Origin of the sequence: Pantoea sp. XY16, from assembly GCF_025153065.1 — a bacterium.
Taxonomy (GTDB): Bacteria; Pseudomonadota; Gammaproteobacteria; order Enterobacterales; family Enterobacteriaceae; genus Pantoea; species Pantoea alfalfae.
This window is the reverse complement of the sequence record NZ_JANZNP010000006.1, coordinates 57,672-115,342: the sequence shown is the minus strand read 5'-3', so window position 1 is coordinate 115,342 and position 57,671 is coordinate 57,672. Positions and strand designations below refer to the sequence as shown.

General features: G+C 54.5%; 48 protein-coding genes and 2 tRNA genes (1 of these 50 only partly in view). 24 read left to right on the top strand and 26 right to left on the bottom strand.

All coding sequences use genetic code 11. From position 1 onward, the window contains the following. A protein-coding gene (locus N1689_RS10565) for a phosphate/phosphite/phosphonate ABC transporter substrate-binding protein (protein WP_260058834.1) crosses the window boundary here: on the bottom strand, positions 1 to 110 show its start. The gene continues 664 nt to the left of window position 1, outside the view; only the first 110 of its 774 coding nucleotides appear in the window; it begins with the start codon at positions 108 to 110; its stop codon lies beyond the left edge, outside the window. Then, positions 103 to 1,065, bottom strand: a complete 963-nt coding sequence (locus N1689_RS10560) for a fatty acid desaturase (RefSeq protein WP_260058973.1) — start codon at positions 1,063 to 1,065, stop codon at positions 103 to 105. Before N1689_RS10560 ends, N1689_RS10565 begins: the two co-directional genes overlap by 8 nt. A gap of 208 nt (positions 1,066 to 1,273) precedes the next feature. Here N1689_RS10560 and N1689_RS10555 point away from each other — a divergent pair, with 208 nt between their 5' ends. From N1689_RS10555 to N1689_RS10545, 3 genes are all read left to right on the top strand, one after another. After that, positions 1,274 to 2,296 carry an LLM class flavin-dependent oxidoreductase gene (locus N1689_RS10555; RefSeq protein ID WP_253419241.1) on the top strand — a complete coding sequence of 341 codons (1,023 nt, stop codon included), beginning with the start codon at positions 1,274 to 1,276 and terminating at the stop codon, positions 2,294 to 2,296. A 443-nt stretch (positions 2,297 to 2,739) separates the two neighbouring features. Continuing rightward, positions 2,740 to 4,959 carry a catalase/peroxidase HPI gene (katG, locus tag N1689_RS10550; RefSeq protein WP_260058832.1) on the top strand — a complete coding sequence of 740 codons (2,220 nt, stop codon included), beginning with the start codon at positions 2,740 to 2,742 and terminating at the stop codon, positions 4,957 to 4,959. Positions 4,960 to 5,196: 237 nt separating this feature from the next. After that, complete coding sequence (locus N1689_RS10545; RefSeq protein ID WP_260058830.1) at positions 5,197 to 6,408, top strand: MFS transporter; 1,212 nt, start codon at positions 5,197 to 5,199, stop codon at positions 6,406 to 6,408. Positions 6,409 to 6,540: 132 nt separating this feature from the next. Here N1689_RS10545 and N1689_RS10540 read toward each other — a convergent pair whose 3' ends face one another. The 10 genes from N1689_RS10540 to N1689_RS10495 all read right to left on the bottom strand — a co-directional run bounded on the left by N1689_RS10540 (position 6,541) and on the right by N1689_RS10495 (position 17,131). Beyond that, positions 6,541 to 7,611: an ABC transporter ATP-binding protein gene (locus tag N1689_RS10540; RefSeq protein ID WP_260058828.1), complete on the bottom strand. Its 1,071-nt coding sequence runs from the start codon at positions 7,609 to 7,611 to the stop codon at positions 6,541 to 6,543. After that, positions 7,608 to 8,588 carry an ABC transporter ATP-binding protein gene (locus N1689_RS10535; protein ID WP_260058827.1) on the bottom strand — a complete coding sequence of 327 codons (981 nt, stop codon included), beginning with the start codon at positions 8,586 to 8,588 and terminating at the stop codon, positions 7,608 to 7,610. The genes N1689_RS10540 and N1689_RS10535 overlap by 4 nt, the downstream gene beginning before the upstream one ends. Continuing rightward, positions 8,585 to 9,532, bottom strand: coding sequence for an oligopeptide ABC transporter permease (opp4C, locus tag N1689_RS10530; protein WP_161734459.1), 948 nt, complete (start codon positions 9,530 to 9,532; stop codon positions 8,585 to 8,587). Before opp4C ends, N1689_RS10535 begins: the two co-directional genes overlap by 4 nt. Next, entirely contained in the window at positions 9,532 to 10,491 is a 960-nt protein-coding gene (locus N1689_RS10525) for an ABC transporter permease (RefSeq protein WP_260058826.1), read from the bottom strand. Before N1689_RS10525 ends, opp4C begins: the two co-directional genes overlap by 1 nt. Positions 10,492 to 10,544: 53 nt before the next feature. Further along, positions 10,545 to 12,206 carry an ABC transporter substrate-binding protein gene (locus N1689_RS10520; RefSeq protein ID WP_260058825.1) on the bottom strand — a complete coding sequence of 554 codons (1,662 nt, stop codon included), beginning with the start codon at positions 12,204 to 12,206 and terminating at the stop codon, positions 10,545 to 10,547. 315 nt (positions 12,207 to 12,521) lie between these two features. Further along, on the bottom strand, positions 12,522 to 13,571 hold the full coding sequence (locus N1689_RS10515; RefSeq protein ID WP_260058824.1) for an LLM class flavin-dependent oxidoreductase: 1,050 nt from the start codon (positions 13,569 to 13,571) through the stop codon (positions 12,522 to 12,524). A gap of 22 nt (positions 13,572 to 13,593) precedes the next feature. Further along, the gene (locus N1689_RS10510; RefSeq protein WP_253419224.1) at positions 13,594 to 14,544 is read right to left on the bottom strand and encodes an aliphatic sulfonate ABC transporter substrate-binding protein; all 951 of its coding nucleotides are present in this window, start codon (positions 14,542 to 14,544) and stop codon (positions 13,594 to 13,596) included. Then, a complete protein-coding gene (locus N1689_RS10505; protein WP_222925275.1) occupies positions 14,541 to 15,395 on the bottom strand; it encodes an ABC transporter substrate-binding protein in 855 nt (284 codons plus the stop codon). Before N1689_RS10505 ends, N1689_RS10510 begins: the two co-directional genes overlap by 4 nt. Continuing rightward, on the bottom strand, positions 15,392 to 16,525 hold the full coding sequence (locus tag N1689_RS10500) for an LLM class flavin-dependent oxidoreductase (RefSeq protein WP_260058821.1): 1,134 nt from the start codon (positions 16,523 to 16,525) through the stop codon (positions 15,392 to 15,394). Before N1689_RS10500 ends, N1689_RS10505 begins: the two co-directional genes overlap by 4 nt. 530 nt (positions 16,526 to 17,055) lie before the next feature. After that, positions 17,056 to 17,131, bottom strand: a tRNA-Asn gene (locus tag N1689_RS10495). Between the two features lie 333 nt (positions 17,132 to 17,464). Between N1689_RS10495 and N1689_RS10490 the strand changes: the two genes are divergently transcribed. Continuing rightward, positions 17,465 to 18,586: a Gfo/Idh/MocA family protein gene (locus N1689_RS10490; protein ID WP_161736846.1), complete on the top strand. Its 1,122-nt coding sequence runs from the start codon at positions 17,465 to 17,467 to the stop codon at positions 18,584 to 18,586. 93 nt (positions 18,587 to 18,679) lie between these two features. Here N1689_RS10490 and N1689_RS10485 read toward each other — a convergent pair whose 3' ends face one another. The 3 genes from N1689_RS10485 to N1689_RS10475 all read right to left on the bottom strand — a co-directional run bounded on the left by N1689_RS10485 (position 18,680) and on the right by N1689_RS10475 (position 21,621). After that, positions 18,680 to 19,510: a glycosyltransferase family 8 protein gene (locus N1689_RS10485; protein WP_260058820.1), complete on the bottom strand. Its 831-nt coding sequence runs from the start codon at positions 19,508 to 19,510 to the stop codon at positions 18,680 to 18,682. A gap of 12 nt (positions 19,511 to 19,522) precedes the next feature. Continuing rightward, positions 19,523 to 20,905, bottom strand: coding sequence for a D-arabinono-1,4-lactone oxidase (locus N1689_RS10480; protein WP_161736848.1), 1,383 nt, complete (start codon positions 20,903 to 20,905; stop codon positions 19,523 to 19,525). A gap of 83 nt (positions 20,906 to 20,988) precedes the next feature. Beyond that, positions 20,989 to 21,621: a TetR family transcriptional regulator gene (locus N1689_RS10475; protein WP_222925279.1), complete on the bottom strand. Its 633-nt coding sequence runs from the start codon at positions 21,619 to 21,621 to the stop codon at positions 20,989 to 20,991. Positions 21,622 to 21,772: 151 nt separating this feature from the next. On the opposite strand from N1689_RS10475, the gene N1689_RS10470 reads away from it, so the two are divergent. After that, entirely contained in the window at positions 21,773 to 22,312 is a 540-nt protein-coding gene (locus N1689_RS10470; RefSeq protein ID WP_161736850.1) for a DUF2058 domain-containing protein, read from the top strand. Between the two features lie 16 nt (positions 22,313 to 22,328). On the opposite strand, the gene N1689_RS10465 is transcribed toward N1689_RS10470, so the two are convergent. After that, positions 22,329 to 23,027, bottom strand: a complete 699-nt coding sequence (locus N1689_RS10465; RefSeq protein WP_161736851.1) for an RluA family pseudouridine synthase — start codon at positions 23,025 to 23,027, stop codon at positions 22,329 to 22,331. A gap of 406 nt (positions 23,028 to 23,433) precedes the next feature. On the opposite strand from N1689_RS10465, the gene N1689_RS10460 reads away from it, so the two are divergent. Then, positions 23,434 to 23,700 carry a hypothetical protein gene (locus tag N1689_RS10460; protein WP_161736853.1) on the top strand — a complete coding sequence of 89 codons (267 nt, stop codon included), beginning with the start codon at positions 23,434 to 23,436 and terminating at the stop codon, positions 23,698 to 23,700. Positions 23,701 to 24,037: 337 nt separating this feature from the next. Here N1689_RS10460 and N1689_RS10455 read toward each other — a convergent pair whose 3' ends face one another. Then, positions 24,038 to 25,960 carry a methyl-accepting chemotaxis protein gene (locus tag N1689_RS10455; RefSeq protein ID WP_253419184.1) on the bottom strand — a complete coding sequence of 641 codons (1,923 nt, stop codon included), beginning with the start codon at positions 25,958 to 25,960 and terminating at the stop codon, positions 24,038 to 24,040. 679 nt (positions 25,961 to 26,639) lie between these two features. Between N1689_RS10455 and N1689_RS10450 the strand changes: the two genes are divergently transcribed. From N1689_RS10450 to N1689_RS10435, 4 genes are read left to right on the top strand one after another with little or no spacing between them, the layout of a single operon-like run. Then, on the top strand, positions 26,640 to 27,536 hold the full coding sequence (locus N1689_RS10450) for an ABC transporter substrate-binding protein (protein WP_260058817.1): 897 nt from the start codon (positions 26,640 to 26,642) through the stop codon (positions 27,534 to 27,536). Continuing rightward, positions 27,533 to 28,456: an amino acid ABC transporter permease gene (locus tag N1689_RS10445; protein WP_260058814.1), complete on the top strand. Its 924-nt coding sequence runs from the start codon at positions 27,533 to 27,535 to the stop codon at positions 28,454 to 28,456. The genes N1689_RS10450 and N1689_RS10445 overlap by 4 nt, the downstream gene beginning before the upstream one ends. Beyond that, a complete protein-coding gene (locus tag N1689_RS10440; protein WP_260058813.1) occupies positions 28,449 to 29,210 on the top strand; it encodes an amino acid ABC transporter ATP-binding protein in 762 nt (253 codons plus the stop codon). The genes N1689_RS10445 and N1689_RS10440 overlap by 8 nt, the downstream gene beginning before the upstream one ends. Positions 29,211 to 29,243: 33 nt before the next feature. Continuing rightward, positions 29,244 to 31,529, top strand: coding sequence for a molybdopterin-dependent oxidoreductase (locus tag N1689_RS10435; RefSeq protein ID WP_260058811.1), 2,286 nt, complete (start codon positions 29,244 to 29,246; stop codon positions 31,527 to 31,529). On the opposite strand, the gene N1689_RS10430 is transcribed toward N1689_RS10435, so the two are convergent. Genes N1689_RS10430 through N1689_RS10420 form a run of 3 tightly spaced genes read right to left on the bottom strand, consistent with a single transcriptional unit; the run spans position 31,526 to position 34,526 of the window. Further along, positions 31,526 to 32,833, bottom strand: coding sequence for an MmgE/PrpD family protein (locus N1689_RS10430; RefSeq protein ID WP_260058809.1), 1,308 nt, complete (start codon positions 32,831 to 32,833; stop codon positions 31,526 to 31,528). The genes N1689_RS10435 and N1689_RS10430 overlap by 4 nt on opposite strands. Continuing rightward, on the bottom strand, positions 32,830 to 33,984 hold the full coding sequence (locus tag N1689_RS10425) for an amidohydrolase (RefSeq protein WP_260058807.1): 1,155 nt from the start codon (positions 33,982 to 33,984) through the stop codon (positions 32,830 to 32,832). The genes N1689_RS10430 and N1689_RS10425 overlap by 4 nt, the downstream gene beginning before the upstream one ends. Continuing rightward, positions 33,981 to 34,526, bottom strand: coding sequence for a GNAT family N-acetyltransferase (locus tag N1689_RS10420; RefSeq protein WP_161736729.1), 546 nt, complete (start codon positions 34,524 to 34,526; stop codon positions 33,981 to 33,983). Before N1689_RS10420 ends, N1689_RS10425 begins: the two co-directional genes overlap by 4 nt. A gap of 255 nt (positions 34,527 to 34,781) precedes the next feature. Here N1689_RS10420 and N1689_RS10415 point away from each other — a divergent pair, with 255 nt between their 5' ends. The 3 genes from N1689_RS10415 (at position 34,782) to N1689_RS22105 (ending at position 37,670) form a co-directional block, all read left to right on the top strand. Next, positions 34,782 to 35,852, top strand: a complete 1,071-nt coding sequence (locus N1689_RS10415; RefSeq protein ID WP_260058805.1) for an iron-containing alcohol dehydrogenase family protein — start codon at positions 34,782 to 34,784, stop codon at positions 35,850 to 35,852. A 45-nt stretch (positions 35,853 to 35,897) separates the two neighbouring features. Continuing rightward, positions 35,898 to 37,199, top strand: coding sequence for an LLM class flavin-dependent oxidoreductase (locus N1689_RS10410; protein ID WP_260058804.1), 1,302 nt, complete (start codon positions 35,898 to 35,900; stop codon positions 37,197 to 37,199). 303 nt (positions 37,200 to 37,502) lie between these two features. Further along, positions 37,503 to 37,670, top strand: coding sequence for a hypothetical protein (locus tag N1689_RS22105; protein WP_371876272.1), 168 nt, complete (start codon positions 37,503 to 37,505; stop codon positions 37,668 to 37,670). 153 nt (positions 37,671 to 37,823) lie between these two features. Here N1689_RS22105 and fhuE read toward each other — a convergent pair whose 3' ends face one another. Continuing rightward, on the bottom strand, positions 37,824 to 39,986 hold the full coding sequence (gene fhuE, locus N1689_RS10400; protein ID WP_260058801.1) for a ferric-rhodotorulic acid/ferric-coprogen receptor FhuE: 2,163 nt from the start codon (positions 39,984 to 39,986) through the stop codon (positions 37,824 to 37,826). Between the two features lie 425 nt (positions 39,987 to 40,411). Between fhuE and N1689_RS10395 the strand changes: the two genes are divergently transcribed. The 3 genes from N1689_RS10395 (at position 40,412) to N1689_RS10385 (ending at position 42,446) form a co-directional block, all read left to right on the top strand. Continuing rightward, entirely contained in the window at positions 40,412 to 41,500 is a 1,089-nt protein-coding gene (locus tag N1689_RS10395; RefSeq protein ID WP_260058800.1) for a YncE family protein, read from the top strand. A gap of 285 nt (positions 41,501 to 41,785) precedes the next feature. After that, positions 41,786 to 42,139 (top strand): type II toxin-antitoxin system RelE/ParE family toxin, encoded by a 354-nt coding sequence (locus N1689_RS10390; protein ID WP_253419151.1) that lies wholly within the window; start codon positions 41,786 to 41,788, stop codon positions 42,137 to 42,139. 4 nt (positions 42,140 to 42,143) lie between these two features. Then, positions 42,144 to 42,446 carry a helix-turn-helix domain-containing protein gene (locus N1689_RS10385; RefSeq protein ID WP_260058972.1) on the top strand — a complete coding sequence of 101 codons (303 nt, stop codon included), beginning with the start codon at positions 42,144 to 42,146 and terminating at the stop codon, positions 42,444 to 42,446. 88 nt (positions 42,447 to 42,534) lie between these two features. On the opposite strand, the gene N1689_RS10380 is transcribed toward N1689_RS10385, so the two are convergent. Then, positions 42,535 to 42,610: transfer RNA gene (locus N1689_RS10380), tRNA-Asn, on the bottom strand. A gap of 505 nt (positions 42,611 to 43,115) precedes the next feature. Between N1689_RS10380 and N1689_RS10375 the strand changes: the two genes are divergently transcribed. The 4 genes from N1689_RS10375 to nac all read left to right on the top strand — a co-directional run bounded on the left by N1689_RS10375 (position 43,116) and on the right by nac (position 47,976). Next, positions 43,116 to 44,039: a sugar ABC transporter substrate-binding protein gene (locus N1689_RS10375; RefSeq protein WP_033733168.1), complete on the top strand. Its 924-nt coding sequence runs from the start codon at positions 43,116 to 43,118 to the stop codon at positions 44,037 to 44,039. Positions 44,040 to 44,071: 32 nt separating this feature from the next. Beyond that, the gene (locus tag N1689_RS10370) at positions 44,072 to 45,556 is read left to right on the top strand and encodes a sugar ABC transporter ATP-binding protein (protein WP_098052921.1); all 1,485 of its coding nucleotides are present in this window, start codon (positions 44,072 to 44,074) and stop codon (positions 45,554 to 45,556) included. Between the two features lie 23 nt (positions 45,557 to 45,579). Continuing rightward, positions 45,580 to 46,605 (top strand): ABC transporter permease, encoded by a 1,026-nt coding sequence (locus N1689_RS10365; RefSeq protein ID WP_181162214.1) that lies wholly within the window; start codon positions 45,580 to 45,582, stop codon positions 46,603 to 46,605. Positions 46,606 to 47,058: 453 nt separating this feature from the next. Next, the gene (nac, locus tag N1689_RS10360; RefSeq protein WP_161736886.1) at positions 47,059 to 47,976 is read left to right on the top strand and encodes a nitrogen assimilation transcriptional regulator NAC; all 918 of its coding nucleotides are present in this window, start codon (positions 47,059 to 47,061) and stop codon (positions 47,974 to 47,976) included. Positions 47,977 to 48,984: 1,008 nt separating this feature from the next. Here nac and N1689_RS10355 read toward each other — a convergent pair. From N1689_RS10355 to N1689_RS10345, 3 genes are all read right to left on the bottom strand, one after another. After that, positions 48,985 to 50,328, bottom strand: a complete 1,344-nt coding sequence (locus N1689_RS10355; RefSeq protein ID WP_222925290.1) for an MFS transporter — start codon at positions 50,326 to 50,328, stop codon at positions 48,985 to 48,987. A gap of 86 nt (positions 50,329 to 50,414) precedes the next feature. Beyond that, entirely contained in the window at positions 50,415 to 51,260 is an 846-nt protein-coding gene (locus N1689_RS10350) for a fumarylacetoacetate hydrolase family protein (RefSeq protein WP_222925291.1), read from the bottom strand. Positions 51,261 to 51,338: 78 nt separating this feature from the next. Continuing rightward, the gene (locus tag N1689_RS10345; protein WP_222925292.1) at positions 51,339 to 52,502 is read right to left on the bottom strand and encodes a mandelate racemase/muconate lactonizing enzyme family protein; all 1,164 of its coding nucleotides are present in this window, start codon (positions 52,500 to 52,502) and stop codon (positions 51,339 to 51,341) included. Positions 52,503 to 52,681: 179 nt separating this feature from the next. On the opposite strand from N1689_RS10345, the gene N1689_RS10340 reads away from it, so the two are divergent. From N1689_RS10340 to N1689_RS10325, 4 genes are all read left to right on the top strand, one after another. After that, positions 52,682 to 53,608 carry a LysR family transcriptional regulator gene (locus N1689_RS10340; protein ID WP_260058797.1) on the top strand — a complete coding sequence of 309 codons (927 nt, stop codon included), beginning with the start codon at positions 52,682 to 52,684 and terminating at the stop codon, positions 53,606 to 53,608. 246 nt (positions 53,609 to 53,854) lie between these two features. Beyond that, on the top strand, positions 53,855 to 54,289 hold the full coding sequence (locus N1689_RS10335) for a MarR family winged helix-turn-helix transcriptional regulator (protein ID WP_260058796.1): 435 nt from the start codon (positions 53,855 to 53,857) through the stop codon (positions 54,287 to 54,289). Between the two features lie 30 nt (positions 54,290 to 54,319). Continuing rightward, on the top strand, positions 54,320 to 55,054 hold the full coding sequence (locus tag N1689_RS10330; RefSeq protein ID WP_222925294.1) for an NADPH-dependent F420 reductase: 735 nt from the start codon (positions 54,320 to 54,322) through the stop codon (positions 55,052 to 55,054). A 17-nt stretch (positions 55,055 to 55,071) separates the two neighbouring features. Continuing rightward, the gene (locus N1689_RS10325; RefSeq protein ID WP_260058795.1) at positions 55,072 to 55,836 is read left to right on the top strand and encodes an NADPH-dependent F420 reductase; all 765 of its coding nucleotides are present in this window, start codon (positions 55,072 to 55,074) and stop codon (positions 55,834 to 55,836) included. Positions 55,837 to 56,122: 286 nt separating this feature from the next. Here N1689_RS10325 and N1689_RS10320 read toward each other — a convergent pair whose 3' ends face one another. Beyond that, entirely contained in the window at positions 56,123 to 57,103 is a 981-nt protein-coding gene (locus tag N1689_RS10320; RefSeq protein ID WP_222925296.1) for a transposase, read from the bottom strand. Positions 57,104 to 57,671 lie beyond the last annotated feature (568 nt).

The following is a 57,671-nucleotide window of genomic DNA, read 5'->3' as shown; positions in this document are numbered from 1 at the left end:
GGCTGCGCCTCAGTGTCATGCTGCGCCAGCAGCGTAACCACAGCCTGCATCAATGCCCGCGTGGCAGGCGGATGGAGCGCATACATGGGCAAAGCGAGCAGATTATTCATGGGTTTTCTCCCCTGAGCGGCCCGGATGGGCATTGACGCTAACCGGTCTGGCCCAGAACTGACGCAGCCAGACCCGGTAGCCCGCCACCCGAAAACCGTGGTTGCGCTGATAGTAATGCTCGCGGTCGCGAAGATAGAGCGGGCGCAGGCCATACCAGGGAACGCCAGGCAGATCGTGATGCACTGAATGGTAGTTCAGATTCAGGAACAGTAAGCGCCAGGGCCAGGCCGCTTCATTATTCACCGAACGTGCCAGCGGGTCTTCCGCTGCACGATGTTCATAAAAGGATCGTATTTTGGTCAGCGCCAGCGCCGGATAACTTACCGCCAGCAGATACCACTGCGGCGAAAACCCGAGCTCCGCCATCCAGTAAAACAGCAGAGCCAGCAGCGCGCCATGCAGCAGCCACATGCCCGTCGCAGAGCGATCGCCACGTCGCAACGCCTGCCACATCCCGCCAACGGTCGACGCGATATCCAGTAGCGGGCCAAGCAGCAACCGTCCCGGAAATGTGTTGCGCAGATGAATCAGCCGCTGCTGCCAGCGCGGCAACTGCGCCCAGCGTGCAGCGGAAAAATAGTAGGTTTCCGGGTCTTCGTCCGGCTCAGTCAGGGTGTGATTGCGATGATGGGCCAGATGAGAGTCGCGATACAGACCATAGGGATACCAGACCGCCAGCGGCAGGGTGCCGAACAGCTGATTCACCCGCGGCCAGCGTGTGGGATGACCGTGGATCAGCTCATGCTGCAGTGACATATACCAGGTGGTAAAGACGATCAGCAGCAGGGTAGCGGGCAGTCGTCCCAGCGTCTGCCAGTTAAGCATCACCGGGAACCAGCCGCCGTAAATCACGCCCATCAGCAGCCAGGTCGGCAGTTCGCTGCGCCAGAGCCAGCTGCGCGCGCGTTGTTTCAGCCAGGCGCGCTGCTGTAAAGAGAGATAGCCGTTGTGCATCATTCACCTGACAGCGGAAGCAAGAGTCTGGAGAGTGAAAGAAAGGACGAACAAAGACAAAGTGGATAATCTGCTTAGCTATGTCGAAATTCCTGAATATGGCGCTTAAAGATATTCACTATCAGTCGCCGCGTGGAGGGCGTAACCTTTCCTTATCAAAAATCGCCTATAGCCCACAGGCGCTTACCGCCTGTCAGGAGAAATACAGATGAAAAATATTGGCTTCTTATCCTTTGGTCACTGGACGCCTTCGTCGCAGTCCGCCACCCGCACCGCGCAGGATGTGTTACTGCAATCGATCGACTTAGCGGTCGCTGCTGAGGAGCTGGGCGCAGATGGCGCTTATTTCCGTGTCCACCATTTTGCCCGCCAGCTCAGCTCGCCGTTTCCGCTGCTGGCTGCCGTGGCAGCGCGGACCAGCAAAATTGAGATCGGTACCGGTGTTATTGACATGCGTTACGAAAACCCGCTTTACATGGTGGAAGATGCCAGCGCGGCAGACCTCATCTCCAACGGGCGTCTGCAGCTGGGCCTGAGCCGCGGTTCCCCTGAGCAGGTGATCGATGGCTGGCGCTACTTTGGTTTTGAACCGAAAGCGGGTGAAAGCGATGCGGATATGGGCCGTCGTCACACCGAAGAGTTCCTGGACGTGCTGCGCGGCGAAGGGTTTGCAAAGCCGAATCCACAGCCAATGTTCCCGAACCCGCCGGGCCTGCTGCGACCAGAGCCGCTTTCGGAAGGGCTGCGTGATCGCATCTGGTGGGGCTCCGGTTCCAATGCCACCGCAGAATGGGCAGCAAAAATGGGCATGAACCTGCAAAGTTCAACCCTGAAAGATGATGAAACCGGCGAGCCGTTCCACATTCAGCAGGCGAAACAGATCCGCGCCTACCGCGAGGCCTGGAAAGCGGCGGGGCATCAGCATGCGCCACGCGTTTCCGTCAGTCGCAGCATCTTTGCGCTGGTGAATGATATGGACCGCGCCTACTTTGGCCGCAGCGGTAACGATCAGGATTCCGTTGGTTTCCTTGATGAGAAAACCCGTGCCATCTTTGGCCGCAGCTACGCCGCAGAGCCTGAAGTACTGATTAAGCAGCTGGCGCAGGATGAGGCGATTGCTGAAGCGGATACGCTGCTGTTGACCGTGCCTAACCAGCTTGGTGTCGCCTACAACGCCCATGTGATTGAGGCAATTCTGAAGTATGTTGCCCCGGAACTCGGCTGGCGTTAAGTCACTACCCGAGCGCCCGCGCAAGCGGGCGCTCAGTTGTTTCTCCATAAACCTGTATTACCTGTCATTCACCTCTGCGATCGTTAACGTTTTTTAATCATTTTCTCTTTTCGTCTTTCTGCCGCTCTTGTCTGGCGTGTGTTCCGTCCATTCCATCAACTACACCGGTTTAGCCAGCGACCGCGGCTAAATCTGGTCAGGCCGTTGTTCTGCCAGCATTGAATAAGACGGTTGTGCAACCGGTTGTGTCGGAATAGTCTGATGCAGGTCGGTGCCGCTTCGTTGATGATTCCGGGTAGTAACATCCGTTGCGCCATTGCTGGAAGCTGTTGAAACAAACCTTATTCAAAGGGATAAGCTATCAATCTTATAGGATGAGACAGGTGTGAGTTCCTGAAGATCCTCTATAGAGTAGCGATGAAAATACAAAAAGAGGTGTGACCATGAGCAATTCCATTGATGAAGATGCAAAAGATGCAAAGCCTATTGTTGAAGCCGATCGCGAAGCGCCTGAAAGCAAATGCCCTTTTCATGCAGGCAAGCCAGCGCAGCCAAATCAGGCGCCGGGTGGCGGAACAACTAACCGTGACTGGTGGCCTAACCAGCTCCGCGTTGACCTGCTGAACCAGCACTCATCCCGTTCGAATCCGCTTGATGCATCCTTCGACTACCGTAAAGAATTTGCCAAATTAGATTACTCTGCGCTGAAAGCTGACATTAAAGGGCTGCTCACCGAGTCACAGGCCTGGTGGCCCGCTGACTGGGGCAGCTATATCGGCCTGTTTATTCGCATGGCCTGGCACAGCGCCGGAACCTATCGCTCCGTAGACGGACGCGGTGGTTCAGGCCGTGGTCAGCAACGTTTCGCCCCCTTAAACTCCTGGCCGGACAACGTCAGTCTGGATAAAGCGCGCCGCCTGCTGTGGCCGATTAAACAGAAATATGGCCAGAAAATCTCCTGGGCTGACCTCTACATCCTGGCGGGTAACGTTGCGCTGGAAAACTCCGGCTTCCGTACCTTCGGCTTTGGTGCCGGACGCGAAGATGTCTGGGAACCGGATATGGATGTGAACTGGGGCGAAGAAGCCGCCTGGCTGGAACACCGTCACCCGGAATCCCTGGCACAGTCGCCTCTGGGTGCCACCGAAATGGGTCTGATCTACGTCAACCCGGAAGGTCCGGAACACAGCGGCGATCCTGCCTCTGCGGCCCCGGCGATTCGCGCCACCTTTGGCAACATGGGCATGAACGACGAAGAGATCGTGGCACTGATTGCCGGTGGCCATACCCTGGGTAAAACCCACGGTGCCGCACCGGCCAGCCACGTGGGCGTCGATCCGGAAACCGCACCGATTGAAGCGCAGGGTCTGGGCTGGGTCAACAGCCACGGTACGGGCGTCGGCGCAGATGCGATTACCTCTGGCCTGGAAGTGATCTGGTCGCAGACACCGACCCAGTGGAGCAACTACTTCTTCGAGAACCTGTTCAAATATGAGTGGGTTCAGACGCGCAGCCCCGCGGGAGCCATCCAGTTTGTAGCGGCTGATGCACCGGATATCATCCCGGATGCGTTTGATTCCACTAAGAAACACAAGCCGACCATGCTGGTCACCGACCTGACGCTGCGTTTTGACCCGGAGTTTGAAAAAATTTCGCGTCGTTTCCACAACGATCCGCAGGCGTTCAACGAAGCCTTTGCCCGTGCGTGGTTTAAGCTGACCCACCGTGATATGGGGCCAAAAGCGCGCTACATCGGACCTGAAGTGCCGCAGGAAGATCTGATCTGGCAGGATCCGCTGCCTGCACCGGTTTATCATCCAACCGTGGCCGATATCGCCCAGCTGAAAGAGAAGATTGCCGCATCCGGCCTCAGCGTCAGCGAGCTGGTTTCCGTTGCCTGGGCTTCGGCATCGACGTTCCGTGGTGGCGACAAGCGCGGTGGTGCCAACGGTGCCCGACTGGCGTTGCTGCCGCAGCGTGAGTGGGACGTCAATGCCGTCGCAGCACGTGTTCTGCCTGCGCTGGAAGCGATTCAGCGCGAAGCCCACAAGGCTTCACTGGCGGATGTCATCGTTCTGGCGGGTGTGGTTGGTGTTGAGCAGGCGGCGAAAGCGGCTGGCGTCTCGATCGACGTGCCCTTTACCCCAGGCCGTGTCGATGCGCGTCAGGATCAGACCGACATCGAGTCATTCGATCTGCTTAAACCGCGTGCGGATGGTTTCCGTAACTTCGGCACCGGCTTCGGCAAAACCACCACCGAAAGCCTGCTGATCGACAAGGCACAGCAGCTGACCCTGACCGTGCCAGAGTTGACGGTGCTGGTGGGCGGGATGCGTGCGCTTGGCACTAACTTCGATGGCAGCCAGCACGGTATCTTCACGCACAATGTGGGATCGCTGAACACGGACTTCTTCGTGAATCTGCTGGATATGCGTACCGAGTGGAAAGCGACTGATGGCAGCAATGAGAAATTCATCGGACGCGATCGCGTCAGTGGTGAAACCCGTTTCACCGCTACCCGCGCCGATCTGGTGTTTGGTTCCAACGCGGTGTTACGCGCCTCGGCAGAAGTCTATGCCAGCAGCGATGCCCGTGAAAAATTCGTCAAAGACTTTGTCGCCGCCTGGACAAAAGTGATGAATCTGGATCGGTTTGATATCTGATTGCTGTTGACGTTGTAAAAACCAGAAACCCGCTGATGTCAGCGGGTTTTTTTTGCGTGTCTGAAAGCCTCAGGGGTGTAAAGGCATGTTCAGAAAATCTGTTCCTGTCGGGTATTAAAGCTCAATTACCTCTTCAGCGATGACGCTTAAAACATAAATGTTATTGCTTAATTGGCATTTCGGATGCGCTCTGTCACCAGATAAAGTCATTTTATTATTCTGACTGACGGACTGGCTATGATGATCAGATTCTCTTTTTTATGGCCCCTTTTTACGCTCGATTTCATATTACATTTCAGCAGAGCACTCACTTTCACGTTCTTTCCCATCTACCTTTCACAGACACTGCAGTTTAATCCGCTGATGACAGGCTATGCGCTGGGAGGCAGTCTGGTGATAGCGACGGTGGCGGGTGTCTGGTGTGGCGTGTTAATTGATCGCTTCACCCCTCTGCGGTCCCTTTTTCTGGCGATTCTCCTCTCGGTTGTTGTCTATGGCTTATTAACACACGTCCAACACTTCATTCAGGTTTTTATTTTATTGATCATGATTGAGGTCGCTTTTACCACCATGCACCTCGCAGTAAAATCGCTTCTGTCAGGCTTGTTGCCTGCTGACCAACGAGGTGCTGCCTTTTCGGTTACCTATACCCTGATTAATATCGCTTTTTGTAGTGCGCCGATTCTCGGTATTCTCGCCAGTCACTATGCCGTACATGCGCCGATGTGGTTGTCCGCAGGATTAAGTTTTATTTCACTCTGCATACTCAGCCTGTACTACCGACGTTACGATGCTCATCTGCAGGTAAACTCTCCCGTTAACGGGCCGAAAACCAGCCTGAAGCAGACGTTCAGCGTATTAATCAGCGATTATCGGTTGCAGCTTTTTACCCTTGGGGGGTTGTTCAGCGCGCTGGTCTATGGCCGTTTTGCGACGTATTTATCGCAGTATCTGGGATATGTGGTCAGCGAGTCAGAAGCACTGAGGTTGATTACGTTGATTGTCAGTATCAACGCAGCAACGGTCATTCTGTTGCAGTACGTTATTGGCAAAAGGATCACCCAGAAAAATAGGGTGCTCAGTGTGATGGCCGGAACCGGATTACTGGTGATGGGATTATATTTCTACCATGTCTCTGAACTGACCCTGTTCTGGATTATCGCCACCATACTCTTCTCGTTAGGCGAGGTCATTCTTGTTCCGTCGGAGTTTCTTTTTATCGATTCTATTGCCCGTGATGATATGAAAGGGGCCTACTTCGGTGTGCAGAATATTGCGATGTCAGGCGGCGGAGCCAACGCTATTTTTTTCGGCTACCTGCTCAACAGCCATCTTATCCCGCCATCCGCCATCTTCTATTTACTGATTCTGTTTGCCCTGCTGGGATGTGCTTTATACCTTATTGGCATTCGCCAGAAAAACAGGGTGGTGCCAGCCAGAGAGTCCTGAGCGCTGCCCGGACGGGATAAGAGAAGTGAAATAATACCCAACAAAAAACCCGCTCAGGTTTCCCTGAGCGGGTTTACGAATCTGGCTCATCTGACCGGGCACGTCTTTGCCAGTAACTGACTACTCATCACGCTAAACCTGAATGATATCTCTGTCAGGACCGCCCTGATGACCACTAATAGTTGCGGGTTTCACAAATCTGGTTGCTCTGTCTGGTGAAACTCCCACTCTGTTTTGCTGGACCAAATGACACGCTACATGATGCCCTGGCGACGCTTCACGTAATTCCGGTACTGCCTCGCGGCACTGCGTTTCCGCCAGCGGGCAGCGTGACGAGAAGCGGCAGCCGGATGGCGGGTGTGACGGATCCGGAATCTCCCCCTTAATCACCGCGATGGGTTCATGCTGTGGGTCGAGCGTCGGTACGGCGGCCAGTAGCGCCTGCGTGTAAGGATGCAGCGGCTGACTGAACAGGGCGTCGCGGCTGGCAGTTTCCACCAGTTGCCCGAGATACATCACCGCCACGTCATCGCAAAGATGTTCCACCACGCCGAGGTCATGCGAAATAAACAGGAAGGTGACGCCGAGGTCATCGCGCAGATCGGAAAACAGGTTGATGATCTGTGCCTGAATGGAGACATCCAGCGCTGAAATGGGCTCATCGGCGATAATAAAGTCCGGATTGAGAATCAGTGCCCGGGCAATGCCAATGCGCTGGCGTTGTCCCCCCGAGAATTCATGCGGGAAACGCGGATAATGCTGCGGAGCCAGCCCGCAAATCTTCATTACCGCGATTACCCTGTCGTACAACTCCGCTCGGGTGCAGAGTTTGTGTGCCAGTAACGCCTCACCAATCGCATCGCCGATACGCATACGCGGATTGAGAGAGCTGTAGGGATCCTGAAACACCAGCTGGATTCTGGGGCGCAGCGCCTGCATTTCCCGCGCCGTCAGCGTCGACAGGTCCTGTCCCCGATACTTAATCGTGCCAGCGGTTTTATCATATAAGCCCAGCAGTGTGCGGCCTACGGTGGTTTTGCCGCTACCGGATTCGCCCACCAGACCGAAGATGGTGCCCGGACGGATGCGAAAGCTGACACCGTCAACGGCACGAAGCTGCCCGGTTTCCTGACCAAACAGGCCGTCGCGTATCGGGAAGTGCTTCTTCAGCGCGTCCACTTCAATGATGTATTCAGAACTCATGCGAAAGATTCCACTTTTTCACGGTGAAAACAGGCGGCCTGCCGCGTCGTACCCACCAGCGGCGGTATGCCTGTCCGGCAAATTTCGCTGGCGCGTTCGCAGCGGTCAAAAAAAGCGCAGAATGCGGGCAGCGCGGCAAGGTCCGGCACCTGGCCGGGGATGGAGTAGAGCCGACGTCGCCGCTCGCCGGGAACCGGTCGGGAGGCGATCAAGCCCTGGGTATAGGGATGCAGCGGATTACGCAGTACCTCTGCGGTGGGGCCGTATTCAACAACCCGCCCGGCATACATCACGACTACCTGCTCCGCCATCCGGGCAATGACGCCCAAATCGTGGGTGATCAGCATCAGCGCCATCTGGCTGGCACGGGCCTGACCGCGCAGCAGACGCAGAATCTGGGCCTGAACGGTGACGTCCAGCGCCGTGGTTGGCTCGTCGGCAATCAGCAGTTTCGGCTGGCAGCTGAGTGCCATCGCAATCATGATGCGTTGTAGCATGCCGCCGGAAAGCTGGTGCGGGTAGCGGGTCATCAGACTCTCCGCGCGCGCCAGTCCGACGCGGCTAATCAGCGCGATCGCCTGCTGCCAGGCGGCTTTAGGTGATTCCCCCCGATGGCGAATCAATGGCTCACACAGCTGCTCGCCAATGGTCAGCACCGGATTCAGGGCGCTCATCGGTTCCTGAAAAATCATCGCCAGCTGGTTGCCTCGCAGGTCGGCCATCCTGGCGGGATTGAGTGTAAGCAGATCCTGCCCCTGGAAGCGGATGGCTCCGCCGTCAATACGCGCGGCCTGAGGCGGCAACAGTCCCATCAACGACATGGCGGTAACGCTTTTGCCACAGCCGGATTCGCCGACAATACCCAGGGTCTGTCCGGCATGAATAGTAAAGGAGACCTCCTGCACGGCCTGCACACGCCCCTGTTCGGCGGCAAAGGAGACGGATAACTGTTCGAAGGTGATCAGTGGCTGGCTCATTTCTGGCTCCGTTTCATGCGGGGATCGAGCGCATCACGCAAGCCGTCGCCCAGTACGTTAATGGCAACCACGGTGATAAAGATGGCGATGCCTGGTGGCATCCACAGCCACGGGCGACGCTGGAAGTCGATCAGGCTATTGGCGGCATCCATCATATTGCCCCAGGAGGGGGTCGGCGGGACGACGCCAAGACCGAGATAGCTCAGCGCCGACTCGCTCAGAATGGCGTTCGCCACAGCCATCGTCGCCATGACCACCAGAATCGGGATGGTATTGGGCAGCAGATGACCAAACAGGCGGCGACGTGATGACAGGCCCAGTACCTGCGTTGCCAGCATAAAATCACGCTCGCGCAGCGAAAGGATTTGCCCACGCACCAGCCGCGCCAGTTTAGGCCACTCCAGCAGGCTCAGCATAATGACGACCATATAGATGCGCGCATCTGCAGAGAAATCGAGCTCCGACAGCATGGCGCCGGCGACAATCAGCAGCGGCAGGCTGGGAATGGTCATGACCAGATCGGCCAGACGCATAATCAGCTTGTCGGTCAGGCCACCCGCATAGCCCGACACGGCACCGAGCAGATAACCCAGCGCCACCGACAGCAACATCGTCAGCAGGCCAATGGTCAGCGAAATGCGCCCGGCAAGGAGCAAACGGGTGTAGACGTCCCGCCCCAGAAAATCGGTTCCCAGCCAGTGCTGTGCCCCTGGCGGTTTATTGATCATCAGGGCATCCGTGGCGTCATCCTGCCACGGCGACCAGATTGGCCCCAGCACGCACCAGATCGCCATGACAATCAGTAAAACCAGGCACACCATCGCCAGCGGATTGTGCCGTAATGCCTGCCACGCCTGACGCCACGGTGAGGGCGTGGCCTGGGCCAGTGCCGGGATCACCGCTTTGCGCAGGCGGCGTTGCGTAGAAAAAAGTGAACTGATCATCATGAACTCACCCGAATACGCGGGTCAGCCCACGCGTAAAGCACGTCGGCCAGCAGATTGCCGAGGATAGTTAATACCGCCAGAAACAGCGTGAAACCCATCAGCACCGGATAGTCACGGGCAGCGAGCGAATCGATGTGGATATGTCCTGCACCCGGCCAGTTGAAGACTTTTTCGGTGATGAGGGCACCCGAGAACAGGCCCGGCAGCTCAAAGCCGAGCAGGGTAATGATCGGCAGCAGCGCATTGCGCAACGCATGTTTCATGATCACTGTGCGTTCGCGTAAACCTTTTGCCCGGGCAGTGCGGATGAAATCCATTTTGATGACGTCGAGCATGCTGGCGCGAAAATAGCGCGTCAGGCTGCCCGCCTGCAACATTACCAGTGCCAGCACTGGCAGCATCAGGTGGGCCGCCACCTGGATAATATAGGCCCAGCCGCTGTCATCACTGCCGGTGTTGGTCATGCCGCCGACCGGCAACCAGTGCAGATCTACCGCAAACCATTTGATTAACAGCAGGCAGAGAAAAAAGGTTGGAAAAGACATTGCGGCAAACACCAGCACGCTGACCAGATGATCGAACCACGAGTTGGGTTTGATTGCCGACGCGATACCGGCGGCCAGGCCAATTCCCCAGTAAAATACCAGTGCGACACTGGCGAGCAGGAAGGAATTCCAGACGTATTGATTGAGCAACTGAGTGACAGGAATCTGATATTGCAGTGAGAAACCCAAATCACCCCGCACCAGCTGGCCGAGCCAGTGCAGATAGCGGGTGAGCAGCGGCTGATCAAGGCCGTAAATCGCCTTCAGCTCAGCCGCGCGCGCGGCGGTCAGCGTCACGTTGCCATCAATAAAGTCACCGGGTGTCTTTGCAAACAACATAAAGATGATAAAAGAGGCAAACAGCAGCATGGGCAGGGTGTTCAGCAGCCGCCTCAGGATAAAATTTCTCATGGTCTTCTCATATCAGCCGTCAGGAAGCCCTGACGGCTGAACAGTTGGCAAGGTTACTTAACGATTTTGACGTCCGGCAGACTGCCGGTCAGGCCGTTATAGATATCCGGTTTAAAGCCGGTCACGCGGGCGCTGCTGGCGGAGAGGATCTGGCGATAGCCGAGCAGGATCACCGGTGGGTCATCTGCCAGCACTTTATACAGCTGGTGGTAAATCGGTTTGCGCTGTGCTACATCCAGCACGGCATTGCCTTCATTAATCAGCTTGTCCACCTGAGGATTGTTATAACCAGACTCCTTAGCTTCGGTGCTGTAGTAATCCCATACCCCGTCATGCGGGTCGTTTAACGTACTGGTACTAAAGGACGCCAGGTCGTAATTGCCCGCTTTGCGCTGGGCCATCAGGGCATTGAAGTCCACCACCTGGGGTTTCAGCAGCACACCAATTTGCTGCCAATCCTCTTTGGCGATCGGGATAAGCGCGTCGTTCAGCACTTTTTTGCTCGCCAGTAAGGTCAGTTCAAGACGTTTGCCGTCCTTTACGCGAATACCATCGGCTCCGGGTTTCCAGCCCGCCTCATCAAGCAGTTTTTTCGCCTGTGCCGGATCGTATTTGTAGGGATTCACGCCATCCGGGTTATACGCCCAGGAGATAGGCGCGATAGGTTCGACAGCAACCTTGCCATACCCCTGGTACACCACATCGATTAGCTTCTGACGATCCAGCCCGTAAATCAGGGCCTGACGTACCTTCGCGTCCTGCAACGCCGGGCGGCGAACGTTGAACTCGACTTTGCTGTAATCACTGGACCCGTAGAGGTTGATATTGGCAAAGCCGAGCAGTTTCAGCTGCTCAATATCATCCGGTCGTGAAGTGAAGGCGTCGTAATCCGTTTCACCGGTCTGGAACAACTGGAAATTGGTTGAGGGGTTAGTGACGCGATAAATAAAACGAGGCGTTGGCGGTGTGCCACGATAAAAGTGGCTATTGGCATGAAAACGAATTTCCTGCCCGGGGATGTATTTGTCATAGACATAGGGGCCATTGCCCAGCGGTTTGGCATGCAGGGTGCGCAGATAGTCAAGATTGCCACGCTTATAGCCTTTGCCGTAATAAGCTTCCGACAGCACCGGCCCGCCAATTTTTGCCAGTGTGGTTGCGCCAGGTTGTGTGGTGGTGATCTGGAGCGTGAGGGGATCGATCACTTTCAGGCCACTGACGCTGTCGGCTTTACCTGCTTTATATTCCGCGCCCCCGGCAATATTCGCGAGGGTGATGTCGGTGTCGCCATCATATTTCGGGTCGTATAAGACGGTAAGGGTAAAGGCGACGTCTTTGGCGGTGAGTGGGGAGCCGTCGCTGAACGTCAGATCGGGGCGCAGCTTAATGGTATAGACTTTGTTATCCGGGCTTACCGTCCAGCTTTCCGCCAGACCCGGCACCAGATTGCCGTGGCTGTCCCAGTCAATCAGGCGTGAAAAAATGACGTTAGTGACATTTTCATCCCAGCCGTTGACAAAAAAGTAAGGGTTAAAAATCCCCTGAGGTTCAGAAATGCCCGCGACCACTGTGTCTTTGCGCAATTTCGCCGCTGCCGGAATCTGGCTGGAATCGGTGGCCGGGGTGATACCTTCTTTAAGGGCATCGTCGGCAAACGTCATAGAGCTGAAGGCTGCCAGGCTGCTGAAGAGTGCTATTTTAAGTCTGAACTGCATGCTTTGTTTGTTTATTAAACTGACCAAAAGAGATCCCTCAAAAATATAATGACAATGTTCATTTACAAAAACTGAAAATTAATCGTCCCCTGATCCGCTGTCTAACAATCAAACGCTATAACAAATAACGAAATGTCCTTATGTTATTTATGGATAAGCTTGGGAATAATTGTCTTTATTATAAGAATGCGACTCAGATCAACGTTACGGCACATTAAAAAGATCGGTTACGAATCCGGACGTCCGCGCTATTTTTAACGCGTCAAGCCGGAATGCCGCGGTAAGGACATTTGCCGCTGACTGTCATTGTGGATTTCATTCGAGCCCAACGGGCGAGACATGCGGCAGTGCTGTCCAGCCCAGCTCCGGCGCAATCAGCGTCGCAAAATCGCTGATAATCTGGCTGTACTCCGCATAATGCAATTCGTAAGGCAGTTCGATTCTCAGCTCATTCACCAGACGTAAGACGGGATCGTGAAACAGCCGTTCGAGAATCTGCTCCGCACTGCCCACGATATCCTGAGAGAACAGGGTGCGTCGGGAGCCCTGGGGTGCCAGAGTGCGCGAGTAGCGGCTGGCGGCAAACTGCTGATAATGTCTGCGGGTGGTGGCATCCGCACTGTCAGTGGGAATGATGACGCGTCCCAGGGCGATGCGCGCCGCACGCCGACCGGAAGCCGCGAGATTTTCACAATACAGCTGGATTTGCGTCCGCTGTGCCTGGTAAAAATCATCCGTTTCTTCACCGGAGGTGAGATTGCCCGCGAGCAGATTAAACCCGTGGCTGCCTGCCCAGCGCGCCGAGCGAAGTGATCCTCCGCCGTACCACAATCTGTCGACCAGACCGGCTGCAAAGGGCTGAACACGCGGGCGTTGCGTATTGCCGGGTGAGAGAATGACCGTATTGTCATCACCGAAGAAGCGGCCACTCAGGTTATCGCGCAGAGTCAGGACGCGCTGGTAAGAAAAATCCTGCTGCTGCCAGGCATCACCCCAGACAGAATGACCGATTAACTCAAGATGATTAGGCGCGCCTGCGCTCAGGCCGACATTCAACCGTCCTCTGGCGAGAATATCCACTGTCGCCAGGTCTTCAGCCAGACGAAATGGACTCTCATAACCCATCTGAATTACGGCGCTGCCCAGTTCTATCTGGCGGGTACGTTGCGTGGCGGCCGCGAGAAAGGTGCTGGCTGACGATACGCCATGTTCCAGATGTCGCTGGCGTACCCAGGCACCATTAAAACCCAGCTGTTCACCGCGTTCGAACAGCTGTAACGTCTGTTCAAGCCCCTGAAGCGGAGCGTCATCAGGATAATTCCCCGGTGTCAGAAACGAGATATGCGAGATAGCCGGTTGCGTCATTCTGTTTTACTCATACCGGGGCTTAAGGCGTCAGCGTGACGACATGCTGGCGAATATCCGGATGGCTGGCGATCAGACCCTGTTGCTGATACCAGTCGGCTATATGCCCGATATGGGTTATTGCGGCGTCATCGACCGGCGTAACAGGAACGGTGTTGACCTTGCCCAGCAGTGCCGCCAGTGTGCTTCCCTGCTGCCCCATCTGTGAAGCCCAGATCTTACCTGCCTCAAGCGGATGGACTTTGGCCCAGTGGTTCTCTTGCTGCAATACGTCATAAACCCAGTTAAGCACTTCAGGGTGCGCCTTATAAAACGCCTCGCTGACGAAATAACCTGCTGCATTTTCCGAACCAATCTGCTGACCCGTACTCAGCTGGCGGGCGTCATAACTCTGCCTGGCCAGAGAGAGGAAGGGATCCCAGGTCGCCCAGGCATCGACATGTCCCCCTACAAATGCCGTACCGGTGTCGGAAGGGCTGAGGTAAACTTTGGTCACCTCCTGCTCCGGAATTCCGGCACGATCCAGCGCGCGTGAGAGCAGATACTCGCCGGTCCCGCCTTTGTTCACCGCCACCTTTTTGCCGCGCAGATCCTGCAATGAATGGATATCGCTGCTATTGCGCACCACAATCCCTTCACCTTCAGCGGGCATGGCCTGATAAGCGAAGAAACGCAACGGCAAACCCGCAGCGATGGCGGTAACAAACGCTGTGGAGCTGCCGGTGGTCATGTCAATTGAACCGGCATTTAACGCTTCATAAGCCGGGGCGGCAGCCGCAAAAGGGCCCGACCAGACGACGTTCACCTGATGCGCGGCCAGCGCTTTTTCCAGCGTTCCTTTCTCTTTAGCCAGTGCTAAGTCCGTGGGGCCACGCAGAAAACCAATGCGCAGCGTGAGCGGTTCAGTCGCCATGGCCATCCCGGCACACAGTATCAGTGCAGCAACAGCGGTACGGGGTATCCAGCGGGTCATATCTGTCTCCTGGCGTTCAGGGATAAAGCCATCGGGATGAACCCCACGGCAAAAAGATCGTCAGCCTGCTGCTGCTGTTCGGCTAACAGAGCGTCATTGGCAGGGGTGATCCCCCAGGGACGCCCGCGTATTGTTTCCAGCCACTCATCGGGCAGGGTGGTTGGGTTGAGCTTGTCGGCAAGGATCTGCGCGGCGGCTACCGGATGCTGCTCAATCCAGGCATCATTTACGCGCAACTGTTTCACGATCCAGGCTGCGACTTCGGGGTAACGTTGCTGCCACGCGGCACGCGTCCAGAACAGTGAACGGTTAATGATTTCATCGCCGACGGTGGAGCGCGCAACGACATCCTTTATCTGTAACGCGCGAGTCAGCCAGGGATCGATTGCCAGCCAGCCATCAATGTCGCCATTGCGTAACGCAGTCATGGCATCCTGCCCCTGCAGGTCCAGCAGGGTGACATCGGTGCGGCGCAGGTTTTGTTTTTGCAGCAGACGCGCCAGAAAATGATCGGTGAAAGAACCGGGCATGCCCGTCAGTCGTTTACCACGCAGCGAGGAGATAGTGTTGCTTTGCAATGTCAGCAACGCGCAGTTGTTATTACGTGGCGGCGAGCTGGCGAGATAAGCGACGTCCAGCCCGGTGGCCTGCGCACTTATCGGCGGGGTTGACCCGGTGCCAACCACATCGACCTGTTCATCAGCCAGCCACTCGCCGCTGCGTGCGCCCAGGGTATAGTCGAACCATTCCAGCTGCCAGCCCCGGTCTCTGGCGGCAGGTTCGATGACTCCGCGATGGCGCAGAATAAACAGCGAGAGATTACTGGGATGGCTTCCCAGACGGATTTTCATTGTGCTGGATCTCCACTTCCGACCGGACGATCCCATAGATTTCCCCAGGTAAAGGTATTCTTTGCCGCGTCATCCGGCGGGGTGAGTGACAGTCGTGGCATCACCAGTTCGCTAAAGCGATAGGCTTCCTCCAGCAAGGGGAAACCGGACAGGATAAACACCTCAACCCCCGCCTGCTGATAGGCTCGCAGGGTCCGTTCGACCGTTTCCGGACTGCCGACGATAGCGGTGCCAGGTCCGGGACGCACCAGGCCTATGCCTGCCCACAGTCCAGGGTAGATCTCCAGCTCGCGCGGATCGGCGGGTTTCTGGTCATTGTGCAGTGCACTCATACGGGACTGACCTACGGAGTCTGAACCGCGGGCCAGGTGCTGCCGGGCGGCAATGGCGCTGTCGTCCATCGAGGCATAAAGCGCGTCTACCGCCTGCCACGCAAGTTCATCGGTTTCGCGCACGATCACATAAAGACGAATGCCGTAGCGTAACTGGCGATGGTATTTATCGGCTCTGGCTTTCACCCGGGCGATTTTCTCTGCGGCCTGCGGCGGTGTTTCCCCCCAGGAGAGATAGGTGTCGATGTGCTTTGCCGCGACTTCCTGTGCCGCTTCAGAGGAGCCACCAAACCACAGCGGTGGCGGGGGATATCCGCCGTTGCTCAATGCCAGCCTGGCGTTCTCAATATCCAGGTGTTCCCCTTTGAAGCTGACATTTTCTTCATTAAGCAGGGGACGTAATACCTGCAAAAATTCGTCACTGAGATCATATCGGGCATCGTGATCCAGATGCATGCCGTAAGCGCCCAGCGTATTTTTATCACCGCTGACCACGTTGAGCAGCACCCGGCCTTTCGAAAACTGGTTAAACGTCACGGCCATTTTGGCAAGCAGGGTGGGTGAGATCAGACCCGGCTGGATTGCAATCAGGAACTTCATGCGTTCGGTATAGGGAATAAGTGCCGCCCCCAGAATCCAGGGATCATGTGCACCGGTCGCCAGCAGCGCGCCGGTAAAACCCAGATGATCTACCGCTCGAGCGACCTGCTGGAAATAGGCGTAGTTGACCTGCCGGCTGCCGGAGGCGGTCCAGGGTTGATGACCGTCTGGCGCGGTCAGATACCAGTAAATTTCCACGGTGGTTCTCAAAGTAATACAAACAGGAACCAAAGGAATAACAAAGGGTTATTGCGAGGGGAAATACTAATTATGGCAAAGTTTATCTATATCCAGGCTTAAGGTTATTTATCAAGCCGGGTCAGGAAGGTTGTTAAAATAAACGCGACCCTGCTGGGCCGTTATTTATCCGTTACTAATAGTGATTCGCTTTCACGTCATATTTTGACGCTTTAAGGCGTCAAATAACGCATCAACAGGTGGATATCATTGGCAGGAGATAGTGATGGCGCTTTTTTTGTCAGGCTATGTGGTCCGGGGTTGGTATGAGTTACCCGCTTGCCCATTTCAGGCTGGCATCATCACAATCAGAGTTTATTAAACAGAAACAGGCTTCGCCTGATAAGGGAATGATGACGCGTCGCGGATTGTTTTCCCTGCGCGTTATTCTCTGTGGCGTTGTCTGTCATTGAATATTTGTTGTGGAACATTTGAACGAACATCAGAAAAGCAAAAAGCCCGCTCAGTTTCCTGAGCGGGCTTCTCGAATTTGGCTCCTCTGACTGGACTCGAACCAGTGACATACGGATTAACAGTCCGCCGTTCTACCGACTGAACTACAGAGGAATCGTTTGAACGGGGCGCATAGTAACGGCCACGCCGGATCATGTCAAAGCTCTTTTTCACAAATCTGCGCGACTGCTGAAATAGTCACCACAATAGCGATTCGGACCATGAATGAATGGTCATCTCAGCGGCTTCCTGCGTTAAAAAGAGGTACGTCAGATTGAGGTGTTTATGAGGTATTCTGACGCGGCAAAGCCCTTGTCAGACCGCACTACGCATGATTTAACCGGATAGTTTTTTACAGGCGTCACAAAGTCCCGATTCTGGCTTTGTCAGCATCAAAAACGAAACGTAGATTCCATTTCAACCCTGAACTGAATATCCGGAGTTGAAATGAATAAAGTCAGAATCGGCATGATTGGCAGCGGCTATATCGGGCGCTGCCACGCGATAGCCTATGCCCAGGCCCCCACCGTATTTGCGCTGAAAGGCGAAATCGTGCGGGAGATGCTGGCCGAAGTGAATCCTGAGCTGGCGGCGCGTCAGGCGGCAACCTTTGGTTTTTCTCGCTCTACCGGCGACTGGCGCGCGCTGGTCAGCGATCCGGCGATTGATGTGGTAGATATCTGCGCACCCAACTTCCTGCATAAAGAGATGGCGCTGGAGGCGATACGCCATGGCAAGCACGTCTATTCAGAAAAGCCGCTGTCGCTGAGCGTGGCGGATGCGCAGGAGATGGTGGCGGCCGCCGAAGCGGCAGGGGTGAAAACGCTGGTCGGCTTTAACTACATGAAAAACCCGACCAGCCAGCTGGCAAAAGAGATCATTGCCAGAGGCGAGATTGGTGACGTGGTGCATTTCTACGGCACCCATAACGAAGATTATCTCGCCAGACCGGAAACGCCGCTCGACTGGCACTGCCAGAAAGCGCTGGCAGGGCTCGGCGCGCTGGGCGATCTGGCGGCGCACATCGTGAATATGGCGCACTACCTGGTCGGGGATATTACCGAGGTCAGCGGCGACATGATGACGGTCATCACCTCACGGCCCGACCCGAAAGAACCTGCGCGACTGTTACCGGTAGAAAACGAAGATCAGGCCAGCGCGCTGCTGCGCTTCCGCAATGGCGCACACGGCGTGATTGAAACCTCGCGTATCGCCTGTGGCGCAAAAATGGGCCTGACCTATGTTGTCACCGGCACAAAAGGCACGCTGCGCTACACCCAGGAGCGCATGGCGGAACTGGAGCTTTATCTGCATGACGAACCTGCCGGGCGACAGGGATTTAAAACCATCCTGACCGGACCGGCCCATCCTGACTACGCGAACTTCTGCGTTTCAGCCGGACACGGCATCGGGTTTAACGATCAGAAAACGGTGGAGATCCGCGACCTGATCAACGGTATCGCGGCGGGCGATCGCATGTGGCCCGATTTTGCCGAGGGATTGCAGGTGCAGAGGGTGCTGGAAGCGATTGCCCACTCCGCAGAGCAGCGCCGCTGGGTCGAGGTGTAAGGCAGAATCTGAGAAAGAGAAGATATAGCGAGTGGCAGACTACGGAGTTGAGTGAACAGGCGCGAAGGGCGGGAGTGTCCCGCCCGTATCCAGTCAGATCAGACCGCTTTTTTCCCACCACAGTTTATCCAGCGCATAGAAGCGGTCGCGCTGGCTCTCGGGCTGGCTGAGGTCGCGCTTCCAGGGCTTCGCAAGAATGTAGTGCAGGTTCTTCACCTCATCCCCCTGCCACAGACCGCTGTGCTGGAATGGCAGCGTTTTTAACGCATTGTAGATATACGAGAGCGGTTTCCAGCGATCGGCAAAGACTTCATTCAGCAGATCCTGCTCGGAGAAAGGATAAGCGCTGAGATCGTCAATCGCCGCAATCCGTTTTTCCAGTACATCGAACATCGCATTGTCGGGCTTAAGCACCAGAAAACCGCCGTTCAGGTAGTAGTCAACGCTCTCCGGAGCCTGCTCACCGCGTGCCTGCCAGGTGTAGTGGCACTGCTCGGGCTGCCATTCTGGCGGATAAGAGGCAATCTGGTTCGGATTACAGCGGCAGGCGTGACAGGCCGCCAGCGGATTATCGCCCAGATCCAGGGTAAACAGCTCGTCCATGTTCTGCAGCACCAGCATATCGGCATCCAGAAACACCACGCGCTCATAATCGGTAAGCTGCCAGGCACGCAGCTTGGTCCAGACCTCGCCAAACTGCGCCGAGGCGTAATGCTGATCGAGATCGTCGCGCGGATAGAGTGGTTCAACCGGTTTAATCACACAGCCCTCATCCTGCAGACTCTGACAGTCAGCGTCTGAAATGGCTGGCGTGGTCATCACCACCAGTGGCCACTGGCTCTGGCTCTCCTGCAGCGAACGGTGCAGCGCTTTCACGCCCACCACATAATCGGGTTGTGTTAACAGCGTTACCCAGGCAAACATAGCTTTCCTCAATCAGTCAAAAAGTGGCGTGATGTAGTCGTTCCCCAGTCGGCCCTGCGGGTCGAGCTGGCTGCGCAGGGCGCGGAAGGCGTCCCACTGCGGATAGATCTCACGCCAGTTGTAGCGTTCTTCGTCGTAATACTTGCCCCAGTGCGGGCGTCCGCCCTCTTCGGCGAGCAGTTTTTCCACTTCGGTCAGGAAGTGCAGCCCTTCCTGGGACAGCGAGCCATCGTCGGCGTAATAGACCACAAAGCCGAAAAAGCAGGTCGGCTGGCCAGCAGCCGGGCTGAGCCAGGCCGATGAGGCGCCGGTACAGCGCAGAATAATCGGGTAGTGCATGTGCGGACGATTCTCCGCATACCACTGCTTAATCCGGCGGATGATGGCCGGGGTTTTTGCCAGCGGCACGCCGATTTCCACATTGATCTGGGGGACCGCGATGCCGCGGCAGAACAGCTGATAAATGTCACCGGTAACATCGGTGAAGTCGCGAAAACGGGTGACGGTACGGAATTGTTTTCCGCCTTTGCCCTGAATCTGCGTGTCGCGGTGCATATGCGCCAGCGTCTGGTCGATGGTGTCGTTGAGGCTGTCATCAACGTCACCCTCATGCTCGACCACCTGGCGACCCTGCGCTTCATAGCGCTGACGCTCTTCATCGCTCGCCTCATGGGCGTTCCAGACGTGCATCAGGTTGTCGTCAACAAACCACCAGGCCTTGCTCAGCGGATAGTCGTTGTTCCACTGCAGCAGATCCTCTTCCAGCGTATCGGCAGAGACAGCATTTTTGTGGCAGGTAAAGATCTTAAACGGCTGGGTGCGCAGGGTAACGGCAGTGACAATGCCCAGCGCCCCCAGCGAGACCTGCGCCGCCGGAAAGTCAGCGTCGCCGCGGACAAATTCCCGCACGCTGCCATCGGCCAGCACCATCCGTATGGCCAGCGCTTCATCGGCAATGGAACTCTGCTGCAAACCCTGACCGTGCGTACCGGTCGCCATCGCGCCTGCCAGCGTCTGAATCGCAATCACACCCGGCGATGACGCCAGCATCCGGTTCATGTCGGTCAGGCTGCGATAAACCTGCTCAAGCGGGGTGGCACCACCAAAGGTCACGCTCTGCTCATCACTGGCGAGCTGACCGCTCAGTGCGCTGAGATCGAGCAGTACATCGTTATCGGCGACATGCAGCATCCGGCCGGGCGACAGCTTGCTGCCGATCACCCGGATTTTGCCGTGTGATTCGCTGATCAGTTTCTGTAGTTCTGCTTCGCTGGCGGGACGCTGAACCTGATGATGAGTGCCAATTTGCGCATTCTGCGCCCAGTTCCACAGCGCATCATCATTGGGTTCAACATGGGTCTGGCGAAGCGGATAGAGGCGTGCGTCTCTGCTCACAACAGCATTCCTTATAATCGCATTTTAATGACAAGTTTAACTAAGCGTAGACTATTGCTAAGCGGAGCCGGGGCGGCGGACATTTATTTGCGGACATAGCGTAACGTTGCAGTGACAGCGAGCTGACGATTGCGGCGGATACTCTCGGCTTCGCTGTTGTCAGGACTGAACAGGGCGTTGAAGGTGTAGCGGTTTGAGACGTGATGCACGCAGATACTGCTGATCAGGCGATGGACATCGATGGTCTGCACATCACCAGTAAATACCCCCTGTTGCTGACCGCGCGCCAGGATGTCATCCAGCAGATCCAGTGCGCTGCGGTTCAGCGCTTTAATCTGCGGCGACTGGGTGATGTAGCGACCGCGCAGCAGGTTTTCACTGCAGACCAGCCGGATAAAATCGGGATGCTCGACGTGATAGTCAAAACTGGCTTCCACCAGTCGGGTCATGGCCAGTTCCGGCGCCATCGCCGCCAGATTCAGGCCGGTTTCATGCTGACGTATCTGCTGATAAACCTGCTCAAGTACGGCGATATAAAGCTGTTCTTTACTGCCAAAGTGATAGACCACCATGCGTTTCGTGGTTTGCGCATGCTCAGCAATCTGCTCCAGCCTGGCACCCTGCATACCAAATTCAGCGAAGGTTTTCAGTGCGCCTGCAATAATGCGTTTCTTCAGCCCTTCAGGGTCATTTTTACGTTTTGTGAGTTCTGACATGGTGCTCAATAAGGTGATTCTGACCGGGGAATGTTAGCACAGTGTTGAGAGGCTGCGCGCAACCACGGGCGCGGCAAATGCGGCAACCTGGCACACTCCGGACGATTGCAGGTATAATCCCGGGCATTATTTCACAGGTTCAGAGACGACAATGACAAAACTCACCTTGCAAGAGCAGATGCTGAAAGCGGGCTTAGTATCCAGCAAAAAAATGGACAAGGTTCAGCGGACCGCCAAGAAATCCCGGGTTCAGGCGCGCGAAGCCAGAGCAGCAGTGGAAGATAACAAAAAAGCGCAGCTTGAGCGGGATAAGCAGCTGAACGAGCAGCAGAAGCTGGCTGTGCTGTCGAAAGAGTATAAAGCGCAGGTCAAGCAGCTGATCGAAATGAACAAAATTGCCGTGGAGAGGGGCAATATCAGCTTCAACTTCACCGACAATAATCTGATCAAAAAGATTATGGTGGATAAGCCGACGCAGGCTCAGCTGATCAATGGCCGTCTCGCCATTGCCCGCCTGGCGGCTGACGCGAATGGTGAAAGCCAGTACGCCATCATCCCGGCCAGCGTGGCGGATAAAATTGCCCAGCGTGATGCCAGCGCCATCGTCTTAAACAGCGCATTAAGCGAAGAAGCTCAGGACGAAGATGATCCTTATGCTGATTTCAAAGTGCCAGATGATCTGATGTGGTAATGGCGCGTTGATGCAGTCAGAAGGGGCTGGCGGCAGAGAGCTGCACTGTCTCGCCGCTGACAGGATGCAAAAACGTTAATCCACTGGCGTGCAACATCAGCCTCTCTGCCTGCTCAGCACCCGGCAGTAACAACCCGCCGTAAAGATCACAGCCCAGAATCGGATGCCCCAGATGCTGACAGTGAATGCGCAGCTGGTGGGTGCGTCCGGTTTCTGGTGTCAGCTCAACCCGCGTAACCGGCAACGCCTTTCCCTCTTTACCCTGATAATCAATGCGTTCGATGACCCGATAGCGTGAGCGCGCCGGCTTGCCCTGAATAGCGCATATCACCATGCGGGGAAACAGCGCCGGATCTTTGGCTATTGCGGCATCAATCACACCTTCATCATCGGCAAGGTGTCCGCACAGCAGTGCCTGATAGGTTTTGCTCACCGTGCGCTGGCTGAACTGCTGACAGAGGGCGGCATTAATCGCTTTGGTTCGTGCCACCACCATCAGCCCGGAGGTGCCAAAATCGAGCCGATGAACCAGCGTGCAGCCGGGAAAACGCGTTACCAGCCGATGATGCACGGAGTCGAGATTTTGCAGATTTTTGCCTGACAGGCTCAGCAGCCCGCTGGGTTTGTTGATCACCAGCAGATGATCGTCCTGAAACAGGAGAGTAATCTCATCAAAGCAGGGTGGGGCGATAAACGTATCGATAATGGCAGACATCGGGCAACCGGCAGCAGAATGGCAGGGGATCATAACCGATTGCCGGTTCACTGACGACGCCGGACTTCACCCTTATTCTTCTGTAACCGTTTCGCCACTTTGTGTGGGAAGCGAATGGCTGGCCTGATGCGTGCCGAATCCACCATGGGCAGCAAAAACTGAGCAAACCGTTGCGGCTAACAACGTGAGAAGAACAGAGAGTTTCATAGGTGCATCCGTCGCTGATAAGGCCAGCCAGTCTGGCAGGATGGACGGCAGAGACAAACAGAACAATCCGGAAAAAAACATTAAGTGTATTCTATCAGAAGGTTGCGAGATTCTTAGTGATTTATTCGGGCAGGTCCTGCTTTTACGACTACAGTCTCTGGTGAGGTTGTCATCAATTCGTACTAATGGAGGATTTTCTGTGTTAATTCAAATCGACGAGAAAGGCCACGTCATTATTGGCGAAGCGGCACTAAGCCTTGCCCTGGGTGAGAAAGAAATCAGTATCGCATCACTCTTTACTCAGTTGGGTTTTATGGCGAAATCTGAAAGCAACCCCGATCGGCTGACGCAAATCTCCGAAGCCAGGCGCTGGCTGAGTAGTTTTAAGTCACCGTCGGTTGCCCAACAGCAGGTGCCGTACCTGCAGACCCTTGCAGCCCTGAACGAAGAACTGAAGCAGCATTAACTGAACTGACGCCAGTGGACGTAGTCCGGCTCCGGCCGGAAAACGACGAAGCGGACGACCTCATCGGTTGCGCGAAGCGTATACCGGCCGGAGAAACTGTCATGGACGATACTTCTCCTGCCACCGCGATTTGATACCCATCTTTAAGAAGGCTTTCCTGAAGCTACAACCCTGCCGGCCCTGAAACAATAACTGACCCGGACGAATACGCTCCCGCGCCGGCTTTTTTCTGTGATTACTGTGATGCCTTGTCTGTGGCCAATTCATACTTCAGCCAGCCTCATTAAATCAGGCTGGCTGTATTAGCATGACGCTTAAGTCAAAGCGGCGCTGTGTATCAGAAGCTTTCCCAGCTGGATTCGGCTGATGCTTTAACCGGCATCGCGGGCACTAAACGCGGCGCCAGGGCATGTGCAGTCCGGCTGGGGGCACTTTGCCCGTCTGATAAGCGGAATACCGCCACCGTTTTTTCCAGCTCGTCTGCCTGCGCTTCCAGGGAACTGGCTGCGGCAGAAGACTCTTCAACCAGCGCGGCGTTCTGCTGCGTGGTGGTATCCATTTCGGACATTGCTGTCGCAATCTGGGAAATACCGCGATTCTGCTCGTCGGATGCGGCAGCAATCTCGCCCATGATGTCTTTGACCTGGCTGACCGAGCGGACGATATCATCCATCGTGCTTCCGGCGCGTTCCACAAACTCCGAACCATCATGAACCCGGTCAAGTGACTCGCGAATCAGCGTTTCAATCTCTTTGGCAGCCAGCGAACTGCGCTGGGCCAGATTTCTGACTTCACCGGCCACCACCGCAAACCCACGACCCTGTTCACCGGCGCGAGCCGCTTCAACCGCGGCATTTAATGCCAGTATATTGGTCTGGAAGGAGATGCTGTTGATGACGTGAATGATTTCACCAATTTTGCCTGAACTCTGGCTGATGTTATTCATGGTGACGATAACATCACGGATAATCTCGCCACCGCGTCCGGCATTCACCGACGCATCTGTCGCCAGCTGGCTCGCATGGTGAGCATTTTCCGCATTCTGTTTCACCGTGGATGAGAGCTCTTCCATACTGGCCGCCGTCTGAACCACTGCCGCAGACTGTTGTTCGGTGCGGGATGACAGATCGGTATTACCTGCTGCAATCTCTGCCGAGGCACGCGCTACGCTGCTGACGCCATCGCGCACATTGGTAATGATGTTCTGCAGGCTGAGGTTCATCGCATCGACGGCCTGCATCAGTTGGCCCAGCTCATCACCCCGGGTGGTGTTCAGTGAGGTCGTTAAATCACCGCTGGCAATACGCTGCGCTGCATTCAGGGTCTCTTTCAATGGCAGCGTAATGTTGCGTGTAATCCGCCAGGCAATCAGCAGGCTCAGGACGACACAAATCAGCGCAGCAAAGGCGATGCGCCACTCTGCCTGTTTGATAAATTCAGCAGACAGCCGGGACTGGAAGGCAAAAGTATCAGAAACTGCCGCATTGAGCCGCTCTGCAGCTGTGGTCAGGTCCGCAGATTCGCTTTTTTCTTTCTCTGAAGCATCAACATAACGCGTCAATGCCTGACGTTGCTGCGTAAGGATAGTGATGACATTTTGCGTGACGGCATTGATCGCTGGCTGATTAAAACTGTCCAGTTGTTCACTCAGCGTATTGATGGCGGTGTACTCCTCAATAACCGCATCTCTGCTGGCCGCTGTTGGCTTATCAAGAAACGCTTTTTCGATATTCGCGGCATCAAACAGCGCGGCGGCCAGTTTCATGACCGGCAGCGCGGCGTCGGGTGCCATAGCCATATCAAGTAATTCAGACTGATGAGCAAGACCGATTAGCATGTCCGGTTTAATGGCAGCAAAGGCGACAGAGGTCACCTCCGCAGATGCCACGAACTTCTGGCGCTGATTTTGATAATCATTAAGTAACTGGCCCATCAGCGTAATTTTTTGCTGACCTTCATCATCCCACTTAAATCCACTCAGTCGTTGATAAAGGGTATCCAGCTCCTTAAGAGCCTGAACGTTCTTCGCGGCAAATTCAGGATTTTTGGTGTACTGGTAAAGCGTGCGATTAAGACGTGCCTTGCTTAACGTATTCACCATTTCCACGGTTGTTGTGCGGCGTGCAGAGTTGTCTTTAATACTGCGAAAACAATCAAAAGCGATAAAGGTTATGGCGAGAGACGCCGCGATGACGACGATAAAACCGACGCCAAGTTTTTTCCCGATTTTGATACTGGAGATGCGTTGAGCAAGGCCCATGAGGTTCACCTTTATTGAGGTTCAAAGCAGACGAAAGAAATTCACATAATTCAATCCTGATCTTTTTATCGTCAGCTTCTGATAATCCTTTAAAGGTATTTATCATTTATTCAGTAATCTTATTAATTAGAGCTCCATTGTTTTACGATGTAATTATTTTCATGCTAATTGATGGGTTTTTGTTTAAGTTAATGATTAATATAATTAATTGAGGTTGATAGTTTTTATTAAAGGGTGTTTGCACTAACTCAATCATTATTTATTGATCTTGATCAATTAAATGACTGTTGAAAATTCGCCTGAAAAGATTTCAGCGATTTTAAAAATAAACTTATCAATAAAATGACATTTTAGAGGTTGTTCTGCCGTTAACGAACCGCTGCGGAAACTACTATTATTTCGCCAGCGCCCGGAGACCTCTGCCCCCTGTTCTTGCCCTGCAACATCTCATTTCCTGATCAAAAAGCGGAGAAACCTCTTCATTGCCATATTCCGGCTAAATAATCCCGGTTTTAGCATTTGTGATCGCCGTCGGTCTTCACTGAGAATGACAACAGAACGTGACGAGGATGATAAAAGCACTGAAGCCCGCAGCTTCGCTGGCTTCCGGTGCGGACAACAGATCGCGATAACTTTTCCCTCTGGGGGGAACATTTTAATTATCAGGAGAAAGGTTCCAGTGAAATATATAAAAGGAATGCCCCTTTTTGCCCTCGCGCTCAGTGCGCACGCCAGTTTTGCAGCCGAACCGTCAGTGCCTGCTGAAAGCAGCTTACATGTCAAAGCCGATCCGGCGCTGAAAAGCCTGATACCCGCGGATATCCTTAAGCGTGGCTATATTGTGGCGGGTACTAACCCGAATACGCCGCCCACCACCTTCTATAAAGAAGACAACAAAACGCTGGCGGGTCGTGAAATCGACATCATGAATGCGGTCGGTGAGCGTCTGGGCATCACCGTTCAGTGGCGCGACACCGGCGGCTTCGACAATATTATTCCTGGCCTGAAGACCGGACGTTACGACGTGGCGCTGTCAAACATCAATGCCACGCCGACCCGCCTGAAACAGATCGACTTTGTCGGTTACTACAATGCCAGCCTGTTGGGCATTATTTCCCGCAAAGACGCTAATATCGCCCCCTTTAAATCACTCAGCGATGTGTGTGGCAAAGAGGTGGGCGCTGGCTCCGGTACGACTCAGGTGACGCGGCTGGAAGAGGCCAGCAAAGCCTGTGAAGCCGCCGGTAAACAACCGATCAAGGTAGCGATATTCCCGGATCGTCCGGCGGGCGTGCAGGCTGTAGTCAGCGGTCGCGTTCCCTTGTTCCTCGGTCCTTATGAAGGACTGCTGTGGCAGACCAAAGTGATCAAACCGCTGACCATGAGCGGTGAAATCACCGTGAATGATGCACCGGTCTCGGTCGCGCTCCCGAAAGACTCGCCGCTGGAGCCAGCCGTACAGGCGGCACTGAATTCGTTAATCAAAGATGGCAGCTACCGGAAAATCCTCGATAACTGGGGAATCGGTTTTGGTGCCGTGACCGAAGCCCGACGCAATGAAGAGATCTTTAAATGAGAGAAACACCGGACCACACCGACGACCTGAAAATCGTCGGTAAACGCTACTACGGACGCTGGCTGAGTGCGCTGGTGGTGCTGTTATGCGTGGTGGCGATGGCGCATTCGATGATTAACAATCCGCGCTTTGAATGGCAGGTGATTGCAGAGAACTTCACTGCGCCCTCTATTCTGCAGGGTGTGTTAATGACGCTGCAGCTCACGGCCATCTCGGTGGGGCTGGGATTCGCTTTTGGCACGGTGCTGGCGCTGATGCGCCTCTCTTCTAACCCGGTGCTGGTGGCGGTGAGCTGGGCTTACACCTGGTTTTTCCGTGGTGTGCCGATGCTGGTGCAGCTGTTTCTCTGGTACAACATCGCCGCGCTCTATCCCCGCATCGCGCTGTCGATCCCGGGATTAGGCGAACTCTGGAGCGCGCAGTCTAATGCGCTGGTGAGTCCATTTAGTGCGGCGGTGATCGCGTTGGTGATGCATCAGTCCGCCTACGCCGCAGAAATTGTGCGCGCCGGTATCCAGAGCGTGGGTAATGGACAGATAGAAGCGGCTCGCGCCCTGGGATATCGCCCGGCGCAGATTTTCCGTCACACCGTTTTACCGCAGGCGATGCGCGCCATTATGCCGCCAGCGGGCAATGAGATTATCGGCCAGCTGAAAACCACCGCAGTGGTGTCGGTGATCTCTCTGCAGGATGTGCTGTTTTCGGCACAGATTATCTACCAGCGCACCTATGAAGTGATCCCGCTGCTGCTGGTCGCAACCTTATGGTATCTGCTGATGACCTCCGTGCTCTCTGTCGGCCAGTACTATGTCGAGCGCTACTTTGGTCGCGGTGTGACGCGGCGAGAAAAGCGCAGCCTGCTGTCATCATTACCGCGCTTTTCGCTGCCGAAAACGCAAAGGAGCGTGAGCAATGGCTGAAGCAATCGCGCTACGCAAAGTCACCAAGCGCTTCTCCGGCGTCACCATTCTCGACGAGGTTAATCTCGATATTCCTGCCGGATCGGTGACCGCAATTCTGGGGCCATCGGGTTCCGGTAAATCCACGCTGCTGCGCTGTATTAATCATCTTGAAAAACTGGATGGCGGCACGATCCGCATCGGCGGCCAGATGGTGGGATATCAGCAAAAAGGCCAGGCGCTGCACGAACTTAACAACAGCGCTATTGCACGCCAGCGGGCAGAAATTGGCATGGTGTTTCAGCAGTTCAACCTGTTTCCACACCGCACCGTGCTGCAGAACATTACGGATGCACCGATGCGGGTAAAAAAGCAGAGCCGTCATCAGGCCACGACCAAAGCGCTGGCGCTGCTGAAGCAGGTGGGGCTGTCTGGCCGCGAAGATGAGTGGCCGCAGAACCTCTCTGGTGGTCAGCAGCAGCGGGTGGCCATTGCCCGCGCGCTGGCGATGGATCCCAGCGTCATGCTGTTTGATGAACCGACCTCGGCACTTGACCCGGAGCTGGTAGGGGAAGTGCTGCAGGTGATTAAGCAGCTGGCGCACTCCGGTATCACTATGGTGGTGGTCACGCATGAGATCGGCTTTGCCCGCGAGGTTGCCGACAACATTGTTTTCATGGAGAGCGGCAGAATTGTCGCAGCGGGTCCGACGCAGCAGGTCCTCGACGATCCGGACAACGGACGTGTCAGAAACTTTATTGCAACGGTGCTTTGAGCACCGTTTCTTTTTTGGTAATCAGGAATCAGCATGACCCAGAAACCGGTAATGCACAGCGCCCACTGGGGCGCTTTTCACGTCCAGCACAGGGACGATCAACTGCTGATTGAGCCGTTCCACCGCGATCCCGATCCCAGCCCGCTGTTGCAAAACTTCCGTCATGCACTCAATCATCCGGCGCGTGTCGCGCAGCCGATGATACGGCGTGGCTGGCTGGAAAACGGGCCAGGCCCGGATCAGCGTCGTGGTGCTGATGAGTATGTCGCGGTCAGCTGGGAAGAGGCCAGTCAGCGGGTGGCGCAGGAACTCAAGCGGGTTGGTGAAGCATACGGCCCGGAAGGCATCTTTGGCGGATCGTACGGCTGGTCAAGCGCAGGCCGTTTTCATCATGCGCAAAGCCAGGTGCACCGATTTCTGAACACCACGCTGGGCGGTTATGTCCGTTCGGTCAACAGCTACAGTTCCGGCGCGGCATCTGTCCTGCTGCCACACATTGTCGGTGATATGAACGAGATCGCCCGACGCGGCGTGAGCTGGGAGGAGATCGCCGCGCACAGCGAGGTGGTGCTGGCGTTTGGCGGCCTGGCGCTGAAAAATGCGCAGGTGGCCAGCGGCGGCCTGAGCGAACACACCGAGCGCGGTTTTATGCAGCGAGCGGCACAGCGCGGTACCCGGTTTATCTCAGTGAGCCCGCTGAAAAGCGATCTGCCTGAAGAGGCGCAGGGCGAGTGGCTGGCGCTGCGGCCCGGCACGGATGCGGCGTTTATGCTGGGTCTGCTGGCGGTGCTGATTGCGGAAGCGTTAACCGACGAGGCGTTTCTGGCGCGCTACTGTGTCGGCTGGCCGCAGATGGTCGCTTACATTCGCGGTGAAGAGGATGGCGTAGTCCGTGACGCGCACTGGGCGGCTGAAATCTGCGGCGTCAGCAGCGATCTGATCGGTCAGTTTGCACGGCAGTTGCACGGTAAGCGCGTACTGGTGACCGTGGCTCATGCTTTGCAGCGTGCCGAGCATGGCGAACAGCCGGTGTGGCTCGGCCTGGTGCTGGCGGCGGCGCTCGGACAGCCAGGGCTGCCCGGCGGTGGATATACGTATGCACTGGGCGCGCTGGGCCATTATGGCAAGCATCATAATCTGGTCAGCTTTCCGGCCCTGCCGCAGGGTAAAAATGGCATTGACCGCTTTATTCCGGTGGCGCGTATCGCCGACATGCTGCTCAATCCCGGCACAAAGTTTGACTATAATGGCCGCCAGCTGACCTATCCCCATATCCGTCTGGCTTACTGGGCGGGAGGTAATCCGTTTCACCATCACCAGGATCTGGCCCGGCTGCGTCAGGCTTTCTGCCAGCTGGATACGCTGATCGTGCATGAAAGCGCCTGGACCGCCACGGCGCGTCATGCGGATATCGTCCTGCCCGCCACCATGACGCTGGAGCGCGAGGATATCGGCGGTGCGCCAACCGATCGCCATTTAATCGCCATGCAGCCGGTGGCGGCGCCTTACGCCGAAGCCCGGGATGATTATACGATTTTTCGTGACCTGGCCCGGCGGCTGGGCAGGGAAGTGGCATTCAGCGAAGGGCGTGATGCGCGTGGCTGGTTGCAGCATCTTTACGGCCAGCTGCAGGAAAAACTGGCCGCTCATCAGGTGCAGACACCCGATTTCAGTCAGTTCTGGCAGGAGGGCGTGCTGGAGCTGCCGCAGTTAAAGGATGGTGGGCGGATGATCAATGCGTTTCGCGCCGACCCCGACGCCGCGCCACTGCCGACGCCAGGCGGAAAAATTGAGATTTTCTCCGCTACTATCGCCAGCTTTGGCTATGAAAATTGTCCCGGCCATCCGGTATGGCGTGAACCGCAGCAAAAACCCAGCGCTGACTATCCGTTCTGGCTGATTGCCAATCAGCCCGCGACGCGTCTGCACAGCCAGCTCGATTTTGGTGATTACAGCCAGCGCAGCAAGCGGGACGGACGCGAAGTCTGTAGCCTGAACCGGGACGATGCGGCAGCACAGGCGATCGCGGATGGCGACATCGTCGAACTCTATAACGCGCGCGGCCATGTGCTCGCCAGCGCGCGTCTCACTGACACCATCATGCCTGGCGTGGTTCAGCTGCCAACCGGTGCCTGGTACGATCCGGTCGAGCCTGCTGCCGCCCGTCCGTTATGCCGCCACGGTAATCCCAATGTGCTGACCATGGATATCGGCTCCTCGTCGCTGACGCAGGGGTGCAGCGGCCAGATTACGGTGGTGCAGGTGCGGAAGTTTGCTGGCGAGGTCACGCCGGTTCAGGCTTTCGTTCCCCCGCGCTAATGTCGGGTCAGCGCCCCGGTCAGCCTCTGCAACTCTTCCGTGGAATGCAGCGCAGTGGCAGCAAGCAGTTCTGGTGACGCATCACCCAGCGCCCGTTGAAGTTTGCTGCTCACATTTACCCCCTCCGCCAGCGAGTGCTGGCGCGTACGGCGCTGATGCAGCGTTGTGCCATCCGCGAGCGTCAGCGTGACGACGTGAAAGCGCAGCGCGGGATTGATCGCATCGGGCGGCGCACTCTCATCCGATGTCCGTCGCACACGGGCGGCCAGCGGCATAACCTGATGATTGAGATCGCCTTCCGCAAAATCCTGCAGGCGCAAATCGCCATAAATCAGCATGGCGGCAATCACATATTCCAGGCTGAAGCGCGCTTCAATACCGTTAACCGGCACCCGTATCGAGGCGGCGATGTCACCGCCTGGCGGGAAGCCGACGGTGATATCAACAATCTGGCTCAGCAGCGCATCCAGCGGTTTACCCGTAGCCAGCCACTGCTGGCGCAGGCTGCGGGCCGCTTCTGCCGCACTATGCGTACCGGCACAGGTCGGGAAGGGTTTGAATTCCAGTCCCGGCGTGCTGATCCGCCACGGGCTGCCCCAGTTTTCCAGCAATTTCTCCGGCTGAGCCTGGTCCGCGCTGCTGGCGGCAACAAAGGCTTCAATGACCCCTTGCTGGCGGCCATCGATTCCGGCCAGGGTCAGCTGAGCCGCTGTCACGGCCCGTTCGGCGGCAAAGCCTGCGTGCAGCGGTTTTACCGCCGAACCAAACTGAGCGCGTAAACCGCTGGCCTGGGTCGCCGCAATACCCAGCAGGGTGGCCGTGGCATCACTCTCCATCCCCAGCAGACGCGCCAGCGCCCCTGCCGCCGCAAGGGTCCCCAGCGTCGCCGTGTTGTGGTAGCCCAGTGCGTAGTGTTGCTGGCTGATCGCCAGCCCCAGACGACCGGCCATCTCTATCCCCGTGACGTAAGCATCCAGAAACGGCTCCAGGCTTCTGGGCTGAACCCGTTGCCAGGCGAAAAGTGCAGGCAGGATCACGACGCTGGGATGACCGCGAAAATCGGCATGAAAGTCGTCGTAGTCCAGCGCATGTCCCGCATAGCCCAGCAGCAGCGCCTGTGAACGCACGCTGCCGTCGCTGTAAAGGGTGCGCAGAGCCGGTAAACCGCTATCCGGTACGGTGCCCTGCAGCACCGGCCAGCTCACCGCCATAAAATCCCGGATGCCTTCGCGCGCATGCTCACGTGCCGGAGCATCCGGCTGGCTGTACAGGATCGCTTCAGCCAGCGCGGCAGTCAGGGTCATTGTGGCTGCTCCGGAGAAAGGAGTGCCGCCCGTGCCAGGCCGGCCAGATAGCGCGCCGTTGGCAGCAGCACCTCATCATTAATGCGAAAAGCAGGGTGATGCAGCGCATAGGGTTCACCGGTGCCCACCATCATAAAGGCACCGGGCAACTGTTGCTGATAGAAGGCAAAATCTTCACCAATCGGACTCGCCTCGACCACGCGTGCTTCCAGTCCGCTGCTTTCCGCCTGCTGCAAAGCAAAGTCCGCCCAGTGCGCATTATTTACTACCGAGGGTGGCCCGGCGTGCCAGGTAAAGCTCACCTGCGCATCAAAGGCTGACGCGATGCCCGCCACAATTGCCCGGAAGCGCTGCTCAAGACGCTGGCGGGTGGATGATGAAAACGAGCGCACCGTGCCCTCCAGCCAGGCGCTGTCCGGAATGACGTTCCAGGTGCTGCCGCTGTGGATCTGGGTGACAGAGACCACCGCGTTATCGGCAGAAGGGGCATTGCGGCTGATCAGCGTCTGCGCCGCCGAGACAATCTGTGCCGCGATGACAATCGGATCGTTGCCCTGATCGGGTTTGGCGGCATGGCTGCCGATACCGGTAATCGCAATTTCAAAACGGTCGACGGCGGCAGTGAGCGGCCCGGCTCTGGAACCGATGACGCCAGCAGGCAGTGAAGGATCGTTGTGGATACCGAAAATCGCCAGCGCGTCAGTTAATGCGCCGCTGGCAATCACCTCCGGCGCGCCCTGGCCGGTCTCTTCTGCGGCCTGAAACAGAATCCGTACCCGGCCTGGCAGGTTCGCTTCCTGCTGCTTTAACAGGATCGCCGCGCCCATTGCCGCTGCGCTGTGAAAATCATGACCGCAGGCGTGCATCACGCCCGGACGCTGCGAGCGAAAGCTGACGCCAGACTGCTCTTCAATCGGCAGCGCGTCGATATCGGCCCGCAGTACAATCAGCGGCCCCGCTGACGCCCCAATCTCCGCCACCAGGCCGGTTTTCAGCGGCAGATCGAGAATGCGTATCTGATGCTGTTCCAGCTGATCGCGCAGTCGGCGCGTAGTCTCAAACTCCTGATTCGACAGCTCCGGGAACTGATGCAGTTCGTGACGGAAGGCGATCAGCGGTTCGCCTAATGTCGAGGGGATAGTGATGCTCATTGTGGGTTTCCTTGTGCTGCTGTCTGGCGGCTCAGCCAGGCATCGTGTGCCACCGGGTCCAGTACTTTCTTCATATAGAGGGTGATATGACCCTTGCCGAGGTCGCGGGTATGCATTGGCTGGAAGCCGCGCTTCAGGTACATCGCCTGCAGCCAGGGGTGACGGGTGGCCGTTCCCAGCGAGACCGCAGGAGCACGCAGCTGACCGATCAGAATCGCCTGTTCGACCCTTTCCAGCACCTGACGACCAAACTGCTGGCCGGGATAGTCAGGGTGCGCGCCGAACCAGCCAATATGCGGCAGACCAAACGGGCCGGGCAGCGGCCCCCAGGGATAGCGGACGGTCACTGACGAGACCATCTTCTCGTCAGCATAGAGCGCATACACCCCGTGGCTCTGCAGATGGCGCAGAGCCATAGCGCGGTCTGCGGTAGCGGCATCAAACTTAATGCCCAGCGCTTTCACCGGCGCATAGGCCGCATGCATCAGCGCCAGATAAACATCTGTTTCATCTTCTCTGACCTGACGAAAATCGAGTTGCATATTCTTTCCCGGAACACTGCCTGATAAGCAGTTAATTAATTCAGCCAGAGGGGCAGGTTAACAGTAAAAAGCCGGGTCGCTATATGTGAAAAATAACTATCCTCATGCAGATTTGTGAATAAACAATGGCCGGTTTTCAATTGCTTAAATTGCTGGTTGTCGTAGTATTTAAAAAAGAAATAACGCTGCTCTTTCGTTAATAAATAAATGTAATTAAAGCCTTTTTGGCCTAATTCTTATAATCAGGATGCCGCTGTGTTAGCGATTACTTCTCCGCGAGCCTATGCACATGAGGCGGGCCTGCGTGCACGCGTCGGTGAGTTTATTAAGCCCTACGCCAGCCATATCCGGATATTGACCTCGCCGCACGCGTGGCAGGCGGTTAATCCGGAATTAAGCCAGAGTCTTGAGGCATCGGGCATTCACTGGCAGCTGGATTATTTAGCGGGTGAATGTACTGAAGAGGCGATTGCCCGCGTAAAACAGCAAACCGAACAGCAGGGCGCAGAGTTACTGCTGGCGATTGGCGGTGGACGGGTGCTGGATGCCGCCAAAGCCGCCGCCAGCCAGTTACCGGCACTTACGCTGATTAACTTTGCTACTCAGGCAGCGACCTGTGCCGCCTGGTCACCGATTGCCATCATCTATAACGAAGCGGGCGGGCATCTGCGCAGCCAGCCTCTGGGCAAAATGCCGGAACTGTTGCTGGTAGACAGTGAGGTCATTGCCCGAAGCGACGTGCGCTTTCTGAAAGCGGGTATTGTGGATGCGCTGGCAAAATATTACGAATTCCGCCCTTACCAGCGACATAACCCCGACGATCTGGCGCTGGATTTAAAGGTGATGACCGCGCGGCAGGCGGCAGATGTGTTTCAGCAATATGGTGAGGCCGCGATAGCCGCCTGCCAGCAGCAGCGGGTCACAACCGAACTGGTCAAAGTCATTGATGCCAGTATCGTGCTGGCTGGGCTGGCGAACAGCGTGCGCGACGTGCTGCCGACGCCGGGGCTGGCGCATGCCATCCATAATCGTCTGACCCACCAGCCGGAACTCCATCACTGGCTGCACGGCGAAAAAGTGGGCTTCAGTCTGCTGGTGCAGTCGCTGATTGAGCATGGCGGGGAGCCGGATGCAGAACTGGTGGCGCTGCTGCGCTATTACGGCATGCCACTAAAGCTTCCCGCGTTGCCGGGCAATCGTGACACCGCGCTGCGTCACATCGCACAGCAGATTACATTTCCCAAAGCCTGCGCAGAACGCCTGCCGTTTACCGTCTCTGCCAGCACGCTGGAACAGGCCCTGCTGGCGACCGACACCCTTCTTTAAGCGCGCTGCGGCGCGCTTTTTCATCTTTCAGACCAGGAATCGTTTATGAACTCTGCAACTTCACCACGTCGCCTGCGGCTCGGCCTGTTTGTTCAACCTGTGGGTCAGCACGTCAGTGGCTGGCGTCTGACCGAACAACTGGGCGATCCCACCGATATTGACTGGCTGATCGCCCTGGCAAAAAAAGCCGAAGCGGGTAAGTTCGACCTCTTTTTTGTGGGTGATGCCCTGGCAACCAGCATGTATCGTCTGCCGTCCACCATGGCCCGTCTTGAACCTCTGACGATGCTGGCGGCGCTGGCAGTCAATACCCGGCGCATTGGCCTGGCCGCGACGGCCTCCACCACCTTCAGCGATCCCTTTACGCTGGCGCGCAGCTTCTCATCACTGGATCACATCAGCCGGGGCCGTGCCGCGTGGAATGTGGTGACCTCGTTTTCCGCAGACGTTGCAAGAAACTTCAGCCGCAGTGATATGCCCGATCATGCTTCACGCTACGCCCGAGCGCGTGAGTTCCTCGAGGTGGCCTGTAAACTGTGGACGGGGTGGGAAGAGGGCGCCGTGCAGCCGGATAAAGCGACCGGAAACTATTTTGTTGATGAGAAAATCCAGCCGATTAATCATCAGGGCGAACATTTTCAGGTGCAGGGTCCACTGAATATCACCCGCTCGCCGCAGGGCCGTCCGGTGATTATCGAAGCGGGTTCTTCGGCGGATGGTCAGAAGCTGGCGGCGGAGACGGCGGAAGTGATCTTTACCGCCTCTGCCAGTCTGGAGGAGGCGCAATCTTTCTATCGCGCGCAGAAGGCGCAGGTGGTGGCCGCCGGGCGCAACCCGGATCAGGTGGTGATCATGCCTGGCGTCATGCCGATTATCGGCCGCACGCGCGAAGACGCTAAGGCGCTGTGGAAAGAGCTGAATACGCTGGTGGATATTGAGAATGGGCTGCGTCAGCTCTCACTGCGGTTCAGCATGGATCTCAGTCAGTATCCGCTGGATGGCCCGGTGCCGGAGGTGCCGCTGGGCGAAGGGAACCAGAGCCGCGTTAAGCTGATGACCGATATGGCAAAACGCGAAAACCTGACGCTGCGCGAACTGGCCGCCGTCGCCGCCGGTTCACGCGGGCACCGCGTGATTGTCGGTACGGCTGAAGATATCGCCGATGATTTCCAGCTGTGGCTGGAGAAGGGCGGTGCGGATGGCTTCAACATCATGCCCGCCATCATGCCGGAACAGCTCGATCTGTTTGTGGAACTGGTGATCCCGGAACTGCGCCGTCGCGGGCTGTTTCGTGAGGAGTATGAGTTTGCCACGCTGCGTGAAAATCTGGGGCTGGACGTGATCTAAGAGCCTGGTTCACTCTCATCGCGTGGAATGTTGTCGCCTGTACCGCACGGAGTCTGCCAGAAGATGACGTGCGGTTAGTTTAACCAGCACGAAATCTTTATCGTGCCTCACGCTTTACTAAAACCATTTTGCAAATCACTGCCTGCCCGATATAACAGACATTCACTCTACTGACCGCGAGCTCACTGAATGTCAGACTACAGATTCTATTCCAGAGGCAAACACACCGTTGCATTGAAAAGATCAGACGTAAACCGGGCTTCAGATCTGACAGAGCAGGGGTATAAAAAAGAGTTTGAGGAAGTGCGTGCATCAGATGAAACAGAGGCGCTGGCACGCTTCGCGGATATCCGCAGGAACCAGCGTATCGACCAGCACAACTTTCTGGCGGGCGCAGCGACCATGCCGCTGATTGGTGTGTTAACCGCGGTGGTTGCTTTTGTTTTCTGGCGTAATAAATCGATAAAATAAGCCAGCTACAATTCAGACATATTCACGTATGACTCTTTTCATTAACCCTTTTAAAAGGATAGTCAGCTGCACAGGAGTCACCGCCCTCGTTGCTGAAAAACAAAAAAGCCCGTGATATTCATCGCGGGCTTTTTGATATCTCTGGCAGGCCATTCAGAACTGATACGAAACGCTGACGTTCACATTACGTGGCTCACCGTATACGTAACTGTTCATATAGCTGTAATACTCGCGGTCGAAGAGGTTATCGACGTTGGCCTGCACCGCGACCTGTTTATTCACCTGATAGCGGGCAAACAACGACGCCAGGGGATAACTGCCCTGATAAACCCGTACGCTGTCGCCGCTGGCATTAGTGACATCTTTAAATACCCGGTTCTGCCAGTTGATGCCGGCGCCGACAGTCAGGTCGGGGATTGCGGCCAGTTGATAACGGGTAAAAAGCTTAAATGAGGTTTGTGGCTGATAGCTGTTAAAGCGACCACTCTGGTCACGTGCCACATAGCGGGTTGCGCCAAAGGTAAGTTGCAGATTATCAGTCAGCGCACCATTCAGTTCGAACTCAGCACCTTTACTCACAGCACCTTTGGCTGCAACATAGGCCTGCTCACTGCCGCTCAGGTAGACACCATCAAGCGCCTGACCGACGTTATCCTGCTCAATGCGGAAAATCGCCACGCTGGCCGTCAGCAGTCCGTCGTTCCAGGCCGATTTCAGACCGGTTTCGTAGTTTTTTCCGGTGACAGGCGAGAGATAACTGCCATGAGTATCACGATAGGTCTGCGGCAGGAAAATGGCGGTGTAACTGCCATAGGCGGACCAGGTGTCATCGATGTCATAGACCAGCCCGGCGTAAGGCGTGGTGTTGTTTTTGGTCATCTCTCCGCTGCTGCCGTTCGTGCTCCACTGGGTATAGCGTGCGCCAACGATCAGTGACAGCGGATCGGCCAGCGAAAGACGTGCAGCACTGTACACCGATTTCTGACGAACCGTGTCATCATCGTTGAGATACCAGCCCTGCCACTCAGGCTCCGCGACGTTACCGCTCCAGTGATTATTGAAAATACCCATATCAGCAGTGGCGATCTCACGAGCCTCTGCATCGCTGAAACCATCCTGACTGTAAGCGGCATTATGCTGCCGACTGTAGTTCGCACCCGCCATTAACAGGTGCTGACGGCCCAGTAAGTCAAACGGGCCGCTGGCGAAACCATCAATGGAATCCATTTTACGCTTGCCGCGATCCATGCTGCCGTAGCCGGTGGTGCCTTCACCGCTCTCTTGGTCGGGATTGCCCATCACATAGAGAAGCTTATCGCTGAAGGTGTTTTCGGCGTGCGTGCCGTTGACATGAATATTCCAGCCGTTGTCAAAGTTATGCTCGATGTCCGCAAAGACTTTGCGCGAGTTAGTGTTGTAACGTGTCCAGTTGGCTGACGAATTCAGGCTGCGATCGTAATGTGTGGTGGCGTTGTTGCTGTAAAACATCGGCAGGCCACCCCAGGTCGGATTGCCGGTATTGTTATCTTCATAGTCGTAACCCAGTGACAGCGTGGTCTTCTCAGAGAGATCGGCATCCATCACACCGTAGATAAACTTTTGGGTTTTCTGATAGCGGTCCAGCCAGCTCTGCTGATCGGTATAGCCGGTTACCACGCGGCCACGCAGGCTGCCGTCGCCGTTCAGCGGAGAGGAGAGATCCGCCACATACCGCTGTTTATTCCAGCTGCCATAGCTGGCGCTCAGCGTACCGGTGGCGGTTTTGCTGTCGGCATGTTTACGCACCATGTTGATAGAGGCTGACGGGCTGCCCGCGCCGGTCATCAGCCCGGTTGCCCCACGCACGATCTCAATGCGGTCATAGATGGCAGTGTCAGACGCCGCATCGCCGTAATTCCAGTTATCGTTGACCGACGTCGGAATGCCATCGAAGGTGAAGTTACTGACCTTAAAGCCGCGTGAATAGTACTCGGAGCGTTCACTGTCGATCAGATTGGTGGAGATACCGGTGGCATTGGTCAGCACATCGCTAACGGATTGCAGATCCTGATCCTGCATCCGCTGCTGCGTCACCACGCTAAGGGATTGCGGCACATCGCGTGGTGTCAGCATTAGTTTAGTGCCCGCGCGGGTGGTCTGGACTGCGTAATTCTGCTTATCACTTTCACTGTTATCGGCGGGGGCCGCGCTGACTACCATATCCTGCGATGTTTCCGCAGCCGCCAGAGCGGAGTTGAGAAGGGCATGCACCGTCAGTGCCAGTAATGAAACGCTGAAAACGTTTTTGAAATCTGATTCCCTGCCACTACGAGCCATAAATTTTCCATTAAATGTTGGTATTGCGTTAAGTCATTACGCTTTGATCGTTATATTTCTCAGCCCATCACAGAAAGAGAGAAGCTGAATTAGTTGTGAGAATGCCAATGATAATCATTTGCTTTATAAATTCCCTGTGAGATTCAATTGAAGATGTAACATTATATTAATTTCAAATAAATCAGATAAATAAGCGCGATAAAAGCCTCATACTTGCTGGCGTTTACATTATTCTGGTGCTGAAAAAGGGCGAATTGACCCTAATAAAAAGCGGAAGTTGAAGGTTTATGTCGTGAGAACGCACTGGAGCGCTACAGGAATCTGAGCCGTAGTTTGCTTAGCGACTGTTAATGAGTATGATTCGCATTCCTTATTCTGGCCGATCAGAATGGCCCGGCACCCTTTATTCCCTGATGGAGTTCTGCATGAAATCGTTAAGCCCGCGCAAAGCCGCTGTTGCCATGGCTGCCGCCGCTGCCATTAGCCTGACAGCGTGTCAGGCACCTGCTAAAAAAGTTGATGCGCCTGCTGCAGAAGCCTCTAAACCAGTCGACAGCGCGGTAACTCAGCGCGCCCTGGGGGATGGTCTGTATGAAATGGCTTATTCTCCTGCAGCAAAAGCGTTATTTGTTGCCAGTGCGCAGGCGTTTAAGGATGTGAACGGCGGCATGATCTACCGTCTTGATCCCGCCACACTAACTACTCAGGGTGAAACACATACCGACATGAAAAATTTCGGCACCGCTATCGATGAAGCGGGTGAGGTCTTCTACACCACCAACTCGCTGGATGGCGCAATCTCCAGAGTGGATGCGAAGAGTGGCAAAGTGCTGCAGCGTCTGGTCTTCCCGGGCAAAATCAGTAAAGAGGGCTATCCGGCAGGTGCACGTGAAGTGTTATGGCATGGCAACGAACTCTATGTGGGCCGCGTGGCTGAACCAGGCTATATCTCGGTAGTCGACACCAAAACCTTTACGCTTAAAACCGAAATTAAGAATGCCGGTAAATGGGTGACGGGTATCATCTACTCACCGCTGACTGATCGCATCTATGCTGCTAATGGCTCGGGTGAAATTCTGGTGATTAATCCGCGCAGCCATAAAATCGAGAAGCGCTGGACGCCAGGCGATGGCAAAGCATATCTGTTCCTGAACATGGCAGAAGATCCTGAAACCGGTCGCCTGTTCGTGACCGACGATTCCAAAGGCAAAGCCACGCTGATCTTTGATGAGCGCACCGGCAAGGTAATCAAACGCATTGAAGGTGATGCGATGGGCATTAAGTTCAACGCTAAGCGCAATGAGCTTTACATCAGCCAGCGCGAATCGAAGAGAGTACTGCAACTGGATGCCACCACCTATGCGGTGAAAAACTGCTGGTCGTTCGAAAAAAATCCCAACAGCCTGCTGATAGGTCCGGATAACAATACCCTGTTTGTCACCCTTAAAGCGGAATTTAACAAAGATTCCTCCACTAAAGGCACTGACGAGATTGCTCGTATCGTGTTGCCATAAGCACGCGCCAGGCGTTACCTCTTAGCGTTTAGCCGCTAACCTTCTTAAAGCCCACTCAGTGAAGCCTGAGTGGGCTTTCGTCTGACCGCCATGAGATCACCACAACCCGCAGCAAATCAGATACAGCTCGCGAATGTGTGCAGATCTTGTGCGGTTTTCACTGACATAACTGAATACTTCTCTCGCATTTCATTTAAGACCCATGATTTTGACATGCCGCGACATCACACTCGGTTATCGCTTTACACCTATATAGTATCTGACCTATATTGATAAGGAGATCTCGTGTGGATGATTAAAACGACAGAGCGGTTTGATCGCTGGTTTACGTTGCTTAATGACAGCGATCGCGCCTGCGTGCTGGCTGCATTGATGGTGCTGCGGGAAAAGGGGCCGGGATTAAGCCGACCCTATGCGGATACGATTAAAGGTTCCGCTTATATCAACATGAAAGAGTTACGTATCCAGAGCCGCGGCGACCCAATAAGGGCTTTCTTTGCTTTTGACCCGAACCGCACGGCAATTGTGCTGTGTGCCGGTAATAAGGCGGGCAATGAAAAGCGATTTTATCGGGAGATGCTTCCGGTTGCCGATCGGGAATTCACACACTGGCTAAAAAGCTTTAACCATAAGGAGTAACGTGATGGGCAGAACGCTGGAACAGCTTATTGCGGATGAAAAACCGGAAGTCGTTGCCGACGCACAGGCTATGGCGACCGAAATCCTGCTCAACATTCACCTTGCCGAGCTGCGTGAGAAAGTGCAGAAAACGCAAGTGGAAATGGCGGAGGCGCTGGGCATCACACAGCCGACCGTGGCGGGCATGGAAAAGCCGGGGCGTGACCTGAAGCTTTCCACGCTCAAACGCTACGTCGATGCGGCAGGGGGGAAACTGCGGCTGGTGGTGGAACTGCCGGATGGTTCCCACTACGGGTTCGTGGTGTAAGCCTCTGGCGTGAAAACCACGTCGCCGTGATTAAAAACATCAATGCAAAAAGCCCGCTCAGGTTTCCCTGAGCGGGCTTTTCTAATTCTGGCTCCTCTGACTGGACTCGAACCAGTGACATACGGATTAACAGTCCGCCGTTCTACCGACTGAACTACAGAGGAATCGCTTGAACGGGGCGAATATTAACGGCGCTGATCCCGCTTGTCAAAGCCCTGTTTACTGAATTGCGTTCAGATGCTCGTAAAAGCAGCGGATTGGCGGTTTTTACGTAAATCTGCTGGCTTTTCAAACTGCCAACAGGATCTCACTTTGCGGGCATTTCTCGGCAGATGTTAGAGGCATGTCAAAGTTTTGTTGTTTGCCGATGTTAAAACAACCGTTTCAGTGCTTTTATGATAAAAATTTCAAAACGAAACTATATGGAACAAATAAACTGCTTATCATCACGGTCGTGATTATCATCCGGAAATGAAACGGCATTTTTAAACTAACTGTTTGCAGATCAAGTGATTGTGAAAAGGAGTGGTCGATCACAAAAATAGCCTTAACCTGAAGTCTTACCTCAAATTTCCCGAAACAGACGCCAGACAGGCTGGGTGAATGTAAAAGATATTTTTCATTCGCGGCTTCAGCCCCTGAGCAAGTTAACAAATAAGAAGGGTCCCTATGAACATTAAAAAAACGATTGTCGCCTCACTGTTAGCCTGCATGTTACCTGCCGCGGTTATGGCAAAAGATGTCTCGGTGGGCGTCTCAATGGCGCTGTTTGATGACAACTTCCTGACGATTCTGCGTACGTCAATGCAGAAGGAGATGCAGAAGGATGGCGTTAAAGGCCAGGTTGAGGATGCAAAAGGTGACGTTTCACAGCAGCTTCAGCAGGTTCAGAACTTTATCGGTCAGGGTGTGGATGCCCTGATCGTCAACCCGGTCGACACCAATGCGGTGAAACCGATTATGGATCAGGCGAGCAAAGCGGGTATCCCGTTGATCTTTGTCAACCGCCGTCCACAGGCGGAACTGACCGGCAAAATGGCCTATGTGGGTTCCGATTCAGAACTGGCCGGGCGCTTACAGATGGAAGCGCTGGCTAAAGCGATGAACGGCAAAGGCAATGTCGCCATCCTGATGGGTGATCTGGCGAACGAAGCGACCCGCGACCGTACCAAAGGTGTGGAAGAAGTTGCCGCTAAATTCCCTGGTATCAAAATCGTTCAGAAACAGACCGCCAAATTTACCCGAAACGACGCGGTGGATGTGGTCAGTAACTGGATGACGGCGGGTGATGAAATCAATGCCATCGCGTCGAACAACGATGAAATGGCGATCGGTGCGCTGCAGGCGCTGGGTAAAAACCCGGACAAAATCCTGATCGCTGGCGTCGATGGCACTCCCGATGCGCTGCAGATGCTGAAGCAGGGCAAAATGGTCGCCACGGTATTCCAGGATGCGCAGGGCCAGGGGGAAGGCGCGGTACAGACAGCAATCAAGCTGGTGAAAGGCGAAAAAGTCCAGAAAGTCATCAACATCCCTTACCAGCTGATTACCAAAGAAAACATGGAACAGTTTACCAAGCGTAACCTGAAATAATCGTTCCCGACCCAGCTGTACGGAGGTGATGTATGAACGCGTTTGCGCTTGAAGCCGAAGGCATCAGCAAGTTCTTCCCCGGTGTCAAAGCCCTCGACAACGTATCGTTGCGGGTGCGTCCGGGAACGGTACATGCCTTGATGGGCGAAAATGGCGCGGGCAAATCCACTTTAATGAAGTGCCTTATCGGGATGTATCGTCCCGATAAGGGCACCATCAAAATTAAAGGGGAGCCGGTGCAGTTTCAGGACACCATGGACGCGTTGCGTTCCGGCATTTCAATGATACACCAGGAACTCAATCTGGTGCCTTACATGACCGTCGCCGAGAATATCTGGCTTGGCCGCGAACCGATGAAGTTTGGCTTTGTCGATCATGCCAGACTTAATCAGAAGACGCAGGAACTGCTCAACCGCCTCAACATCCGCCTGAAAGCCGATCGGATGGTTGGCGAGCTGAGCATTGCGTCGCAGCAGATGGTTGAGATTGCCAAAGCGGTCTCCTGGGATTCAGACATCGTCATTATGGATGAACCGACCTCCGCGCTCACGGAAACCGAAGTCGCGCATCTGTTTACCATCATTCGCGATCTGCGGGAGCAGGGCAAAGCAATCATCTACATCAGCCACAAGATGGATGAGATCTTTAACATCACCGATGAGGTCAGTATCTTCCGCGACGGCAGCTGGATCGCCAGCGATCAGACGGCTAAATACACCCGTCAGTCGCTGATCACACAGATGGTAGGGCGCGAGCTGACGCAGTTGTTCCCGAAATTCAACAGCGCCATTGGCGAAGAGGTGCTGACGGTGCGTAACCTCACCTGCAAAGATCGTTTCACCGACGTCAGTTTCAGCGTGCGCCGGGGTGAAATCCTCGGCGTCGCCGGGCTGGTGGGGGCCGGTCGCAGTGAAGTGATGGAAAGCCTGTTCGGCATGGAGAGTTTCGACAGCGGTGAGATCCTGATTGATGGCGTGCCGGTGACGATCGACTCGCCCTCAACCGCGATTGAAAAGGGCATGGCGTTCCTGACCGAGGACCGTAAAAAGTCCGGGCTGTTTCTGGTGCTGTCGGTGATGGAGAACATGAGCATCGTCAACATGCCGGAGTACAGCGGCAAAAGCGGTTTTGTCAGCCATGTGAAGATGGCGCAGGACTGCATGGACCAGATCCGTCGGCTCAATATCAAAACGCCGACCATGGATCAAATCATCAATAACCTCAGCGGCGGTAATCAGCAGAAGGTTCTTATTGCCCGCTGGTTGCTGGCGCAACCGAAGATTCTGATTCTGGACGAACCGACGCGCGGCATTGACGTCGGTGCAAAAGCGGAGATTTACCGCTTAATCAGTGAACTCGCCAACCGTGGCGTGGCTATCATCATGGTCTCCTCTGAACTGCCGGAAATCCTTGGCATGAGCGACCGGGTGATGGTGATGCACGGCGGGCGTATAACCGGCATCCTCGATAAAGAAGAAGCCGATCAGGAAACCATTCTGTCGTTGGCATCCGAGTGAGGCGCGAGACCACTATGAGCAATATGAAAGCTACTGCTACCCCGGCAGCCCCGCAGCAACCCTCTTTTTTTGCCAGCCTGCGCCATAAACTGCCGAAAGATACCGGCATTTTTGTGGTGATGGTGGGGATTGCGTTGATTTTTGAAATGTTCGGCTGGTACGTGCGTGACCAGTCTTTCCTGCTCAACACCAACCGTCTGATCCTGATTGTCCTGCAGGTGGCGATTATCGGGATTATCGCCGTTGGCGTGACCCAGGTCATCATCACCACCGGTATCGATCTCTCGTCCGGTTCCGTCATCGCCCTGGCGGCGGTGGTAGCGGCCAGTCTGGCGCAGACCTCTGACAGCCTGTCGCCGATGTATCCGTCGCTGGTCAATATGCCTGCGGTGATCCCTATCGCGGCCGGTATCGGTGTGGGTCTGCTGGCGGGCGTTGTCAATGGTGTACTGATTACCCGCACCGGTATTCCGCCCTTCATTGCCACGCTGGGCATGATGGTGTCGGCACGTGGTCTGGCGCAGTATTACACCCAGGGTAATCCGATCAGCTTCCTGTCTGACGGCTTTACCTCAATCGGTCAGGGTGCCATGCCGGTCGTGATTTTCCTGGTGGTGGCACTGCTGTTCCATATCGCCCTGAAACATACCCGTTACGGTAAATATGTTTACGCCATCGGCGGCAACATGACCTCGGCGAAAGTCTCCGGTATCAACGTTAATAAGTATCTGATCATCGTCTACACCATTGCCGGTGCGCTCTCTGGCCTGGCGGGTGTGGTACTGGCGGCGCGTGTCAGCAGCGGCCAGTCGAGCATGGGAATGTCCTACGAGCTGGATGCGATTGCCGCAGCTGTTATCGGCGGCAGCAGCCTGATGGGTGGTGTAGGTCGTATCACCGGCACATTAATCGGCGCGGTTATCCTCGGTCTGATCAAAAGCGGCTTCACCTTCGTGGGTGTTGACGCCTACATTCAGGACATTATTAAAGGGATAATCATCGTGGCCGCGGTTTCTATCGACATGCACCGTAACCGCAAAAAACGTTAATCAACAGGCGTTGCCTTCTTCCGTAACGGGAGAGGGCAACGGTTGCTTTTAGCCTCAGTGATTCGCCAGAGATAAGAATTCCTGCTGATACCGGTTACATTCTTATGGTGTTCGTTAATGCTTTCCTGTAAGCCCGGCAAGCTTTAATCAGGTGCAATGCGTTTCCACTGCACTTAAACTGTACAGCCCGCCATCACTTTTCTGCACGTCTGACTCGCAGCGTCTGCACTGCCACAGTGCGCCCACCCCTCTCCTTCATTGCAATTACACATTCCTGATCCTTATTAACCCTTAAGAGGTAATCAGAAACGCTTATTTTCCGGGCCGTTAGGAAAAATCTGGCCGACGGGTGAGGTGTACAATTTAAACCTGGCCTGCATCTTGCAAAATCTCTGTTATCAGGGCGATAGGATCAGACCTATTTCGCTATTCGGGGTAAGTGACGGAGGCAAGATGAATTTAAGACGACTGAAGTACTTTGTGAAAATCGTCGATATCGGCAGTCTGACGCAGGCAGCCGAAGTGCTGCACATCGCACAGCCTGCACTCAGTCAGCAGGTGGCAACGCTGGAGAATGAGCTGGATCAGCAACTGCTGATCCGCACCAAGCGCGGCGTCACGCCAACGGAAGCCGGAAAGATTCTCTATGGCCATGCGCGTACTATTCTGCGCCAGTGCGAGCAGGCCCAGACGGCGGTGATCAATGCTGGTCAGGTGCTGAGCGGCCAGGTGTCGATTGGACTGGCACCGGGCACGGCAGCCTCTTCACTGACCATGCCGCTGCTGCAGACCGTCCGCGATCAGTTTCCTGAAATCCTGGTCTACCTGCACGAAAACAGCGGCAGCGTACTGAATGAGAAGGTGATGAACGGTCAGCTGGATATGGCAGTGCTGTACGATCGCGCACCGACTGCCGGAATCAACAGCGTGCCGCTGATGAAAGAAGATCTCTTCCTGGTCGGTGCATCCGATTACCCAGGTGCCAGCGTCGATCTGGCCGATGTGGCGCAGATGAGCCTGTTTTTACCACGCGACTACAGCGCAGTGCGCAAACGGGTTGATGAGGCATTTTCACTGCGTCGCCTGAGTGCGCGCATCATTGGTGAGATCGAATCGATTTCAACCCTGACCGCAGCGATTTCCAGCGGCATGGGCGTCACCGTATTACCTGAATCCGCTGCCCGGGCGCTGGTGGGTTCGACGGATGCCTGGATGTCACGCATCAACAGCCCGTCACTGAGTCTGCCTTTGTCGCTGAACATCTCCGCCCGGTTGCCGCTATCGCCTTCTGCACAGGCCGTGAAAAATATCCTGCTGTCACTGCTGAATAAGCCGCTGAATGAGGAGCGGGAGTTGATGCTAGTGGGGTAGGGGCGCTTGCAGCGGGCTGAGGTTAAGCTTTGCAGCGCGTTCACCTGAGAAGGTGACGCCCGCCAGGCGTATGGGAGTTTCAGGTTGCCCGAGCAGGCGGACGCGTCAAGGGGCGGACGCCCGCCCCTTAACAATCCCGGCGTCCGGCAGCCTGCGCGCCCCGCTTCGCGGGGTACCTTCGTCACGCCCTGCGGCCAGCGGACCGTCCTTTCGCCGACGTCCTGTCGGCTCATCTTCGCCTCCGGTTGTTCCTCAGCGCTCCGGATGCCTCTCCAAAACCCCCGCCTGTAAAATTTTTGTTTTTCCTGAATGAGGAGTTGTCTGCTCGCATGAGAGCCAAAGACCATCATTGAAACTAACCGCAGTTAAGTACTTAACGTTGAGAGAAGAGATAACAGCTACCGTGTTGAGTTCCGAGCCTGTAGCTGAAAGTTATGATTAACACCCCCTAAGCGTCAGCAGCAAGCTGCTGCCGCCAAGGCCCCTGAAATCACGCCCTTTACGTCGCAGGCGCCGTAAAGCCTGCTCACCGGGGTTAAAAGGGGTTACATAAACTTCTTCATTGCTGAAAGCGGGGCTTGACTAATCAGGGAAGGGGATGGACTGGCAGTCTTTATGGGTCATCAACCGGCTACGCCGGGCGTACGGCGCCGTTTACCATCGGAGTTATATACCACGTCATCTGGCGCCTACATGACGCCAGGGCGTCATTCAGAAGGCCGGCTGCGCACTGCTCGCCCGCCGTAATTGCTTTAAACCGGAATTACGATGAAACATAACGTCCGCTGTGTGCCAAAAGCGGACGTCTTTTCGTGTGGCTTAAGGGGATCTGAATGGGGATCTCAGAGTATTTATTGATTCAATTGCGCAATATGCGTCTAGATATTTAGCATGAATTTTTTGTAAAACTATGGCTTTCAACATCAGCCATCTACCGTTCTGCTGTAGACAATATGAATTCCAAAAAATGCCAGCCTGTTTGCCGCTTAGGTTAAAGGCTGGCATGAGTTATTCTCCGGCGGGAAGATTCCGACGTGGCGAGACCCGGAACGCCTGCCCGACATTCCATACGCTTTCCTTTTTCCCAACAGCCAGAGCAAATAATATTCCGCCAACTATGGAGAATAGCCCCAATACGCCCCACGCCAGCGTCATGTCCATTCCACCACCCAGATGTTTGAGATAACCTGCGACAAGCGGCCCGCCAAATTGTCCGATAAAATTACTACACGCGCCGACAAAGGCTACGGCAGGCACTGCTTTCTTCGTAGGCAGGATCTCCGTTAGCCTCACATAAACCAGCGGAACAAGCATTTTCATAGTCAGACCGACAAACATAAACAGGACAATTTGCAACCAGTAATATGACAGTGGTACAAAAGCAGCCGCCGATAGCGCAATGCCGCACAGCACTGTTGGGATGGCCGCGTGCAGACGTCGCTCCTGGTTGTACTTATCTGAGCGTCTGGTTATGTACCAAATACCTATCATGGTCATAAGGAAAGGCATGCCGCTAATAAGACCGATCATAAATTCACTTAACGTGCCATACCCTTTGAGCGCAGTCGGCAGCCACAACGTGAATCCGTAAGCGAGCATGCTGTGCAATGAGTAGCCGATAAGCATCAGCCAGAGCGCAGGGATTCTCAGAATGGTCCACCACGGGTCAGATTTCTCTTTCACATAGTTCGACTGTTCGGCAGCCAATTCTTTCTGGATGTGATTGCGGTCATCGGCACTGAGCCAGCTTGCAGCCTGAATGCTTTTTGGAACCAGATAAAACCAGATGATGCAAAACAGCCACGCCGGAGCGCCTTCAATGACCATCATCAAGCGCCAGTCGTGATGGGCCAGAATCCAGCCGGAAATCGGGCCTGCCAGAAATGCTCCAGCTCCAAGGCTCAGGTTCCAGATACCAAAAGCACGGCCGCGTTCTGGTTTCATGAACCACTGCGCTAAAAACATAGCCGTAGCCGCCTGAATGGGCCCTTCTGCCAGGCCCAGAAAGAAGCGAATAGCAATGAGTTCGCTGAAGTTACGCGTCAGGCCGGTCAACATGGCACAGGCGCCAAACAGAAACAGGCTGATGCCGATGATCCTTCTTGAACCAAAGCGGAGCGCCAGCCATCCCGCAGTAAACTGCGTAGCCACATAGCCCCATGCAAATGCGCCACCAAGCCAGCCAGCTTCAACCGGGCTTAGCCCCATTTCAGCAGTAATATGCGGCAGCGCCATACCGATATTGACGCGGTCAAAGAAAGATATGGTATACATTATAAAGACGGCGGGTAATATTATCGTCCAGCGCTTTTTCCCGATAATATTATTACCGCTGAGAGCATTTTCACTCATGATAACTTCCTCATTTGGTGCATATGTAGGGGAGGAATTGCTGATTTAAGCTCCTTTTAAATGTCAGCTAGCTTAAATTTTAATTTTTATTTTGATGCTGATACGACATGGTTAGTCAGTCGACCTATAGACTCTATTTCCACCTCGATAATATCGCCTTCATTAAGAAAACGCTGTGGATTACGAGATCGACCAACGCCTCCTGGTGATCCCGTCAGAATGACATCCCCAGGTGAAAGTTGAGTGAATGTACTCATATAGCTGATGATTTTATTTATCTTATGAACCATATTTTCAGTGTTGTCCTGCTGAACGATCTCGCCATTTAGCCAGGTTTTAAGCTTTAGCTTTTGTGGATCGTTCACATCATCACTGGTGACCAGCCAGGGGCCAAATCCGCCGGTCTTACTCCAGTTTTTACCTGCGGTGAACCAGGTATGTTGCCAGTCGCGAACAGAACCATCCATGTAGCAGGAATAGCCGGCAATATAGTCCGCTGCTTCTGCTTCAGAAATATTCAGACCTGACTTCCCGATGATAATGACCAGTTCACCTTCGTAATCAAGTTGGTCGCTCTGGGCTGGCTTAACGATTTCTCCAAGATGGGCAGTCTGTGAATCTGAAAAACGAATGAATATTGTCGGTGCGTCCGATGTAATACTGAATTCCGTGCGCTTATCCTGATAATTCATTCCTACGCAAAGTATTTTTCCTGGATTTTCAATTGGCGGTAAGAAAGTGATTTCAGATAGCTGATAATCAATTTCAGCATTGATATACTTATCTGCTTCTGACACTCCCTTCTCCCGGATAAAACCTTTCAGATCAGGAGTGTCAATATCTGTCCTACTTCTCAGGTCTATAATTCCTTCAGCATTAAGTATGCCGTAACTTTTATATCCATCTGGAGTCAGATAACTTAAAAGTTTCATAGGTGATTTCCGCTATGCCACCGGCACAATACCGGGGGCATAATAAGCAACTAAGGAAGCCGATAAATCCGGCTGAAGTTATTCAGCCAGAGCACGCATTTCTTTAATGAGATCAGATTTGCCTTCAAAACCTATGCCCGGCAGCTCAGGCATGATGATATGGCCATCTTCCACTCTTACTGAGTCGGGGAAGCCGCCATATGGCTGAAACAGGTCCGGATAACTTTCGTTGCCGCCCAGACCTAGACCTGCAGCAATATTCAATGACATCTGGTGCCCGCCGTGAGGCACACAGCGTGAAGGTGACCAGCCGAACTGTTCCAGCACGTCCAGCGTGCGAAGATACTCAACAAGTCCATAAGAGAGCGCGCAATCAAACTGCAGGTAGTCACGGTCCGGACGCATGCCGCCATAACGCAGAAGATTTCGCGCATCCTGATGTGAAAAAAGGTTTTCACCTGTTGCCATTGAGCCGGGATAAAACTCTGACAGCGCGGCTTGAAGAGAGTAATCAAGGGGATCGCCAACCTCTTCGTACCAGAAGAGTGGGTACTCGCGCAGCATTTTTGCGTATGCAATGCCCGTTTCAAGATCGAAGCGGCCATTAGCATCAACTGCGAGGCGGGCCTCGCTACCAATTTCGTCAAGAACGGCCTCAATACGGCGGCGATCTTCTTCAAGAGATGCCCCACCAATCTTCATTTTTACGACGTTATAACCACGGTTCAGATAACCGCGCATTTCCTGACGCAGAGCGCTCAGGTCTTTTCCCGGATAATAATAACCGCCAGCCGCGTAGACGAATACTCGAGGATTTGCTTCAACGCCTTTCATTTCTGCAAGCAGGCGAAACAGCGGTTTATTTGCGATTTTTGCCGTGGCATCCCAGATGGCCATATCCAGTGTTCCCACGGCAACTGAGCGTTCACCGTGACCACCTGGTTTTTCATTGCTCATCATCACATCCCAGATTTTGTGCGGATCCAGGTTGTCACCTCTGGTATTCAGCAGACTTTCGGGTTCGGCCTGCAGAATACGATCGCGAAAGCGTTCACGTATAAGGCCGCCCTGACCATAACGACCGTTAGAGTTAAATCCGTATCCCACAACGCGTCTCCCATCAACTTCAACGTCGGTCACAACGGCTACCAGGCTAGCCGTCATTTTACTGAAATCGATGTAAGCGTTACGGATGGGGGAAGCAATCGGTTTGGTTATTTCTACAACGTCAAGGATACGCATGTTCTCTCCGGATGTTTTCAGTCAGACTCAATTTGATATTTGCCTGCGAAGTATTTGTCTAATGCCATATATTTATAGACATAATGCATTTTCGTAGTGCCTTAGGACCTTTAGTCCTCTCTGAAACCCATCCTAAGCATTTAACACATGCTGTTCTAATGCCAAAGAGGAAGGCTGTAATGCAAAATCGGCATCACTTAGAGTTAACATGGCTTGAAGACTGTGTTGCGCTTGCACAGTCTCTTAATTTTTCACGTGCAGCAGCTTCTCGATATGTGACGCAGCCTGCATTCAGCAGAAGAATTATTTCGCTTGAAGAGTGGTTGGGAACGCCATTGTTTGAAAGAAACCGACGCGGGGTAAGTTTGACGAGGGCGGGGGAAATATTCGTTACGCAAATACCGGATCTTATTCGCGCGCTATATACCCTGAGAAGTGAAGCCATCGAAGCTGCAGGAGAAACCAGACCAGACGTTGTTTTTTCCGCAACGCACTCTCTCTCGTTCTCATTTTTTCCTGCGCTTATGCGCAACAACGAGAAAATTGCGCGCTTCGGCTCATTTCGTCTTCTTTCTGATACGCTCAGCGCGTGTGAGCGTATGATTGAAAAAGGTGACGCGCAATTTTTGCTCTGCTATTTCCACCCTCACATGCACATTAACCTGGATCAGTCCAAATACCTCAGCGTCAGGCTTGGTCAGGAAACATTACTGCCTTATTCCCGGTGTGACACCGCGACCCGTCTACCTATCTGGCAGGCTAAAGCGGGAAGAAAATTCCCGTTTCTTTCGTTTTCCGCTGAGTCCGGACTTGGCAGAATCCTTTCAAATACTTCGCAAGTTAATCGTGCCAGACGTGGGATGGATATCGCCTTCACAGCCGATCTTGCTGCCACGCTTCTGGCTATGGTCAAAGCAGGAGACGGCATTGCATGGCTGCCAGAGACGCTAGCTGCAGCGGATGTTGAAACTGGCGAAATTGCCGTTGCTGCCGGTAAAGACAGTGGGCTATGGGTGCCTATTGATATTCGGCTTTTCCGCCCAGCGGCAAGAATGTCTCGCGCAGTGGAAGAACTATGGGGAATTTTTGTGGACGGTCAAATCTAGCCAGGGAGGGGCATCCCTCAATATGCAGTGCAATGAATATCATTTTTTCTACTTCAGCTACAAATGTCCGCTTCACGCTAAGTACCAGAAACTGACCTTTAACAGCCTAGAAAGGATTTAGTCTGATTTGTTGCCTATGTCATAACGCACGAATTACTTATTAATCTCTCTTTAGCTGACGAAAATTTTGATATAAGCTTTTATCTAGTTCGCTAGATAATCAACAGCTATATAATAGGTTGGCATATGAAAATGCAGTCACGACAGGAAATTGGAACACAGCTTTCTTTTGCGCTGTATGGTGCAGCAAGCCGAATGAACCGGTTACACAAGCCGTTCTTGGACCCGCTGGGACTTACCTTCCCACAGTATCTGGTCATGCTGGAGTTGTTTAATGGCACCCCGCGCACCGTGGGGGATATCGGGAATAAGCTTGGCATGGATACCGGCACCATTACGCCCGTTCTCAAACGCCTTGAGGCTTCCGGACGCATAATCCGCACACGTGACCGCGCAGACGAAAGACGAGTTCTCATTACCCTTACGGATGAGGGGCTCGCTTTGCAAAGTGAGCTGTGGCTCGTAACCGAAAGAATCAAATCAGCCTGTCAGCTATCGGATGGAAAGCTTGAGGAGTTACGGGATACCCTGAATGGCTTTGCCCATCCCGCTGATAACTGATCATCCTCCACTTATACAAAAGGTACTGCTATGAAAATAGGAATTATTGGCGCCGGAAATATTGGTGCAACGCTGGCAAACAAGCTCTCTGTGCAGGGCCATGAAGTCAAACTGGCGAACTCAAGAGGACCGGAAAGCATTGCAGAGCTGGCGCGAAAAGTGGGGGCACTGGCGGTTGATCGCCAGGAGGCCGTACGAGAAGTAGACGTCATCATCCTCTCTATACCCTTTGATAAGCACACCGTACTTGCTGAGTTAATGCGCGACGTCCCTGAAAGCGTGATCGTCGTTGATACGTCTAATTATTATCCTTTCCGTGACGGGGACATTATTGAGATCCGTGAAGGTAAGCCTGAAAGCGTTTACGCCAGTGAAGCAGTTCAGCGCCATCTCATCAAAGCCTGGAATGCTGTTCTTGCCGAGACGCTTAAAGAGAAAGGGCAGGATGCAGGTTCTCCATCCCGTATTGCTATTCCTGTTGCGGGGGACGACTCCGCAGCAAAGTCTGTTGTGATGGAGCTGGTCAGTCAGAGTGGTTTCGATGCATTTGACGCCGGTATGCTTAGCGAATCATGGCGGCAACAGCCCGGTACCCCAGCCTACTGCACTGAGCTTAACGCCGCAGAGCTTAGAGCGGCCCTTCAGGCGGCGGATAAAACCCGCGCACCACTGAACAGAGATGCGTTGATTAGGGAATTCATGTCCGCAGGCGATCATCTAACACATGATGTGATCGTCAAACGTAACCGTGCAGTAACGGCCTGAGTTAAAGAGGAGTGCTTATGACACATAGAGACAAGTACAAGATTGCAGTCCTGGGAACCGGTCATATCGGTAAAACACTTGCCCGCAGTCTTGCAGCTGCGGGTCATTTCGTAAAAGTCGCAAATTCACGCGGACCAGAAACGATAGACCCCGATGTGCTTGAAACGGGCGCTGAAGCATCTGATACAGCTAGTGCCGTGCAGGATGCGCAGGTAGTTATCCTGTCCATACCTATGGCGAAGCTTGCTGATATTGCGCCTCTGATACGCAATCTGCCTCAGGATGTTATCGTTGCTGATACCTCCAACTACTATCCACATCGTGATGGCATCATTGACACTTTCTCAGATGGTGAGGTTGAAAGTCAGTGGGTGGCACATCTCTTGAACCGTCCCCTGATCAAGGCATGGAATGCCATAGGTTCAGATTCTCTCGCCAGGAAAGGTTCAACAGCGGGATCGCCAGTGCGTATTGCAATTCCGGTGGCAGGGAATATCGAAGAGCACAAGATAGTAATCATGGATTTTGTCAATGATACGGGATTCGATGCCTTTGATGCGGGTAACCTTGATGAGTCCTGGCGGCAACAGCCCGGTGCTCCGTGCTACTGCATGGACCTCACATATGGACAAATGAAATCCGCGCTGGCTTCAGCGGAAAAGGTACGATTACCTGTGCGCCGAGATATTGCAGTTCAGGCAATACAGGAGCGTATGGGTGATAAACGCACAAACCCTAATGCCGATTATATTGTTCGTTTATACAGGGCGCTTTTCATGTAATTAGAAAGTCGTGTTACTCCCTCCTCAAAAGACTGCTCTGTTTTATCGATATTTTCGCTCAAACCATTTTCATTTGCTGATGTATGAGCGAAAAGCAACTTCCGCTTTTCGCTCACAGCGGACATGTAACTCGCTTGCCTATAGTTCATATCTGCATTTTTGAGGCATGAGCTGGGTACTACGGCTCAGAACTGCCGCAATTAGAAATTTACTGTTCACTTTAGTGCCATTGGGTATAAGGCACAGGCTGTTTTGTGAACAATGTTTCAGTAACAAATTTAAATTGTTAAGTAGCCGGCGTATTTTCAAAAGCTTTGCCGGAATGAAGCACGCCGTGGCACCAGTGGATCAGCTTTCGCATAACAGCCCCGATTGCCACCATTTTAGGTTTGCCACGCAGGCACAATTCTTCATAAAAGTTGCGCATTCGCGTATTACATCGTCTGGCACAGAGGGCGGACATGTACAGCTTCGCACGCAGCTGCGGCGATCCAATTTTAGACATCTTAGATTTACCGCGAACGGAAGTGCCCGATCGTTTTTCCACGGGTACCACGCCCAAAAATGCGGCTGCCTGACTGGCAGACTCAAAATCATGACTACGCAGTACAACCAGCATGTTCATGCCCAATTGTGGGCCGACTGCAGGTATAGACGTCAGAAGATCATAATCAAGTTGCAGCGCTGCATGTGCTTTTATGTGAGCCTTTATTAACTGCTCCGTGACTTTTACTTCCTCCCGGAGAATTTTCACCATGCGCAGGCAGGAGCTGATAACGTCAGAAGGTGTCTGCGTGCTCTGGTATTTTTCCAGCCGGTTTTCCTCACGTACGGCGTCGCTCAGCAATGCGTCACGCCTGCGGATAAGCGCACTGAGATGCCTGATTTCAGCAGAAGGCGGGAGCCAGCGGTGTGGCTTTTTCAATAGCGCGTAGCAGGCCAGCATGTAGGCATCTACCTTATCCGTTTTAGTCAGAATACCCATACCTCTTGCAAAATCGCGGCTGCGGTGGGGATTTGCGAGAGAAACGTATGCGCCAGCTTCATGCAGCGAAAGAGCCAAACGTTCGTGATAAACGCCGGTTGCTTCCATAATAAGGTGAACGTCCTCCAGGCCACAGTGCTGCATTCTAAGCCAGCGGATGATATTAGCTGCTGCACTGCTGTCATTTTTTATCTTTTTGGTCCGTATACGACCCTTTATGCCATCATAGAGGATGCAAAGGTCGAGCGAGTCTTTACTTACGTCTATACCTACAGGAAACATTTTCATTCTCCTCTCACATTGACCGTCACGCCTGTTCGCCTTGTACATTCGGAGTCATGCTCCCGGTAACCGTTCAACAAAATGTGCTGGCGTGAAAGGTGAAACGGAGGGCCGCAAGCTGTCAGGCAGGATCAGTAATTCAGACTGTCCTCAGGGAGGGGCCCGGCTCACTCCGCTTCGTGTGAGGGTAGCTAATCACCACATAATGTCAGATACAAGCGAGGGGGTGGGGAGGCCGTCAGAACCGCTGAGCGGATAAGGGATTTCAGGACGAGTGACAGGGATGTCGCGAAGAGGCGGGTTCGCGCCAGGGATGGCGCGTCCTGCTGGTCCGTCAGAAATCCGGAAGAAGCGAAGGGACCGCGAAGCGGCGGTGAAGCAGGCCGGAGCCGGGGGGCAAGGGGGCGCGGCGACTGGCGGCCCCTTGTCGGTCGCCTGCAGAGGCGGGTCTGAAACTGCCCAACTTCTCAGGCGAACGAAACCCCTCTCATAGCCCGTTCGCGCAGCGAACACTCCAGCTTCAGCTCTGCAGCAGCCATTCGCGCAGCGAACACCTGTTAAGCCCGGG

Coding starts and splice junctions, on each gene's coding strand:
- N1689_RS10320 (WP_222925296.1), bottom strand. CDS start 57,103: ATGTTTCCTGTAGGTATAGACGTAAGTAAAGACTCGCTCGACCTTTGC.
- N1689_RS10505 (WP_222925275.1), bottom strand. CDS start 15,395: ATGAAAATCCGTCTGGGAAGCCATCCCAGTAATCTCTCGCTGTTTATT.
- nac (WP_161736886.1), top strand. CDS start 47,059: ATGAATTTAAGACGACTGAAGTACTTTGTGAAAATCGTCGATATCGGC.
- N1689_RS10335 (WP_260058796.1), top strand. CDS start 53,855: ATGAAAATGCAGTCACGACAGGAAATTGGAACACAGCTTTCTTTTGCG.
- N1689_RS10515 (WP_260058824.1), bottom strand. CDS start 13,571: ATGACGCAACCGGCTATCTCGCATATCTCGTTTCTGACACCGGGGAAT.
- N1689_RS10560 (WP_260058973.1), bottom strand. CDS start 1,065: ATGCACAACGGCTATCTCTCTTTACAGCAGCGCGCCTGGCTGAAACAA.
- N1689_RS10475 (WP_222925279.1), bottom strand. CDS start 21,621: ATGTCAGAACTCACAAAACGTAAAAATGACCCTGAAGGGCTGAAGAAA.
- N1689_RS10410 (WP_260058804.1), top strand. CDS start 35,898: ATGAACTCTGCAACTTCACCACGTCGCCTGCGGCTCGGCCTGTTTGTT.
- N1689_RS10370 (WP_098052921.1), top strand. CDS start 44,072: ATGAACGCGTTTGCGCTTGAAGCCGAAGGCATCAGCAAGTTCTTCCCC.
- fhuE (WP_260058801.1), bottom strand. CDS start 39,986: ATGGCTCGTAGTGGCAGGGAATCAGATTTCAAAAACGTTTTCAGCGTT.
- N1689_RS10385 (WP_260058972.1), top strand. CDS start 42,144: ATGGGCAGAACGCTGGAACAGCTTATTGCGGATGAAAAACCGGAAGTC.
- N1689_RS10520 (WP_260058825.1), bottom strand. CDS start 12,206: ATGCAGTTCAGACTTAAAATAGCACTCTTCAGCAGCCTGGCAGCCTTC.
- N1689_RS10470 (WP_161736850.1), top strand. CDS start 21,773: ATGACAAAACTCACCTTGCAAGAGCAGATGCTGAAAGCGGGCTTAGTA.
- N1689_RS10330 (WP_222925294.1), top strand. CDS start 54,320: ATGAAAATAGGAATTATTGGCGCCGGAAATATTGGTGCAACGCTGGCA.
- N1689_RS10340 (WP_260058797.1), top strand. CDS start 52,682: ATGCAAAATCGGCATCACTTAGAGTTAACATGGCTTGAAGACTGTGTT.
- N1689_RS10365 (WP_181162214.1), top strand. CDS start 45,580: ATGAAAGCTACTGCTACCCCGGCAGCCCCGCAGCAACCCTCTTTTTTT.
- N1689_RS10430 (WP_260058809.1), bottom strand. CDS start 32,833: ATGACCCTGACTGCCGCGCTGGCTGAAGCGATCCTGTACAGCCAGCCG.
- N1689_RS10355 (WP_222925290.1), bottom strand. CDS start 50,328: ATGAGTGAAAATGCTCTCAGCGGTAATAATATTATCGGGAAAAAGCGC.
- N1689_RS10350 (WP_222925291.1), bottom strand. CDS start 51,260: ATGAAACTTTTAAGTTATCTGACTCCAGATGGATATAAAAGTTACGGC.
- N1689_RS10345 (WP_222925292.1), bottom strand. CDS start 52,502: ATGCGTATCCTTGACGTTGTAGAAATAACCAAACCGATTGCTTCCCCC.
- opp4C (WP_161734459.1), bottom strand. CDS start 9,532: ATGATCAGTTCACTTTTTTCTACGCAACGCCGCCTGCGCAAAGCGGTG.
- N1689_RS10535 (WP_260058827.1), bottom strand. CDS start 8,588: ATGAGCCAGCCACTGATCACCTTCGAACAGTTATCCGTCTCCTTTGCC.
- N1689_RS10445 (WP_260058814.1), top strand. CDS start 27,533: ATGAGAGAAACACCGGACCACACCGACGACCTGAAAATCGTCGGTAAA.
- N1689_RS10525 (WP_260058826.1), bottom strand. CDS start 10,491: ATGAGAAATTTTATCCTGAGGCGGCTGCTGAACACCCTGCCCATGCTG.
- N1689_RS10440 (WP_260058813.1), top strand. CDS start 28,449: ATGGCTGAAGCAATCGCGCTACGCAAAGTCACCAAGCGCTTCTCCGGC.
- N1689_RS10395 (WP_260058800.1), top strand. CDS start 40,412: ATGAAATCGTTAAGCCCGCGCAAAGCCGCTGTTGCCATGGCTGCCGCC.
- N1689_RS10420 (WP_161736729.1), bottom strand. CDS start 34,526: ATGCAACTCGATTTTCGTCAGGTCAGAGAAGATGAAACAGATGTTTAT.
- N1689_RS10545 (WP_260058830.1), top strand. CDS start 5,197: ATGATGATCAGATTCTCTTTTTTATGGCCCCTTTTTACGCTCGATTTC.
- N1689_RS10540 (WP_260058828.1), bottom strand. CDS start 7,611: ATGAGTTCTGAATACATCATTGAAGTGGACGCGCTGAAGAAGCACTTC.
- katG (WP_260058832.1), top strand. CDS start 2,740: ATGAGCAATTCCATTGATGAAGATGCAAAAGATGCAAAGCCTATTGTT.
- N1689_RS10510 (WP_253419224.1), bottom strand. CDS start 14,544: ATGACCCGCTGGATACCCCGTACCGCTGTTGCTGCACTGATACTGTGT.
- N1689_RS10375 (WP_033733168.1), top strand. CDS start 43,116: ATGAACATTAAAAAAACGATTGTCGCCTCACTGTTAGCCTGCATGTTA.
- N1689_RS10490 (WP_161736846.1), top strand. CDS start 17,465: ATGAATAAAGTCAGAATCGGCATGATTGGCAGCGGCTATATCGGGCGC.
- N1689_RS10465 (WP_161736851.1), bottom strand. CDS start 23,027: ATGTCTGCCATTATCGATACGTTTATCGCCCCACCCTGCTTTGATGAG.
- N1689_RS10325 (WP_260058795.1), top strand. CDS start 55,072: ATGACACATAGAGACAAGTACAAGATTGCAGTCCTGGGAACCGGTCAT.
- N1689_RS10435 (WP_260058811.1), top strand. CDS start 29,244: ATGACCCAGAAACCGGTAATGCACAGCGCCCACTGGGGCGCTTTTCAC.
- N1689_RS10555 (WP_253419241.1), top strand. CDS start 1,274: ATGAAAAATATTGGCTTCTTATCCTTTGGTCACTGGACGCCTTCGTCG.
- N1689_RS10485 (WP_260058820.1), bottom strand. CDS start 19,510: ATGTTTGCCTGGGTAACGCTGTTAACACAACCCGATTATGTGGTGGGC.
- N1689_RS10455 (WP_253419184.1), bottom strand. CDS start 25,960: ATGGGCCTTGCTCAACGCATCTCCAGTATCAAAATCGGGAAAAAACTT.
- N1689_RS10425 (WP_260058807.1), bottom strand. CDS start 33,984: ATGAGCATCACTATCCCCTCGACATTAGGCGAACCGCTGATCGCCTTC.